Source organism: Limimaricola variabilis, from assembly GCF_014195545.1.
GTDB classification, from domain to species: domain Bacteria; phylum Pseudomonadota; class Alphaproteobacteria; order Rhodobacterales; family Rhodobacteraceae; genus Limimaricola; species Limimaricola variabilis.
Map to the genome: position 1 here is coordinate 168260 of NZ_JACIBX010000004.1, position 57671 is coordinate 225930.

Below are 57671 nucleotides of genomic sequence, written 5' to 3' on the forward strand. Positions count from 1 at the left end.
CTGCGGAAGCGCTGGCGGTGGCGGTGCACCATCAGGTCGTCCCAGCGCAGCGCCCGCACCAGCCCCAAGGCCACCAGCCCGAGCACCACCGCGAAGGGAAAGCCCGCGATCACCGCCGCTGCCTGCAGCGCGCCCAGACCCCCGGCGAGCAGCAGCACCGAGGCCACGGCGCCCTCCGAGATGGCCCAGAAGATGCGCTGCACCTTGGGCGGATTGGGGTCGCCGCCGGCGGTCAGCATGTCGATCACGAAGCTGCCGGAGTCGGACGACGTCACGAACCACAGCACGATCAGGATCGTCGCGAAGAGCGAGGTCACGCCCGAGAAGGGGAAGTAGTCGAGCAGCACGAACATCGTGTTGGCGTAGTCCTCGCGCGTTGCCTCGACGAGCGCCGGATCGCCCGAGAGCGAGATCGAGATCGCGGTGCCGCCGAAGGCGGTGAACCAGAAGAACATGATCGAGCAGGGCAGCAGCATCACCCCGAACATGAACTCGCGCACGGTGCGGCCGCGGCTGATGCGGGCCACGAAGACGCCGACGAAGGGCGCCCAGCTGACCCACCAGGCCCAGTAGAAGATGGTCCAGCTTTCCTGCCAGTTGGCGTTCTCGTTGCCGCCCTGCCAGCCCTCGTTCCAGGTGCCGAGCTGGATGAAGCGGCTGAGATAGTAGCCGTAATTGTCGACGAAGCTGTCGAGGATGAACAGCGTCGGCCCGACGATCACCATGAAGGCGAGGAAAATCAGCGTCAGGATGATGTTGATGTTGGACAGCCGCTTGATGCCGCCATCGAGGCCCGCGACCACCGAAAGCGTGGCCATGCCGGTGATCGCGGCGATGATCGCGATCTGCACCGCGACGTTGTTGGGCACGCCGAACAGCTCTTCGAGGCCGGCATTGACCTGCGTGGCGCCCAGCCCCAGCGAGGTGACGATGCCGAACATCGTGCCGAACACCGCGACGATGTCGACGAGATCGCCCCAGCGGCCGTAGATGCGGTCGCCGATCAGCGGGTAGAGCGCCGAGCGGATCGCCAGCGGCAGCCCCTTGCGGAAGTGGAAATAGGCCAGCGCCAGCGCCACCACCGCGTAGATCGCCCAGGCGTGGAAGCCCCAATGCATGAAGCTGATCGCCATCGCCTCCTGGGCCGCGCGCACGGTCTCGGGCTCGGCGCCCGGCGGGGCGAAGTAGTGATACATCGGCTCGGCCACGCCCCAGTAGATCAGGCCGATGCCGATGCCCGCCGAGAACAGCATCGCCGTCCAAGAAAACAGCGAGTATTCCGGGCTTTCGTCCATCCGGCCGAGCCGTATGTCGCCGAAGGGTCCGACGGCCATGAAGACCACGAAGACCAGCAGCAGGTTGATGAGGATGATCATCGCCCAGCCGAAATAACCGGCGAGCCATCCCTGGACGCCGGTGAAGACGGTGTTGGCGAGATCGTCGAAGATCGCGCCGAACAGGATGAAGGCGACGATCAGGGCCGCCGAGACGATGAAGACCGGCCGATTGACCTTCGGAAAGATCCAGAACCGCTCCTGCGGTCGCATGCCTGGCATGGCATTTCCCCCTTTGACATGCGGGCCGGACAGGGTCCTGCGCCGCGGTTTGGGCGCTCAACGCCCGGCGGGGAGTTGCCGTTCACATTTTTTCGGAGGAACCGGACGTGCCGTTGCGGCGCCGCAAACGGGGCGCCGGGCTATTCGGGCGCCGAGAAATGCGTTTCGCGCGCCTCGAGCGTGTAGCCCGATTCCGCGATCATGATCCCCATGAACACGATCGCGGCCAGCGGCGGCAGCAGGATCGCGTAGACCAGCGCCAGCCGCTCCCAGGCCATGTGCATGAAGACCGCGATGATCAGCCCGGCCTTGAGCGCCATGAAGAGCAGGATCAGGCCCCAGCGCAGCAGCCCCTGAAGCTGCGCGTAATCGACCATGTAGGAGGCCAGCGACAGCACGAACAGAAGGCCCCAGCAGACCAGATAAAGCCGGATCGGATGCGCCTGCCCCTCATGCGCGGTGGCGGGGGCGGTCTGTCGTGCGGAAGCTTGGGTCATGTCGGCCTCACCACAGGTAGAAGAATGCGAAGATGAACACCCAGACGAGATCAACGAAGTGCCAGTAGAGGCCCATGATCTCGACCGCCTCGTAGTCGCCTTTTTCGCGGCACAGCCAGGTGCGGCGGCCGCTGTCGAACTCACCCTTGCGGACCTTGTTCGCGACGATCAGCAGGAACAGCACGCCGAAGCTGACATGGGTGCCGTGAAAGCCGGTGATCATGAAGAAGGCCGCGCCGAACTGCTCGGCGCCGAACGGGTTGCCCCAGGGGCGGACGCCCTCGTGGATCAGCTTGGACCATTCGAAGGCCTGCATGCCGACGAACAGCGCCCCGAGCGCCGCGGTGGCGTACATCAGCGCGGCGGTCTTCCTGCGGTCGCGCGCATAGGCGCAGTTCACCGCCATCGCCATCGTGCCCGAGGACGAGATCAGCACGAAGGTCATGATCGCGATCAACGCCAGCGGCAGGTCGGCGCCGCCGACATGCAGCGAGAAGACCTCGCTGGCATTGGGCCATTCCGCCTCGGTCGAGCTGCGGGCCGACATGTAGGAGATCAGGAAGATCGCGAAGACGAAGGTGTCGCTGAGCAGAAAGATCCACATCATCGCCTTGCCCCAGGACGCGCTCTTGAAGGCGCGCTGGTCGGAGGCCCAGTCGGCGGCGAGCCCCTCGAGCCCGTCGGGGCGGGGGCGATGGCGGTGTCCGGAAGCGGTGGCGTCGGTCATGCTCGTCTCCCTCAGCTCAGGATCGCGCGGCACAGCGCGGCGGCGTCGGCGGCCCAGCCGGTGAGGATCGCCAGCATGGCGATCCAGACGATCAGCAGGAAATGCCAGTAGATAGCGCAAAGCCCGATGGCGGGCGCGGCCACGGCAGGTCCTCGGCCGTGCCGCGCCGCCACCCGCGCCAGCGCCGCCAGGCCGCCCAGCACGTGCAGCACGTGCAACCCCGAGATCAGGTAGAAGAAGCTCGCCCCCGGCGTGGCGGCGAGGCTCTGCCCGCTCTCGGCCAGCCGCACCCAGGCGAGGCCCTGCGCCATGAGAAAGCCGGCCATGGCGACCGTGCCTGCGCCGAGCCAGCGCGCGAGGCCGCGCGCGTCACCGCGTCGCGCGGCGAAAGAGGCCGCCTGCAGCGCGAGGCTGCTCAGCACCAAAAGCGCCAGCCCGATCCAGACCACGCCGGGGAGCCGCATCTCGAACCAGTCGGCATAGCCCATCCGCATGCTCACCGCGCTGCCCGACAGCGCGAAGAGCCCGCCCGCCACGATCAGGAAGATGCCGAGCCCGGCGCGCCCGGTGGGCTGCCCGCCGGGGGAGGGGATGCGGGTGACGGCGCCGGTTTCGAGCCATGGTCGATCCGCCACGCCCTGCTTCCACAGCCATGTCAGCGCGACGATGGCAACCAGCGCGACGAAGCCCAGCACGATGCTCATGGCACGTGGCTCCAGCTGGCGGGATGGCCGGGATCGTCCTGCGCGATGAAGTCGCGGCTCGCGCCGGGCACGCTGTACTCATAGGCCCAGCGATAGACCACGGGCAGTTCCTTGCCCCAGTTGCCATGGCGGGGCGGCATCTCGGGCGTCTGCCATTCGAGCGAGGCGGCGCGCCACGGGTTCGGCTCGGCCTTGCGGCCGTAGCGCAGGCTCCAGGCGAAGTTGAACAGGAACAGGATCTGCGCCGCACCGACGGTCAACGCCGCCACCGAAATGAAGGCGTTGAGCGTGGCGACGCTGTCGGGCACGAAGCTCGCCGAGATGTCCGGGTAGCGGCGCGGCACGCCGACGAGGCCGACGTAATGCATCGGGAAGAAGATCGCATAGGCGCCGATGAAGGTGACCCAGAAATGGATCAGCCCGAGCCGGTGCGACAGCATCCGCCCCGAGATCAGCGGGAACCAGTGATAGATCGCGCCGAAGATCACCATGATCGGCGCGACGCCCATCACCATGTGGAAATGCGCCACCACGAACATCGTGTCCGACAGCGGCACGTCGACCACCACGTTGCCGAGAAAGAGGCCGGTGAGGCCGCCATTGAGGAAGGTGACGATGAAGCCGAGCGCGAAGAGCATCGGCAATGTCAGGTGGATGTCGCCGCGCCAGAGCGTCAGGATCCAGTTGTAGACCTTGAGCGCGGTGGGCACCGCGATGATCAGCGTCGTGGTGGCGAAGAAGAAGCCGAAATAGGGGTGCATTCCCGAGACGTACATGTGGTGCGCCCAGACGATGAAGGACAGCGCGCCGATGATGACGATCGCCCAGACCATCATCCGGTAGCCGAAGATGTTCTTGCGCGCATGCACCGCGATCAGGTCCGACACGATGCCGAAGGCCGGCAGGGCGACGATGTAGACCTCCGGGTGGCCGAAGAACCAGAACAGGTGCTGGAACACGATCGGCGAGCCGCCGCCATAGCTCAGCTGCTGGCCCATCTCGACCAGCGCCGGCATGAAGAACGACGTGCCTAGGAGGCGGTCGAACAGCATCATCACGGCCGCCACGAAGAGCGCCGGAAAGGCCAGGAGGGCCATCACCGTGGCGGTGAAGATGCCCCAGATGGTGAGCGGCATGCGCATCAGCGTCATGCCCCGCGTGCGCGCCTGCAGCACGGTGACGGCGTAGTTCAGACCGCCCATGGTGAAGCCGATGATGAACAGGATCAGCGAGACCAGCATCAGCACGATGCCCCAGCCGGTGCCGCCCGGCGTGCCCGACAGGATCGCCTGCGGCGGGTAGAGCGTCCAGCCCGCCCCGGTGGGTCCGCCCGGCGCGAAGAAGCTCGCCACCAGTACCACCACGGCGGCGAAATACATCCAGAAGCTCAGCATGTTGACGAAGGGAAACACCATGTCCCGCGCGCCGACCATCAACGGGATCAGGTAGTTGCCGAAACCGCCGAGGAAGATCGCGGTGAGCAGGTAGACCACCATGATCATGCCGTGCATGGTGATGAACTGGTAATACGCCTCGGCCGAGATGAAATCGAACACGCCGGGAAAGCCGAGCTGCATCCGGATCAGCCATGACAGGACCAGCGCGACCATGCCGATGGCGATCGCGGTGCCGGAATATTGCAGCGCGATGTATTTGGCGTCCTGGCTGAACACCCAGCGCGACCACCAGCCATGCGCGTGCGGCGGCGGAAGGTCGGGAACTTCGGCGGGCGGGATGCCGCTGTCTGGGTCTTCGCTGACGCTGCTCATGGATCGCTTTCCTCCGCCGTTTCCGCCACCCGGACCGCGCCGCCCGCGGGCAGCCCCGCGAAGGTGACCTGCTCGCCGAGCCAACTGTCGAAATCCTCCGGCTCGTCGATCGACACGTAGCCGCGCATGACCCCGTGCCCGACGCCGCAAAGCTCGGCGCAGAGCACCTCGAACTCTCCGGTGCGGGTGGGGGTGAACCAGAAATAGGTGACCATGCCGGGCACCATGTCCATCTTGGCGCGGAACTCGGGCACGTAGAAATCATGCAGCACATCGACCGAGCGCAGATTGACCCTGACCGGCTGGCCCAGCGGCAGATGCAGGTCGCCGCTGTCGATCACCACGTCGTCTGCGCCGAAGCGGTCATGCGGGTTGATGCCCAGCGGGTTGTCAAAATCGATCCATTCGGTGCCCGAACTGCCGAGCCGGCCGTCGGCGCCGGGCAGGCGGTAGCTCCAGTACCACTGCTGCGCCACCACCTCGATCTCGGTGGCGTCGTCGGGGACGGTGATGAAGCGCTTCCACACCACCAGCCCCGGCGCCAGCATCGCCGCCACCCCGAGCGCGGTGAGCGCGGTGAGCCAGATCTCGAGCTTGCGGCTCTCGGGTTCGTAATGCGCGACGCGCCCCGGCTTGTGGCGGTAGCGGAACACGCACCACGCCATGAACAGCACCACCGCGACAAAGACCGCGCCGGTGATCCAGAAGGTGATGACGAGGGTGGTGTCGATATAGCCCCAGTTCGAGGCGATCGGGGTCCACCACCAGGGGCTGAAGAGGTGAAAGCCGACGGAAAAGAGAACAATCAGTACCAGACTGGCCGCAACGATCATCGCGATACCCTCTCGCGCGACCAGCGGTATAATTGCGTGCCAGTCGGGGGACGCTTAGGCAGTGTCGGCGAGCATAGCCGAATTTCGGAAAGTTTTCCAGCAACCTGCACTGGACCGTCCGGAGCGGCGCGCGGTCGGTCGGAACAGGGCTGGACGGCGTCGCGTCAGCGCCGGGGCAGGTTCCTGTTCACCGAGGACAGATGCGTCCGCATCCGGTCCGCCGCCTGCGCAGGGTTTCGGGCGACGAGCGCCTCGACGATGGCGTCATGTTCGTCAAAGGCGAAATGGTCCTGCGGCGGGCGCATGCTGGCGCGTTTCAGATCCCACAGCACCGCCCGTCGCACCGTGTTCAGCTCGTTGAACAGGTGGATCAGCAGCTTGTTGTGGGTCGCATGCGCGATGCAGTTGTGCAGGTTGGTGTCCGCGGCCTCGTAGAGCCGCCAGTCCGAGGCCTGCCGGCCCCGTTCGGCCCAGGAACGGATCTTCTCCAGATCGGCGGCCGTGGCCTGCAAAGCCGCCAGCCGGGCCAGTTCGGGTTCGATGGCAAGCCGGGCTTCGAGAAGCTGGGCCGGGCGGGCAAGATCGCGCAGATAGGCCAGATCGTTGAGGTTGTGGACCGGTCGCGCCCCGACGAAGGTGCCGCGCCCCACATGGCGCCAGATCAGCCCGTCCCGCTCGAGCTCGGCCAGCGCCTTGCGAAGTTCAAAGCGTGACACGCCGAACTCCGCGATCAGCTGCCGTTCGGGCGGGATGCGGTCGCTGGGGGAGAAGCCGCGCGCGATCAGGTATTGCCGCATCCGCGCGGCCAGCGATGGCTCCGCTTGGGACACGCCGTCATCGACCAATTTGCTCATTGGGCGAACTTTCCCCTGCCGCTTAAACCGTTGTGGATACGCGGTTTTCCTGTGTCGTCCCGCCATCGGCGAGAGAACCCGTATGCCATGCATCGACCCCACCGTAACCAATCCGCGGATTGGTGTCACCGCTGCGACCGGGTTTTCGATCTAGCCTGCAGGGACAACCCGCTTTGTTTCGTGGAGGAAGACGGAATGCGTATCGCGACGGCCAATCTGGGAGCCGGTCTGGAGACCGTGCTGCTGCAGGAGGATGGCTCGGCCCATGTTCTGGGAATGCCCATCGCCGAGCTGATCGGGAAGGGCCCTGCCGCGCTCGACCGGCTTCGGACGAGCGGGGGCCTGCCGCTGCTGGCGCCCGGTGAATTCACGCTGGCGGCCCCGATCCCGGCGCCGGCCAAGAACGTGTTCTGCGTCGGCCGGAACTACATGGAGCACATCGCCGAGGGCGACCGGGCGCAGAAGCAGGAAGTCGGCGTCACCCAGGTGCCGGTCTTCTTCACCAAGCCGCCCACGGCGGTGACCGCCCCCGATGGCGAGGTTCCCATCTTCCCGCATCTCTCGACGCATATCGACTACGAGGTCGAACTGGCCGTGGTGATCGGCAAGCCGGGGCGGGACATCCCGCGCGAACGGGCGATGGAGCATGTCTTCGGCTACACCATCATCAACGACGTCACCGCGCGCGACATCCAGCGCAAGCATGGCGGCCAGTACTTCAAGGGGAAGGGGCTGGACGGGTCCTGCCCGATGGGGCCCTGGATCGTCACCGCCGACGCGATCGCGGACCCGCATGATCTCGGCATCCGCTGCTTGGTGAACGGGGAGCTGCGCCAGGACGGCAATACGCGCGACATGGTGTTCGACATCCCGACTTTGATCGCGGCGCTGTCGGCGGGCATGACGCTCGAGCCGGGTGACATCCTCGCCACGGGCACGCCCTCGGGCGTAGGCTATGCGATGGAGCCGCCGCAATACCTGCGCGATGGCGATATCGTCACCTGCGAGATCGACGGCATCGGCCGCCTGACGAACCGGATGCGGGCCATGGGCAGCGCGGCCAAGCGCGTCGCCTGAACCCGGTCGCACCCCGGCGGAGGAGGCCGTGGTGCATTCAGCCAAATCTAGGAGGAGGAAACCCATGACGATGTCGAAACTGCTCGGACGCGCCGCCGCGACGGCGATCACGCTTGCGCTCACCGCCGGGACCGGCCTGAGCCAGGAGCTGCGCGAGATCACCTTCGCGCAGCCAAGCGCCTCGGCGATCAACTCCTTCCCGGTCTATGTCGCGATCGGCGAAGGCTATTTCGCCGAAGAAGGGCTCGAGGTTCAGGTGGAGACGGTCAACGGCTCGGGCTCGGTGCTGCAGGCGCTCGCCGCTGGTCAGGCCGATTTCGGCCGTCCCGGGCCCGGCCCGCTGCTGACGGCACGGGCGCGCGGCGTCGATGCGGTGTTCATCTACAACGTCGCGGCGCGGGCCAATTTCGGCCTCATGGTCGAGGAGGACAGCCCCTACCAGACCCCTGAGGATCTGGCCGGCAAGGTGGTCGGCACCGGGACCGCCGACGGCGCGGAGGTGGGTTTCGCGCGCAACGTGCTCAGCAGCGCGGGCATGTCGCCGGGCGAGGATTACGAGCTGCTCACCGTCGGCGATGGCGGGCCGGCGACGGCGGCCTTCCTGCGCGACGAGATCGCGGCCTATTCCGCATCCGTCGCCGATGCCGCCGTGCTCGGCCAGCGGGGGGTCGCGCTGCGCGACATCACCCCGGCGGAATTCGCGCGGTTCTTCGGCAACGGCCTGGTCACGATGGGCGACACCATCCGCGACGAGCCGGAGCTGATCGAGAAGTTCGTCCGGGCCTTCATGAAGGGTCAGAAATTCGCGATGGACGAGGCCAATCGCGAGGCCAGCCTCGACCACTTCGCGGCGGGCTTTCCGCAGGAGATCGAGGACCGCGACTTCGCCTCGGCGCTGTTCACCGCCGTGCGCTCGAAATCCGTCCCGCTGGAGACCGACAAGGGCCTGGGCTACCTGCCGCCCGCCGTGTGGGAAGAATGGCAGGCCAGCCTGATCGCCAATGGCGACCTGCCCGCCCCGCTGGACGATCTGAACGCCGCCTTCACCAACGACTTCGTCACCAAGATCAGCGCGGAGCTGGAGTGATGATGGCGACGGCCAGGGTGTCGCAGTTGCGTGCGTCGACGGGGGGCGAGACCGTCTATGAACTGACGGGCGTAGGGAAAACCTACGCCCGCAACCGGGTCCGCGCGCTCGAGGGGATCTCGCTGTCGCTGGAGCGGGGGAGCTTTTCCTCGGTGATCGGATCTTCGGGCTGCGGCAAGTCCACGCTCCTGAAGATCATGGCGGGTCTCATCCCGCCATCCCAGGGAAGGGTCACGATCAACAACCAGCCGGTCCGGGGGCCGCGCCGCGACATCGGCATGATGTTCCAGCATGCCACGCTGTTCCCGTGGCGCACCACGATCGAGAACGTGCTGCTGCCGATCGAGATCCGGGACGGAAAGGCTGCCGCCAAGGCGGCTTGGGGGCGGGGCGAGAAGCTGCTCGATCTCGTCGGGCTCGGCGGGTTCGAGTCGGTCTATCCCGACGAACTTTCGGGCGGCATGGCCCAGCGGGCGGCGATCTGCCGGATGCTGGTGACGCAGCCGGACATGATCCTGCTGGACGAGCCGTTCTCGGCGCTGGACGAGATCTCGCGCGATTTCATGAACATGGAATTGCAGCGCATCTGCACCGAGACGAACGCGACGGCGTTCCTCGTGACCCATTCCATCGCGGAAGCGGTGATCCTCTCGGACCGGGTCTATGTCCTCGCCCCACGCCCGGGCCGGATCGCCGAGGTCGTGGAGATCGACCTGCCGCGCCCCCGGACGCTGGACATGATCACGACGCCGAAATTTGGCGCTCTGGTCGAACGCATCCGTACCCGCCTCGACAAGGGAGACTTCGAATGACCGATACCGCGCCGGACCAACTCGACGATACCGTCTGGGTCGAGAAGGCCAGCCTGATCGACAGCATTCCCCGGCCGGTCCAGATCGCCTCGGTCGCGGTGGTGTTCATCACGGTCTGGCAGCTGATCACCCTGTCCGACCTGGTGCCGCCGATCATCCTGCCGACGCCGCTGGAGACGTGGAACGACATGATGTTCGTGGGGGCCAATGTCCTGTCGGGCGGCTACATGCTCGACTCGCTCTGGACCACGGTGAAGACCGTCCTCTACGGCTATGCGTTGGCCATCGCCATCGGCCTGACGCTGGGCATCATCGTGGGCGAGACCGCCTTCGGCGAGCGCGCGATCATGCCCTATCTCGTGGCGATCGACACCATGCCCAAGGTCGCCTTCGCGCCGCTCTTCGTGGCCTGGCTGGGCTTCGACATCGACAGCAAGGTCGCGCTGGCCGCCTTCATCGCCACCTTCCCGATCGTGGTGGGTACGGCGGCGGGGCTGCACGCGCCCGACGCCAACGCGCGGATGCTGTTCAAGACCATGGGGGCGAGCCGCTGGCAGACGCTCTACAAGATGAAGCTGCCGACCGGCCTGCCGCAGATCTTCACCGGCCTGAAGATCGGCTCGGTCGGGGTCATGGCGGGGGCGATCACCGGCGAGTTCCTCGGTGGCGGCAATGGCTTCGGCGAGCTGATCCGCGTCGCCGCGTCGCAACTCAACACGCCGCGCGTTTTCTCGCTGATCCTGTATCTGAGCCTCGTGGGCCTGGCGCTCTTCGCCGCGACCTCCTACGCGCAGCGGGTGCTGGTGTTCTGGCACAAGGACCGCGTCATCGGGGCCGAGGGCTAGGGACATGGACGTGCGGCGCGTCCCGGCTGATGCATTGACCGATTTCGTGACGCGTGCCTTCGAGGCTGCGGGCGTCGACGGGCGGGCCGCACGCGACGTCGCCCGGACCATGGTCGAGGCGGATCTGCTCGGCTACGACACCCATGGCGTGTTCCGGCTCGGCCAGTACCTCGACCGTCTGCGCGACGGAGGCAGCAATGCCATGGCCTCGCCGCGCCTGGTGCGGGAGACCGCCGCGACGGCGCTGATAGACGGCGATGACGGGCTCGGCCATCTCGCGATGAACCTCGCCGTGCGGACGGCGATGGACAAGGCGCGCAGCGCCGGCATCGGCTGGGTCGGCGTCCGCCGTTCGAACCACGCCGGGCCGGCCGCGCTCTATGTCCGGCCGCAGGCGGCGGCGGGCATGATCGGGATCGCGGGCGCGGTGGGCAGCGCCAATCACATGCCACCCTGGGGCGGCACGGAGCTTCTGCTCGGCACCAATCCATTGGCCGTATCGGCGCCCTCCGGCGCGGGCGCGCCCTTCGTTCTGGACATGGCGACGACGGTGGCGGCCATGGGGAAGATCAAGACGCTCGCGCAGCGTGGCGAGAGAATGCCGGAGGGCTGGATGATCGGGCGCGACGGCCTGCCGCTGACCGATCCCGCGCGGCGGCAGGAGGGATTCCTGATGCCGATCGGTGGCGCCAAGGGCTATGGCCTGGCGCTGGCGATCGGGCTTCTGGGCGGAGTTCTGAACGGTGCGGCACTCGGTCAGACGGTGGTGGACTTCACCTCGGACACTAGCAGCCCGACCAACACCGGGCAGTTCGTTGTGGCCATCGACATCGCGGCCTTCATCGACCTGCAAAGCTTCACGGCCGAAGCGGACCGGGTCTTTGCCGAGCTGCGCGCCGCGCCTCCACTGCCGGGCACCGATGGTCCACGCATCCCGGGGGAGCAGCGCGAGGAGATCATGGCGAGGAACGTGGCGGACGGCGTGCCGCTGCATCCCTCGCTCGTCACGGCGCTGAACACGCTTGCCGAGGAGCTTCACGTCGCGGGGCTCGATGGTATGGGCTAGGGGCGGCGGTCCGGGGGCCTCGGCGCTCACGCATGATCCTGCACCTTGGCAGCCTGCATGGCGACGAAATCCCTGAAGGCCGACGATCCTTCGATTGCAGGGGCTCAGGTATCGAGCCGGCGACTGGCGGACAGGGAGGTCCGACCTTGCTGCCCGCAGAGAACGCCCAGGAGAGGGATGGTGGATCACTCCTGAGTGATCTTTCAAGTGCCGGTATTTGCCGGCATTTTTGTTTCGAAGGGAGCCAGACGGGCCGTTGAAACCTGGTGCTGACGTAGGGTCCTAAACCGCACGGGGGAACCTGAGCCGTCGATCGTGGTTTCAGGTTTACTGTTCCGACACTGGCATGAAGGGGCAGCGCGCGCCGGTCAGGGATCCATTCCCCGCCCGGCGCGCGTGGCGTCTGTCACAGCCGGATCCCCGCCCGAAGCGTCATGCAAGAACCCCGCTTCGGGTGGCAAGCTCCCTATGTTTTGCGAAGGGCCGATCAGGACATCGCTCTCTGCCGGAGAACGGCCGACGAGGTCTCACCCTTTAGGATCTCAGCTATGTGAGAGGACAGCCCAAGCCTCCGGTCGCGTGCCTTCGGCGCATGTCCGCGCGATGGATCAGATGGCCGGACCATGGTCCGATTATTTCCCGATCAATCTGTGTCAAGAATCAGCACATACCGACACGGGCTTCCCCCAGCCCGGATCGGCACCCGACGATTTGACGTTTGTCTGAAGCTTATGACCGGAGATTCATCATGAAACTTTCCCAACTTCTGCTCACCACGTCCCTTTGCGCCGTGACTGCTTTGCCCGCGTCGGCGCAGCCGCGGACCTTTGCCTCGATCGACCAGAACCGTGACGGCAACCTGTCCATGAAGGAACTGACGGATGCCTTCGGCACCGCCGGTGCGGAGAGCTTCCTGGCCTATGCCGACCGCAATCGCGACGGCAGCGTCAGCGTTGCCGAAGCGCAGATCTCGCAGGATGACGAGGACGACGAGGACGACGAAGACGACGAGGACGACGACGAGAATGATCGCGACAAGCGCGACGAGCGCGACGACGAGGAGGACGACGACGAGGACGATGACGACGACGAGGACGACGACGAGGACGACGACGAGGACGACGACGAGGACGAGGACGACGACGAGGACGACGACGAGGATGACGACGAGGATGATGACGAGGACGACGAGGAGGATGACGAAGACGACGAGGACGACGAGAAGGACGATAAGTGATCTGATCGCGTCAGTTCAGCTCTGAGATCACCACTCTGGGCAGCCGCGAGTTTCTCGCGGCTGCCACCATCGGCAGGATTGCGCATTCTTGAAGGAGGCCCGGAGTGGCGACACCTCTCTCGCAGACCAAGTTTGAAAAGCTCTTCTCGACGCCGCTGTTCCGTTTCGCCCTGGACGATGCCGACAGCTTCAATGCCGAGCTCCTCGCCGAAGGGGAGCGCCTGCGATCTGAATCGGAGGGTGCGTCGAAATCGAACCGGGGCGGATGGCATTCGTCCGGCAACCTGTTCGACAACGAGGCGACCTGTTTCCAGCGTCTCAGATCCCACGCGGTGGAGGCCGTCATGACCGCGACCGACAAGATCGGCGCAAAGGCGGAAACGAGCCGGCTCGATCTCAAGATGTTTTCCTGGATGAACATCAACCCGCCGGGCGGATACAACGCGCCGCATACCCATCCTGGCGCGCATTGGTCGGGCGTCTATTACGTTGCGCAGCCGGAAGCCGAAACCGAATCCTCGGGGAAAGTCGAATTCCTCGATCCGCGAACCGACCTGCCGAATTGGCGGCTTCTCAAGGCGCCGTCCTTTTCCGCGAAGAAGACGATCCGGCCGGAGCCCGGGGAGCTGATCCTGTTCCCGTCCTATCTCGTCCACTGGGTCTATCCCAACGACACCGAAGAGAACCGGGTCTCGATCGCCTTCAACGCGACGTTCCGCAAGGCCGTCAAGAAGACCAAGGCCAAGGCGAAGACCAGCGCCTAGGGCAGGGCGCCGCTGCGGGACAAGGGGCCGTCAGCCCCGGTCCCGTCGCTCACTCACCGAGGCCCCAGCCCTCATGTGCGATCAGCGCGGCTTCGACGCGATTGCGGGCGTGAAGCTTGCCCATGATACCGGTCATGTAGTGCTTCACCGTCTTCTCCTGCAGGCCGAGCGCTTCGGCCACCTCCTTGTTGCTCTGGCCCTTGGCGACGCATCGCAGGATATCCTCCTCGCGCTTCGTCAAATCCTCGAGCGGCGAGTTCGGCGCGCGCTGCGGGGGCTGCGACATGTAGTTGAGAACCCGTTCGGCGAATTGCGGCGAGACATGCGCCTCGCCCCGCGCGACGCCTTTCAGGATCTCGCGCAATTCACTCGCTGAGATGCCCTTCAGGATATAGGCGATCGCGCCGAATTTCAGCGCGCTCGCGACGTTCTCATCCTCTTCCGACACGGTGAGCATGGCGACATGCGTCGCGCTGCCCGCTGCGGAGATTGCCTTGACGGCGGCCAGCCCTCCGCCGGGCATGGAGAGGTCGAGAAGCGCGATGTCGGGTCGGGTCTGATCCGCGATCTGCACGGCTTCTTCCGCAGAGCTTGCGGCACCCACGACCTGGAATTCCCCGGTTTCCTCGAGGCTGGTGATGACCCCTGCCCGAAAGATCGGATGATCATCGGCGACAACAATACGAACCGTCATTTCTGATCCTCCGAGATTGGCAGGCGCAGGCGAAGCTCGCTGCCCTTGCCCAGTTCCGATTTGATTGAGACCTCGCCGCCCAGCGTGGCCGCGCGATCCGACAATCCGGGCAATCCCTGTCCGCCGTCATCGCGCAATTCGGACCGGAGCTGCGGATCGAAGCCTGGCCCATTGTCCGACACGACGACATTGATCCAATCGCCCTGCATTTTCAGAGCCACCCTGATTTGCGTGGCTTGTGCATGTCGGCTGGCATTCGAGAGCGCCTCCTGCACGAAACGATATATGCAAAGCTTTGTCGCATATGACGCGTCGATCGCGCCTATTGAATCGCTCTGCAACTCCGCTTGAGATCCGAAACTCTTGTTATGGTCGCGGACGGCCTGCGCGGCGCATTGCCCGAGATCGAGCCTGGCAAGATCCGGAAGCGCCAATCCGCGCGAAATCGCCCTCAGCTCCGACATCGCACTCGCGAGCGCTTGCCTGACGGTATCGGCGTCCTTAGAGGGCCCGATCCCCGCGCTTTCGAGGCGCAGGCTGACGAGCGACAGGTGCTGCGCCACGCCGTCATGCAGATCCTGTCCGATGCGCTGCATGATCTTTTCCGATTGCGCGGCCGCGCGTTGGGCGGCCCCGGACACGTGCTTGCGCAGCGCATCGTTGGTCTGGGACAGCCTTCGGCTCTCATAGAGCTGCGACTGAAGCTGCTCGCGTTGGCGCTCGATGAGCCGGCTGCCGATATGCACGATGATGAACAGCAGCGCACCGCTCAGCCCCAGAATGCCGGCCACCAGCATCCAGCTTTCGCGGCGCGCCTCGACCAGCTCCAGAGCGAGATCTTCGGCGCGCTGATAGAACTCGACGACCGCGAGGACGTCACCCGTTACCGTGTCCCGGATCGGCACATACACCTCGAGCAGTGGCAGGCTCACCGCCACCTCGGGATGATCGCCCGAGACCTGCAGCGCCTGAAACTGCGAGGCCACCTCGCCCGCCCAGGCCTTCTCCAATGCCTGGGACGGCTCGTAGGAGCGCCCCCGCAGCTCCGGCCGGTAGGACTCCAGGATCTCTCCGGATTGGCTCCAGACGTTGTAGGTCACGACCCGCTCGCTCAGCCGGCCTTCGCGAAACACCTCGCGCAGAGCAAGCCCGGCCTCGCGAGAGAGAGTCTCTCGATCCCCCTGGCCCCAGGATTGGTTGGGGATCAGGCTCTCGATGTAGAGCGCGGCCGAGGTGCCCGAGTTCTGCACGACGCCCTGTTCGATACGATCGGCGACCCAGCTGCCCACCACATAGGCGGCCACGAAAATCACCGCCCCACCCGCGAACAGGAAGCGGAAGGAAAGCGAGTGAAAAAGAGGCGAAAGCGCGCTGAGCATGGCTGTCATCAGCCCTTGATGCGGTGAATTCGCGCGTTTTGCTACCGACCAAGGTCCGAGGTTGGCGGATGACCGCCTGCGGCGGGGCCATCGCCTGATGTGCAGGGGAAGGGTGGGCCGAGAGGGCATGACAGGGGGATGCGAAGGCTCGTTCACCGCTCAGCTCCGGCCGAACGCAGGCGGCGTGGTGACGTGGGTTGGCGCGTGGAGTGCTTTCGAATGACGTGCGTCGCGCACCGTGATGCGCAGGGCCGCGCAAGTGGTGGCGGAGCTGCGGCGCTCCCGCGCTCGATCACCCCGCGCTCAATGCACGTGGCCGGCCAGCTCATGGTCATGATCGTGATCTGTCGAGGCGCCGCGATCCATATCGCCCGCGGCCTCCGTCTCGTCCGGTAGCGCTTCGAGCCGCAGTGTTTCGGAATGCAGGTAGACGATCAGGTCCGCCACGTCGTTCTCGCTGAGGCCGAACCGCGGCATGCGGACCGCGGGAAACGCCTGGTCGAGCTTGACCGCGATCGGGTCCCCTTGCGCCAGCATCCGGTCCGGCGATCTGATGTAGCGCATGAGCCAGTCGCGATCCCGCCGCAGCGTGACGCCCTCGAGATCGGGGCCGACGCGCACCCCGGCGCCGATCGAATGGCAGGCGGCGCAGGCCTTGTTGAACAGGCCTTCGCCCACCCGGTTCTGCGCGGCGAAGCTTTGCAGCGTGCGGCCGTCGATCACCCTCGCCGGGGCTCGCGGCGGTGCCCAGTCCGGGTCGAGCGCGAGAATGTCGGCCGTCGCGGCGGCAAGGTTGCCCATCAGCGAGGTGCGCCGCCATTCGCCCGTGCCGGCGTTGCCGATCAGGATGTCGCTGCGGTGATCGCTCAACCGCTTGCTGCGCTCGCCGAGCTTGTAGCGCAGCAGGGCGACGTCGTCCGGCGCGCCGGTGAGAAAGTACCAGCCCTCGCCAGCGCCGAAGGCTTCGGCATAGGCGGCCAGCTCCTCCGGCGCGTCGCGCTCGGGCGTGAGGGAGATCGAAATGAAGACGATCTCATCCTCCATCCGGTCTTCCAGCCATTCGTGGACCTTGGCCAAACGCGCGGTGGCGAGGCCGCAGATGTCGGGGCAGTCGAGGTAGAAGAAATTGACCACGGCGATCCGCCCGTCGAGCACGTCATCGACGAAGCGCAGCTCCCGCCCCTGTTGATCCAGAAGCCGCGTGTTCGGGAAGTAGTCGAGGTCCCAGCGGCCGGGCATCGCTGGCGAGGCTGCGAGCGTGGTCGCAAGCGCGACCACGCCCAGCCAGAAGCGATGCATGGTCATCCACGCCTCCGGGAACGCCGCCCCGACCGCGAGTCGTCGTCATCATCATCGTCGTCATCATCCTCGGCCTGCGGGTTTCCGGAGAACTGCTTGGAGAACGGGTTGCCCTCGGGCAGGATCTCGGGATCCCGGTAGCTCACACCGTATTTCGATGGATCCGGCGTCGGGATCACGCTGACATGCTGGTAGGACTGGTTCGGGTCCTTGGGATCGGTCAGCAGGTCATAGCGCGCCAGCATCGCCCAATCCTCGTGGACGGTGTTGTGGCAATGCGTGACATAGGCCCCGCCATACTCCCCGAAGGTCACCTGGATCCGGACCTGGCCGCCCGCGCCTGTGCGCCAGACGTCCTTGCGCGCGCCGCGCTCGAGCGCCGACATGCGTGCCCCGCCACGATCGATCGTGATCCCCTCCTCGAAGTGGAGGTGGACCGGGTGGTCCCAGCCGCCGCTGCTGTTCTCGATGATCCAGTGCTCGGTCACGCCCGGCTCGGGGACGAGCAGGCTGACCCGGTTGGCGTTGAGGAAGTGGTTGGACTCGCCGTTGACGCGGACCGACCAGCCGAATCCCTCGATGTTGCGATCGGCGCAGTCGGGGAAGCATTCGCCGGTCATCAGCTCGTCCTGCTGATCCGTTCCCTTGAACTCCAGATGGCGGACGCGCACCGGCTCCACGATCGGGATCGGATCGGTCAGCTGGGCGGGAACGCGGCTGTAGTCGGGGTCGGAGGCGCGGTGGATCTTGCCCGGGTTGTCGACCGACTCCACTTCGCGCACCACCCGGAATTCGAGGAAGGTGCCCACCGCCGGATCGTCGGTTTCCTGATTGATGGCCTCGAGCCGGGGCAGATACTCCTTGGGCTTGGCGCCGTCCTGATGCTCGGCGACGTTCAACATCCGGAGCTTGGCGCCGATCGGGAAGGCCGAGAAGTCGACGATCACGTCGAAGCGTTCGGCGGTGCCCATAGGGTCGAGCTGGTTCACGGTGACCGGATTGACCAGCAGGTTGCCGTCGGTCGAGATGACCTGCATCGGCACCCAGCGGTTGCGACTGTCGAGCAGCCCGAGCCGGATGAAGCGCGACATGCAGGCATTGAGCAGTCGGAACCGGTACTTGCGCGGCAGCACTTCGAAGAACGGCTTGTAGGCGAAGTTGACCAATAGCAGGTCGCCGAGGAAACCGACCGTGTCGAAGATGTCGAAGAAGTACTGGCCGTCGGGGTTGAGCGCCGCGTCAGAGATCATCAGGTTGACGTCGAAATCGATGTTGCCCCAATCAAGCTCGCTGCCGCTCGGCAGCTGCAGGTTCACGCCGTCCCAGAGCCGTTCGTTGCCCCGGTCTGGTCCGCTGTAATAGTTGAGCGCGCCGAGATGCCCCTTGTAGACGTTCTCGGCCGTGAAGAAGAAGCGGTGGTCATGCATCCACAGTGAACCCTGAAGCTCACGGTAGTCGCCCTTCACCTGCACCAGACCGCCATAGCCGTCCGGACCCGACGCACGCGGGTCGGTGGCATCGGTGTTGATCATGTCGGCACGCGCCAGCGTCGTCGACCAGTGGTAGTCGTAGAACTGGCCGGGATAGAAATGCGCGTTCGAGGCGCCGTCGCTCGCCGAGGCATTGTGACCGTTGTGGTTATGGGTGGCCTGGCTGAGGGAGCCGAAAATGCTATTCTCCTCGGCGTCCTCGGGCAGCAGGTTGTAATGCCGGAAGATCACCGGCTCGCCGTAACGGAGCTTCATCAACGGTGGCGGCAGCACCGACTTGCGGTTCTGGCCCGAATTGAAGGTCCATACGCTGTCACGGTCCTGATCCGGAAACTCGGGGTGGAAGGAAACCCCTCCGTCCAGCTGGCCGAGAGACATTACGAAGGCCTTCTTCGGCAGGTATTCCTGCCATCGCTGATGTGCGAAATACTCGCCCGGCGGCCGCCCTTCCATCGGTCCGTGCGAGAACTCGGGATTCCGGCAGTCCTTGCCGTCCGACATGGTGAAATCGGTGTGGTAGGACAGGCGCCGCGCCGGCGGCTCGTCGAGCTCTTCGGGGAAATGCAGATCCAATTCGTAGCCGCGGTAACGGGGCTCGAGCGGGTGCGGCTCCTCCAGGCGGAGCCGCGGCATTTTCTGGGTGAAGGGCCGCGCCCCGAAGGTCGGGCTGCGCGGGACCCCGGTCGGAATGCCCTGCGCATATGCGCTGGAAGCGAACGGGCTCAGCCCGTTGATATTGGCCAGCGTGCCGGCGCTGGTGAAGATCCCCCACTTGAAGAGTTCACGGCGGGTGACCTGCCCCCGAGACAAGGCCATGACGATCTCGGCACGATTTTTCCGGGCGTTCTCCGCTTCCCTGATGCGGTGACGCGATGCATGGCGCATTAGATACATGAAACCCTACCTCCAAACCGCCTGTCGTCACGCAAAAGGGAACCGGAGACGAATGCCGGGCAGCGAAAATTACAGGCATCCATTGTGAGAAAACCACCGCCTGCGTCCATACTTCAAACGGATTAACGCCCTATCCTAAATATAAGGGGGAGGTTTAATGGTAATGAAAACCGGAAGGTCGCGAATCGGCATGGATTCCCCTGCCGCTTCTTTTTTTTTAGGTGATCGAAAATCGTCTTTCAAGGCCTTCCGCGATTCCGGATTTTTTGGATGGGCAACGTGCCCTGACGCCAATGGCCAAGTAACTGGACGCCCAGGGTTCGTCAGCATTCTGAAGGGATTGAGGCCGCAGACGCTCCTTCTGCCAGGCAAGGCCGAGCCTAGAACATACGCCTGTCAGCGGCCGCTCCACCCAACCCCAGCAGGGCTATGGGCCCAGCGTGGTAGGCTCACCGCCTACGCGCTTTATCTATATTGAAGCGCATTCAGATGGTCGGCGATTATACGCGCTTTCGATATTTTGGCTAGTATCGTTGTCATAGTGAGAGACCACTACTTAATCTAGTGGATCTATATGGAACCCTGATACTACGCCCCCCGATTGTGGTTTTTTCTGGACACAAGGAGAGAGTCTTGGCTAGCTGAAGCCTAAGACGAATTGGCGGGGAGGCGTATCACGATATGAATAACGATCCCAGCGTTGGGAGCGGATAGTCCTTCTGTTAGTGGATCGATTGGATCTGCTGCTGCGCGCTAATGCTAAAGCATGGTGCTTTTTGGTATAGCGAGTTTCTGCGTGGGTTGTGTGCTGACAGAGCGCGCCGACCATTCGGGCTGACAGTTTTCGGACGAACTTGGCCGCTTCCCTGACTTGACGATTGATAGGTTCTGCTGGTCGTGGGGCGGGCAGCAAGTCGCGCTGTCGACGTTTGATGCCTTCGGCGCCAGGTGCTGCCACTTATCAAAATTCTTTCTTGCGGCTCGCCCCTTCTCCGGGGGCGGTGAGCGGTTGCGTCGCCATCGACGCCTTCTGCCACGAGCTAAAAGTGCCGTTTTATATTTTATTGGAGCGTATGATGGCCGTTAAGCTTAATCTGAACGACATTCAGTTCATTCTAGACCAGATCAAGATTGCCGAAGCCCATGCTGCGGGAACGCCCTTGAGCGAACTGGTGGACAGCCCTCTTCAACCTCTTGGGCTGCGCACGGTGGATGGCAGCTACAACAACTTCGGTGCCGGTCGAGAACAGTGGGGCGCGTCGGGCGAACTGTTTCCGGGGCTGACGAATCCGAGTTACCCGACGGGTAGCGGCAGCTTCGGCAATTCAGCATATCCGAGCAACAACGACTACGGTCAACCCGGGAACGTCGTCGATAGTGAGCCTCGCCTGATATCCAATCTGATCGTCGATCAGACCTCGACGAACCCCGCCGCGATCTATACCGCGCTTCAGCATGCCGGCTACGAGGGCAACTTGCTTGAGGCCGTCGCGACCATCCGTGCGAAGTATGATGAGATCCGCTCGAACCCCGATTGGGAGAAGGACACTGAACTACGGGACGGGTATGAGGCCTATCTCGAACCCTATGGCATCGAACTCGACGGCTGGACCATCATGCTGCCGAACGTGGCACCGGATGACGGGATTTCTGCCCCCTACAACGCCTTGTTCACCTTCTTCGGTCAGTTCTTCGATCACGGTCTGGACCTGGTGAAGAAGGGCGGCAACGGCACGGTTTTCATACCGTTGAGCGAGGATGACCCGCTCTATAATGTTGATCCCCGTCTCGCCCATACCAATTTCATGGCGGTGACTCGCTCGACGACATCCGAGACTGGGGCGGGCAACGTCACCACGCCTTGGGTGGATCAAAACCAGACCTACACCTCGCACGCATCACACCAGGTGTTCCTGCGCGAATACAAAGCCGACACCGCTGGGAAGCCCTTGGCCACGGGCCATCTGCTGGACGGGGTGCGCGGCCTTGCGACCTGGGCGGACGTGAAAGAACAGGCTCGAACACTGCTCGGTATCGACCTTACTGACCTCGATGTGACGGCAGTGCCGGAGCTGCTTGTCGATCCCTACGGCGAATTCATTCGCGGGGAAAACGGCCTGCCGCAAATCCTGGCTGCTTTCCAGAAGGCTGACGACGATGCCGACGGAAACCCGATCCTCGTGCCGCTCTATGTCGAAGGGAATCTGGACGCCCCGGTCAATCCGTCGGCAATCAAGTTGCCAGCGGGCACCCTTGTCTACGACCCTGCATCTGGCTCCAATCGTGTGATAGAGGAGGGCGAGACGGTCTCGGCAGCGCGGACGGGTCATGCCTTCCTGGACGACATCGCCCATAACGCTGCTCCGGTCACGGACATGAACGGCCAGTTGGTCGCCGATGGCGACAGCGAGGCCGGCAATAGAGTCGCCCAGGATGGGCGGGGGCGAAACACCGAGTACGACGACGAACTCCTCGACGCGCATTACATCACCGGCGACGGCCGGGGGAACGAGAACATCGGCCTTTCCGCCGTCCACCACATCTTCCACTCGGAGCACAATCGTCAGGTCGAGGATATCAAGACGACCATCGAGGCCAGTGGCAACGCCCGCCTCATCGCCGAGTGGAAACTCCCGGATGGCTCATGGGACGGGGAGCGGCTGTTCCAGGCGGCCCGTTTCGCCACCGAGATGCAGTACCAGCACCTGGCCTTCGAAGAGTTCGCTCGAAAGATTCAGCCAGACGTGGACATTTTCGTCGTCCAGCCCGACGTCGAGTTGAATCCAGCCATCCTGGCCGAGTTCGCCCATGTCGTCTATCGCTTCGGCCATTCGATGCTGAACCAGACGGTCGACATGATCGATGCGGATGGCAATCGCACCGGTTCCATGGACCTCTTCGACGCCTTCCTTAATCCGCTCGCCTTCGGGGCTGACACCGTGAATGCGAATGGCGAGGTAGAAGCCACCGTCACCCATAGGGAAGCGGCTGGTGCCATCATCCGGGGGATGACCGGACAGGTCGGCAACGAGATCGACGAATTCGTCACGGATACCTTGCGCAACCAGCTCCTGGGCATTCCGCTCGATCTCGCGGCGATCAACATCGCCCGAGGGCGCGAAACCGGCATGCCGACCCTGAACGAGGCGCGGGCCCAGTTCATGGAGATGGCCGACGGCGACACCCAGCTCAAGCCCTACGAGAACTGGAGCGACTTCGCGCTCAACCTGAAGAACCCGGCCTCGATCATCAACTTCATCGCGGCATATGGCACGCATGAGTCGATCAGGCTTGCTACGACAATCGAGGGCAAGCGCGACGCAGCCTTTGCCATCGTGATGGGCGGTAACGGTGCCCCATCCGACCGGATGGCCTTCCTGAACGGCACCGGAACCTACGCGAATGATCTCGGTGGCCTTCAGAACATCGATCTGTGGGTTGGTGGCCTGGCTGAGAAGAAGATGTCTTTCGGCGGTATGCTTGGATCGACCTTCTCCTTCGTGTTCGAAATGCAGATGGAGCAACTCCAGGACGCTGACCGCTTCTACTACCTGTCCCGCGTCCAGGGACGAAACCTGCTGACCGAGCTGGAGAACAACTCCCTCGCCAAGATGGCGCAGGCGAACACCGACCTCGGTGAGACTGATTTCGCGCTCCCGGCCGACATCTTTTCGACGACCGATCACATCTTCTACATGGACTACGCCAAGCAGTTGGCGATGACCGGCAAGGCCGACCCTGAACACGAGGAGCAGACGCTTGGCGCGTTCACCAAGCTCGTGGATCGCCGCGACAGCGAGGCTGTGGGCGTCGAAGCCTCCGGTCTGCCGACGGGCGTGACCTTCGATCACGATGCCCGCAGCCTCGCCGGCACCGTGTCTCAGGCCGGGAGCTACGAGATGACGTTCACCTCGAGCTATGACAACGCTCCGGACCGGACCCATGTCGTCCGGATCGTCGCTGCCGAAGCAACCCCGGTCGAGGCTGCGCATCTGGACTTCCTGGTCGATGACGCATTCTACAACGCGACCTATCCCGACGTGGCAGCGTCCGGAATGGATCCGGACGCGCATTACGCCCAATTCGGATGGAGCGAGGACCGTCGCCCGAATGCGTTCTTTGACAGCGCCTATTACATGGCCCAGATGCCCGACAAGGATTGGAACGGGATCAACCCTCTGGTCCACTACGCTGAGATTGGGTGGAAGCTCGGCCTCGACCCGGCCGCGAACTTCGACACCGGTGCTTATCTCGCGGCGCATCCGGATGTGGCTGCCGCCGGTTTCAACCCGCTGGTGCATTACCTTGGTCACGGGCGGGCCGAAGGACGGGCGATCTTCGATGCCGAACCCAGCGACGCGGTTCCGGTCGAAGTCGGGCAGGCATTCTCCGCTGACGTGCCGCAAACCGTCTTCGGTGGAGACGGGATCGCCGACTATCTTCGCTACAATGGGGCCGACCATACCATCATTAGCGGCTCCGACCGCAATGACGTGATCGTGGGGGGCGACGGCGACGACGCGATCTGGGGCAATGACGGCGATGATCGGATCGAAGCCGGATATGGCGTTGACATGGTCAATGGCGGCAAGGGTGACGACATCATCACCAATTCCGGCACCGATATCGGTGAAACCGATATGCTCAAGGGTGACGAAGGCAATGACGTCATCCATGCAGGCAGCGGCATGGCCCTGCTTTTCGGAGGTGAGGGCAAAGACTTCCTGATGACCGGTCCGGACGGCTCCGAAGCTCGCGGAGGCGAAGGTGACGACTTCCTTCTCGGCGGCGAGGGTCAGGACGCCCTGTTCGGCAATGGTGGCGATGACTGGATCGAGGGCGGGGCTCGGGCCGACTTCATCGCGGGTGACAACGCCGACATCTTCTTCAACTCGGACGTCATCGGCCATGACGTGCTGAACGGTGGTCGGGGCGATACCGATTACGATGCCGACTCTGGCGATGACATCATGGTCGCTGGTGAAGGAATCCAGAAGAACATCGGTATGTGGGGCCATGACTGGGTGATCCACAAGGGCCAGAAAGTCGCTGCCAATGTGGACATGAACTTCCCGGTGTTCACGACGCTGCCGCTCGAGATCCTGCGCGATCGGTTCAGCGAGGTGGAAGGCCTCTCCGGCTGGAAACATGACGACATCCTGAGAGGCGATGACCGGGTGGCGGATGACGGCTTCGAGCTTGAGACCGAGGTCGAGGAGGAGCGAGCGGTCAACGAGCCCGGCGAGGAGGAAAATGGTGTCGTCCAAGAGGAGGAGGTAATCATTCCAGGCGTGACGGTGGTCACGCAAAAGCAGGAGGTCGGGCCGACTGTCTACGATCCCACGCCCGAAGGCAACTTCGTGCATAACGAGCTCGATCAGGACGGCATCGATCGGATTTCCGGGCTGGACAAGATCATCACCCCGGACATGATGCGGGCGCAGGCATACCGCGCCAACGGCTCCTGGGAAAGGCTTGCAGAAGGCGAGCAGGGCGACATCACGCAGGTCTTTGTCGGGGGCAACATACTCCTCGGCGGCGGTGGCAGTGATCTTATCGAGGGTCGCGGTGGGGACGACGTCATCGATGGTGACGCTTGGCTCAACGTGCGCATATCGATCAGGGATGCGAACGGCGTGGAAATCGCGACGGCCGAGGGGATGAGCGCACGCGTTTACTCGCCATCGGGGATCGAGTTGCACAGAGGTCGGCCGTTGTCGGCGCTGATGCTCGAGCGCGTCTACAACCCCGGCCAACTGCACATCGTCCGTGAAATCCTCTACGACAACAGCGGAACGGATCGGGCGTTTTACTGGGATGACCAGGAAAACTATGCCTTCGACGGCACGAGCGACGGCAGGCTGGTCGTCGAGCATGTCATGGTGTCCGAAAGCGATGCGGAGGACGGGAATGCGGGCAATCCGTTCGACCCGATCACCGGGAAAGCGCGCTCCTCGGATGGAAGGGACATCCTCGCAAACATCGAAGAACTGCAGTTTCGTGATCGCGTCATAGGCATCATCAACGGCACCAGCGCGAACGATACGCTCAACGGCACGGACGGAAACAACATTCTCATCGGAATGGATGGCAATGATACCATCAACGCCGGCCAGGGCAACGACCTGCTGATCGGTGGGCGGGGCGATGATCAACTCAATGGCGGCGAACATGACGACCGGCTGATCGGGGGTCTGGGCAACGACACGCTCGACGGCGGCACCGGCAACGACACCTATGTCATGAGCATGGCCGATGGCATGGATACGATCACGGAGGGGGGCGGTGAAGGTGCCCAGGATCGGATCATTCTGCAGACCCGTGGCCAAGCACTGGATGGGTTCTCCGCTCACGATAGCCATGCAGCCGGTGGCCGGGGAGATCTGGTGATCGACTTCAACGGTCAGATGATCACGGTCGCGGGCCATTACACCGGAGGGAATGCTCAGACAGGGGTTGAGCTCATCAACTTCGAGGGCGGTTCCATCGCGGGGTATAACCTCGGACAGGCGGACTACCGGATCAGCAGATCCGATGGCAGTGACAACAATCGAACTGGAGGCGCGGAGAACGACTTCATTGCCGGCGAGACTGCTAGAGATGTCATCAATGGCCTCGACGGCAATGACCTACTGTTCGGCGGCGGCGGCGATGATGAACTCTACGGGGGCACTGGTGACGACCTGCTTGTCGGTGGTCAGGGCAATGATGTCCTGAACGGTGGCGACGGCGACGACACCATCACCTGGGAGGTGGGCCACGGATCCGATCAGATGGACGGCGGCGAGGGCTACGACACCGTGCATGTTGGTGGCGACGCCACCGCCGAAGCATATGCGATCTACACTCGTGCCGAAGCGGCATCTGCCTTCTCTTATACGGGTGACGCCGAAATCGTGATCCGCCGCAACGGCATCACCGTCGCAGAACTCAGCAACACCGAGAATATCGTCATCGACGGAAAGGGCGGCGGCGACACCTTCACCGTTCATGGTGACTTCTCCGACACGGACCTGGCCTACAAAACGATCACCCTGAAAGGTTCGGCGGCGGGCGAAACCATCGACATCACGGGGCTGGCTTCGGCCCACCGCATCTACTTCCAGTCGGGTGGCGGCGATGACAAGATCATCGGAACGCTCCGTCCTCAGGACGTGATCGAACTACCTAAAGGCGCTAAGGCCTCCGACTATACGGTGGTAGATAACGCGGACGGGACGAGCACGCTCACCAACGGGAAGGGCCACGCGGTCGTCTTCACCCGAGGCGAGGGCACGCCCCAGATCGACGATGGCGACGGCGACATGGAGGAGCCGGAAGACAACGACGACGAGTACGAGGTGCCGGACACCGGCGGCGACAACGGCTTCGAGCCGCCCGAGGACGACGAGATGTTCGAGGGGGAGGAGCCGGACGGCGAACAGTCCGAGGAGGACTCGGAGGAGGAGTTCGAGGGCGAAGAAGCCTTCGATGACGAGGACGCGTTCGAGGAGGGGGAAGAGCCGGAGGGCGAGGACCAGTCCGAAGGCGACGAGGAGCCGGAAGGCGAGGAAACCTCCGAGAACGACGAAGACTCCGAGGGCGAAGATGCGCCGGAGGGTGAGGACGAGTTCGAGGAAGAAGAGCCCGAGAACGCGGAAGAGCCCGAGGGCGAGGAGGCCAATGCGTCCGACGAGGACGACGATGAGGATGACGACTCGGCGCAGCCGCCGGTCGCCGCTCAGCCGCCCGCCACGCCGACCGAACGCGCCGATTACATCATGGGCACTGCCGGCAATGACATGCTCGTCGGCCTGGGTGGCGGTGACACGATCCTCGCAGGGGCCGGAGCCGACATCGTGTCTGGCGGCAGAGGCGCCGACTTCCTCTCCGGCGACGCCGGTCGGGACGTCATCTTTGGTGGCGCCGGCGATGACGACGTGCTCGGCGGCGACGGCGCCGACATGCTCTACGGCGATGCCGGCAACGACCGCATCCTGGCCGGCTCGGGCAACGACATGGTGAATGCCGGCGCGGGCAGCGACGTGGTCTTCGGTGGCGCGGGCGACGACACCTTCGTCGCCGAGGTCGGAGACGGCAACGACACCTACTACGGCGATGACTTCGGCGGCGGATACGGCAACGACACTTTGGACATGTCCGCGATCACCGCCAACATCACCGCCGATCTCGGCACGGGTGCGGGAGGGCGCGGCATGGTCGCGAGTTCCCAGACCGGGCGGGACGTGCTCCAGGGGGTGGAGAACATCGTCACCGGCAGCGGGGACGACGTCATCACCGCGTCGCGGGCGGTCAACGTCATCGACGGCGGGGACGGCAACGACATCTTCCGCTTCCTGTCGGCCGGCGATGCCAATGGCGACACGATCGTCAAGCTTCAGTCGGGCGACCGGATCGACCTCAGCGCGATCGACGCCAACAGCCAGGTCGCCGGAAATCAGAGCTTCACCCTGGTTTCGGACGGCTTCTCGGGTGCCGGCCAGCTGATGATCTCCGAGGAGATGCGCGAGGACGGGACCTACACCGTGCTGCGCGGCAACGTCGACAATGACGACGAGGCCGACTTCGAGATCGGGATCAAGAGCGGCCAAGTCAGCGAGTTCCAGCTGACCCTCTGAGTGCGGTGGCGGGCGGGGACACCCCCGCCCGCCCCGAATTTTCCAGTTTCACGGTTACAGGGGTGGAGTGACTCTGATGGCAAACGCAGAAGCCAAGGCCGAGGCGAAGAGAAAGTCCGGAGAAAAACTGACCAAGGGATTTCGGGGTGTCTTCTTCTTCCTGTTCGGCGTCTCCGGGATCATAAATCTTCTGGCGCTGACCGGCGCGTTCTACATGATGCAGATCTACGACCGGGCGCTGACGAGCGGCAGCATTCCGACCCTGCTGGCCATCTCCGTCCTCGCGGTCGGCCTGTATTTCTTCCAGGGCCTGTTCGATATCGTCCGGTCGCAGATCCTGGTCCGCGTGGGCTCCGAGCTCGACCGGAAGGTCGCCCCCACGGCGCACCAGGTGGCCATCGACATGCCGAGATTCGGCTTCTCGACGGCCGAGGCCCTCGCACGCGGCCGCGACGTGGACACGGTGCGCGGCTTCCTCGGGAGCCAGGGGCCTATGGCACTGTTCGACCTGCCCTGGGTGCCCGTGTTCGTCGCCTTCGTCTACATGCTCCACCCGGCCCTCGGCATGCTCACGCTGGGCGGCGCGATCGTCCTGACGACGCTGACCCTGTTGGCAGAGATCCTGACCCGCAAGCTGAGCACGGCGACGCATGAGGCGTATATCCAGAGAAACGCCATCGCGGATTCCAACGCGCGCAACTCCGAATGCCTTCGGGCCATGGGGATCTCGGGCCGGGCGCTGCGTCGCTTTGCGGCCGCGAACGAAGAGCATCTCGACCTGCAGACCCGCACCAACGACATCGTCGGCACCTTCGGCGCCATCTCACGGGTGCTTCGGATGATCCTGCAATCGTCGGTGCTTGGCCTCGGTGCCTATCTGACCATCCAGGGCAGCCTGTCGGCCGGTGCCATCATCGCGGCGTCCGTCGCGTCGGCCCGCGGTCTCGCCCCGGTCGATCTCGCGATCGGGAACTGGAAGAACGTGGTGGGCGCGCGGACCGCGTTCGACCGTCTGAAAGGCACAGTGGCCATTCTCGACCAGGCCAAGGTGCAGATGATGCTTCCCGCACCGGAGCGCTCGCTCAAGGTCGAGAACATCACCGTCGCGGCCCCCGGCTCGGGGCGCGTCCTGCTCAGCGAGGTCAGCTTCGAGGTGCAGGCCGGCCAGGCGCTCGGCGTCATCGGCCCGAGCGGCGGCGGCAAGACGACGCTCGTGCGCGCCCTGACCGGCATCTGGCCGGTGCTGCGCGGCAGCGTCCGGCTCGATGACGCGGAGCTGGCGCAGTGGAACGAGGAGGAGCTGGGCAACTTCGTCGGCTACATGCCGCAGGAATACTCCCTGCTGGACGAGACCATCGCCCAGAACATCGCGCGGCTCGACGACGAAGCCGATCCGCGCGGCGTCATCAAGGCGGGCCGCATCGCGGCGGTGCACGAGATGATCGTCCGGCTGCCGGATGGCTATCACACCCGGCTCGGTCCGAACGGCACTTCCCTCTCGGGCGGCCAGCGCCAGCGGATCGGCCTGGCGCGCGCGCTCTATGGCGACCCGTTCCTGGTGGTCCTCGACGAGCCCAACTCGAACCTCGACGGCGAGGGCGAGGCGGCTCTCACCGCGGCCATCGAGGCGGTGAAGGCGCGCGGCGGGATCGTCGTGGTGATCGCCCACCGCCCGAGCGCACTGGCGGCGGTCGATCTGGTCGCGGTCATTCAGCAGGGCAAGCTCTCGGCCTTCGGTCCGCGCGACCAGATCGTCGGTGGGCAGGTGCGCACGCCCAAGCCCAAGGTGGCAACGGCCCCCGTGGCCCCGGTTGTGGCGACGGCGTCATGATTTCGGTCAAGAGCACGAAGGGCGCGGTCGAGAACGCCGATCCCGCCGAGCCCTATGCGCGGCGGACGGTCGCCAAACCGTTCGGGCTGGCCAAGGCGGGCGCATGGCTCATCGCGGTGGCCGTGTATCTCAAGACGGCCCTGTCCGGGAGCGTCGAAGCCGCCGCGCCGGCAGGGGCCAAGGAGCACAGGGAGTTCAAGAAGGAGCCGCGACCGGTTCCGGACAGCAAGGATGAGCAATCCTTTCCGAAAGAGACCTCCCCGCTGCCCGAGAAGTTCGACGGCCACACCGTGAAGACCTTGCTGGCCGCCGATCCCAACTCCGACACCATCGCCTTCTTCACCGGAGAGGCGAAGCTGGATCCGGCGATCTTCAAGCCCGTGGCCTATGTTCCGTCGGAGGCCAACGTGAATGGCTTCCCGAATGAACACCCGCTCCTGTCCGGACATCTTCGCAGGGTGATCGACGGCGACAAGGCCGCCCCGCCGAAGCTCAGGAAGCCCTCCAAGGAGGAGCCGGTGAAGACTCCTCAGGAGGTCAAGGGCGAGGAGCAGACCCCCGCCAAGGAAAGCCCGCCAGAAACCGACGCGTCGGGCGGTGCGACCGAGAACAGCACCGATGACGGGGAAGAGGGCGACGGCGCGAAGACGAGCAACCGGGCGCCGCGCGTGTCAGGGCCGCTCTACCTGAACGACCTGTCGGTCTGCGCGATCCTGTCGCTCAGCCTGGCGGATCTACTGCGGGGCGCGACCGATCCCGATGGCGACCAACTCCATGTCGAGAACGTCTCGGCCTCCTCCGGGCATCTGACCTTCCATCCGGAAGGCTACTGGGAGTTCGAAACCGGGGGCGAGGTTCAGCCGGTGGTGATCACCTACACCATCAGCGACGGCAACCTAGGCGTTCAGCAGACCTTGGAGTTCGAGGTCACGCCCACCCATGACATCCTCGGCACCGAGGGCGACGACATCCTGATCGGCACCATGTGCGACGACGACATCCGGGCGCTGGCCGGGGATGACCTGATTGACGCACGCGCCGGGGACGACCTGATCCAGGGCGGGGCCGGGGATGACCATATCTTCGCCGGTCCGGGCAACGACTGGGTCCATGGCGGGCCGGGGCACGACATCATCTTCGGTGGCAGCGGCGACGATTTCCTCGAAGGCGGCAGGGGGAACGACCGCCTGTTCGGGGAGAGCGGAGGCGACGAGCTCTCTGGCGGCGAGGGAGATGATCACCTCGAGGGGGGGAGCGGCGATGACGTCCTCTCCGGCGGTCAGGGGAACGACCGGATCATCGGTAATGTCGGGAACGACATGATCTTCGGCGATGCCGGTGACGATACGATCGACGGCGGCAGGGGCGACGATTTCGTGGAGGGGGGCGCCGGCAACGACGTCCTGCGCGGCGGCAGCGGGAACGACCGCATGACCGGCGGCGATGGCAACGACCACATGGTCGGAGGGGACGGAGCCGATATCCTTCTCGGCGAGGCGGGCGACGACCTGATCGAAGACGGCCGGGGCGCGGACATCGTGAATGGCGGCGCGGGTGACGACATCGTCGTCGCGACCCCGGATGGTGCTACCGATCACTATGACGGCGGAGAGGGCGTCGACCGGATCGACTATTCCGCCGCCACCGAGGATCTGGTGATCGACCTCGCTGCCGGGCGTGTAACCGGGGTCGAGATCGGACAGGATTTCATCTCGAACTTCGAGCATGTGGTGGCCGGAGCCGGCAATGACCTGATCCGTTTCGGCGCGCAGCCGGTGACGGTGACGGGCGGCGCGGGTCAGAACCGGTTCGAGTTCGCGACCGAGGACCTCTGGGAGGACTTCTTCGAAGGCCGGTTCGAGGCGCACAGGATGGAGATCCACGACTTCAAGGTCGGTGATCACCTGAAGCTGTCGAAGTGGGACATCATGCACGGCAATGATGACGGGCCGGAGGACTACGAGGATGTCGTGTTCGATGCCCGTCCCTCCGCCGTCGATATCCCGATCCGCTACAGATCCGAGCGGACGGAGGAGATCGACAGGACCGTCCTCGAAGCCGATCTCGATGGTGACCAGTTCTACGAGATCTCGTTCATCCTGAATGGCCACCACTCTCTCATTATCCAAGCAAGCGCTTGCTGACCGAAGGCGGGGAAAATTCCATGCAACATACTGCGAACGCGTCCAAGCGATATGGCTCCAAGGGCATTCGGGCCCGCGTCGCCACCGGCATCCTGCTGGGAACCTTCCTCGTGGTCGGCGCCGGTGGATGGGCGGCGACGGCGAAACTGACGGGCGCGGTCATCGCGCCGGGGACCGTCACCGTGGATGACGAACTCAAGGCCGTTCAGCATCGGGACGGCGGCATCGTGCAGGAGATCGCCGTCCGCGAGGGCGACGTTGTCGAGGAGGGCCAGGTGCTCATCCGGCTCGAAGATGCCCAGACAAAGGCCGAGCTCTCGATCATCAGAACCCAGATCAACGAGAACGAGGTCCGGCGGCTGCGACTGCTGGCCGAACGCGATGGCCTCGCCGTGATCGAACTTCCCGAAGAGTTCGAGAAGGCCGAAGGCAGCGTCGCGAGTCTGGTGCTGGGCGAGACACGGCTCTTCGACGGCAACTCCAAGACCCGTGAGAACCAGAAGCAGCAGCTCGAACTCAGCATTCGCCAGATCGGCGACGAAATCGAGGGGCTGCGGGCGCAGAAGCTTTCGAAGCAGGAGGAGATCGAACTCGTCTCCCAGGATGTCGCCCGGATGAAGAAGCTCTCCGATGACGGCCTCGTCGAAGATGCGCGTCTGACGTCGATCCATCGGGAGCGGGCCCGGCTCGCCGGAGAGGCGGGGCGGATCGACGCCGAACTCGCCCGCGCGGCGGCCCGTATCAGCGAAATCCGCCTGCAGATCCTCGCGGTCGACGACGACGCTCGGACCCAGGCCCAGCGGGAGCTGAGCCAGATCGAGACCCGCCTGTCGGAACTCAGGGACCGGGAAATGGCGGTTCAGGATCGCCTTTCGCGGAGCGATATCAAGGCCCCGATCACCGGCACCGTGAACGAGTTGATGGTGAACACGATCGGCGGCGTCGTGACGCCCGCCGAGGTGTTGATCACGATCGTCCCGCATGACGCGGCGCTGAAGGTGGCGGTCAAGCTCAGCCCCGCCAGCATCGATCGGGTCGATGAGGGCCATCTCGCGCGGATGCGCTTCACCTCCTTCAACCAGAGGGTCACGCCGGAGATCATCGGCCGGGTCGCGCATGTCTCGCCCGCGGCCTCGACCGACGCGGCGACGGGGGAAAGCCACTTCATGGCCGAGATCGAGGTGCTCGATGGCGAGCTCGAGAAGCTGCCGTCCCAGCGGCTTCTGCCGGGCATGCCGGTGGAGGTCTACGTGCAGACCGAGGAGCGCACCGCGCTGTCCTATCTGGCCAAACCCGTGACCGACCAGTTCAACCGGGCCTTCCGGGAAAGATAAACAGTGGCTTTTTGAGAGGGAGGGGTAGGGGATGGAGAACGTCGCTGAATTCCTGAATACGCAAGTGGTGTCGATCTGGAACGCGTTCATGAACGGGGGGAGCGAGGTCCTGTGGGGGGAGCTTACCGAGCCATCGGCCATGGTCCTGTTCACCTTGGCGCTCTTGTCCGGCATCGTCAGCAGAAGCGCGACCATGTTCATCGGCGCGACCGCTCTCGCCGGTGCGGGGCTCTATCTGCAGTACAGCCACGATCTCCTGCTGGATTTCAGGGTGGCCAGCGTGCTGATCGGCGCGCAGGTCATCTTCCTGCTGGGAGGCTGGGCCCATTATCACCATGCCCGGCAGATGAGATCGGCGCTTCAGGCGCTGGAGAGCGAGAACGAGGAATTGCAGACCAAGCTCGATCGCGAAGTCATCTGGCGCATCGCGGGATACACCACCTCGGCGCTGGACCAGAAGGCCGGGTCCAAACCCGCCGACGATGCGAGCTGATGCATGCGAGGGCCTTTGCGGGGCCGGCGACCCGGCTCCCGAGCAGGCCCACTTAGCGCCCTGTTTTTCGTCTCCGGCCGCCCCCGTCGAACGGGCAATTCGATAGCCACTCGGCCCTCTCTCGGCCGGAGAGTTGGGCCTCACCAAGGAGGCTTGGGCCCATGCCTGGGTAGGCGCTCATGTTCCAGCCATGAACTCTCCGGCAGACCGCGGGAATGACGGGCTTCGGGGCGATCTTCATCACCCTGTGTCCGACCGCGTCGCGACTTCAGGACAGGTCGATGAGCCGGGCCTCGAGACGGCGTTCGGCCGCGCCGGTGAAGCCGCACGTCGTGCAGCCAGCGCCACCGCAACCGGTGCAGGACCGCATCACCAGCGATTGCGACAGCACGCCGCGCAGCACGTCGCGCACCAGGTAGTCGGGCACGCCGAGATCGCCGAGCCGGGTCGCGGCGGCCTCGGCCGAGTTGGCGTGCAGCGTCGAAAGCACCATCCGGCCGACCTGCGCCGCGCGACAGGCGATCGCCGCCGTTTCCTGATCGCGGATCTCGCCGATCATGATGACGTTGGGGTCGTGCCGCAGGATCGAGCGCAGCACCCGCGCGAAGCTCAGCCCGATGGCCTCCTGCACCTGCACCTGCTGCACGCCCGGCAACTCGTATTCGACCGGATCCTCGACCGTCACGATCTTGGTGCGGGGCGAGTTGAGATGGCGCAGCGCGGTGTAGAGCGTCGTGGTCTTGCCCGAGCCGGTCGGGCCGGTGACCAGGAACAGCCCGTTGGGATTCTCGATCGCCCGGACGATCCGGGCCACCAGGTCGGGCGCGAAGCCCAGATCCTCCCAGCCCTGCCGCAGGGCCTGCGGATCGAGGACCCGGAGCGCGATGCTTTCGCCGTGCTGCGTCGGCAGCGAGGAAAAACGGAAATCGATCACCCGCCCGGCGATCGGCACCCGCATCCGCGCATCCTGCGGCAGCCGCCGCTCCGAGACATTGGCCTGCGCCATGACCTTGAGCCGCGCGAGGATCGCCGCGGTGCCGAGGCCGGGATCGACCTCCTGCCGCGACAGCAGGCCGTTGACCCGCATCCGCACCACGAGACCGCGCTCGGTGCTCTCGAAATGTATGTCGGAAGCGCCGAGCGCCACGGCATCGGCCAGCTTCTCGTTGACGAAACGGATCACCGGCCCCTCGGCCTCCGGCGGTGCGGACAGGCCACGCCGGGACGCGCCGTCCGCCGCAGGATCGCTCTCCGACCCCGCCTCTTCGGCCTGGCCGCGCGCCAGCAGCATCCGGATCATCCGCAGGGTCGCACCGCGCGGAGCGACGGGCCGCCCGAGGTGGAACTCAAGCTCGCGGCGCAGCTCGGTGTCGCCGGGGGTGGCCATCAGCACGGTCTGCGGCTCGTGATCCGGCGACAGCAGCGGGGCAACGGCCTTGGCCCCGAGATAGGCCGGGGACAGGCGGAGCACGGCGTCCGGGTCGAGCCGCGCGCCCTCTTCCCACGGCGCGGCGGCAAAGCCGATCCCGAGCGCCGCGCAGACCAGCGGCAGCAGCGTCTCCTCGTCGATCAGCCGCAGTTCCAAGAGCACCTGTTCGAGCGGAACGCCGCGCGCATCTGCCATGCCGAGGGCCCGGGCGAGCTCCCGCGTCGGCAGCTGTCCCGATGCCTCCAGGCTTCTCACCATACGCGCATTCCGCGCGGGGCTTTCACTCTTTTCTCCCTCATTCATGGCAAAATCCGCTATCCTCACCCGGAAGACCGTCGAATGGTCCGACGGCCCTTTCGTGAGTGTCGTTTTTTTCGGGTCCGCATGTGAAGGTTTTATTGGCCCAGCGATCGGAAAAGCTCCGCGCCGCGTGGCGCCTGCTGTTCCCGACCTCCGTCCTCGCCGGCGGGCTGCCGCCGCGTCCGCCACTGACATTGCGAATGGAGACGTTGCAGCCAAGTGCCGCCGAACAGGCGGCGCTTCGGACGGCGGCCCGGCGCGGCCGCCCGGTCGATGTCGAGCTGCCCCGGGACGTGTTTCTCGAAAAGACCGTCAGCATCCCGCGCGCCGCCCGCGCGCAGGCGCAGTCCGCGATCGCGGTGCAGATGCGACAGGAGATGCCGGCGCAGGGGCGGGGCCTCGTCTGGCGCGAGGCGCTGCCCGAGCGTCGCGGCGATCGACTGCATTTTCCCGTGCTGCTGATGAAGCAGGACGAGCTGGCGGCGCTGAGGCGCGCGGTGGAGGAGACAGGCGCGCCGCTGCGGCTTGTCAGGGCCGCCGTCATGCCAGGCATGGCACCATTTCTCGACCGGCGCGGCGTTACGGATCGCGCCCAACGGCGCTGGACCGCGCTGCTGGTGCTGCTCCTGGCGTTGGTGGCGGGCTGGACGCTGTTCGAGCGTTGGAGCGCGTTGTCGGAACTGGAATCGAGGAACGCCGCGCTCGCCCGAGAGGTCGCCGCGCTCATGGATCAGGCGGTGGAGGCGCAGCAGGAGGCGGTCTCGCGCGAGGCGTCCCTGTCGACGCTGGCATCAGAGATCGCGAGCTTCGAGGCGGAATACCACAGGCTGCCGATCCTGACGGATCTCACGGCGTTGCTGGAGGATCGGGTCTGGCTCTCCGCCCTGTCGCTCGACCGCGACGAGATGCGGGTCACCGGCTTTGCAGAGATGGAAGTGACGGCGGTCGTCGAGGCCATCCGCTCCGCCCCTTGGGCCGCCGAGGTCGCGCTCGACGGGCCGGTCATCCTCGACCCGGTCAGCCGGCAGAACCGGTTCCAGCTGCGCGTGACGCTGCGTGCGGAGGAGGCGACATGAGGTGGATCGGCGCCTTGGTCGGCTTGGGTCTGATGTTCCTTGCGGGGGCGACCTTGGCGCATGGGCTGTCGCGGATTGGCGTCGCCCGGCAGGTCGCGCTGGAGGCCGAGGCCGCGCGGTTGCGCCAGCAGGTCGGCGAGCTGCAGTCGCGGATCGCGTTCTGGCAGGCGGCGGGCGCGGCGCTGGTCCCGCCCGAGGGCATCGCCCATCGCAGCCCCGACGAAACCAGCAGCACCCTCGCCGTGCAGAAGGCGCTGTTCGAACTCGGCGCCGAAGCGGGTCTGACGCTGTCGACCATCGGCGCCGCGCCGCCCCCTGCAGGCTTCAGCCAGCCCGTCGTGGCGGTCGAACTGGAGGCGCGCGGCCCGATCGGAGCGGTCGCGACATACCTCGCCGGGCTGGAAGCGGTGGAGCCGCGCCTGGCCGTGTCGCAGATGGTGATCCGTGCGGCCCCGCGCGGTTTCGAGGCCGCGCAGCGGATGTCGCAGGTGACGATGCGGCTGGTGGTCTGGGGTTTCTGGGTCTCGACTGCGGAGGAGCTGTAGCATGAGGGCCCTGCGCCACCTGCCGCCTCTTGCGCATGTCGCGCTGCTCGCGGGCTTCGGGCTGGCGCTAGACTGGAGCCGCGAACCTCCCATGGCCCTCGTATCGGCCCGCCCCCAAACCGGTGATGCGGCCCCGTCCGCCCCGGGCGATCGGTTGTTCGCCTTCTCCGGTCCCCGAGACTACGGCGACCGCCTTCAGGAAGTAGCCGAGCGGCCGCTCTTCGTGCATGGCCGGGGGAAGGCGGTGGCGTCGGCTCCGCCGCCCGCCGAGAGACCGCCCGAAACCGCTCTGGAAGCACCGGTCCAGATCTTCGTGAGGGGCACCATGGTCGATGCCGGGGGTGGCCAGGCGCTGCTGGATATTCCCGATGGTGAAGGGGAGGTCTGGGTAAGGCTGGGCGACAGCATCGCCGGCTGGCGGGTGGAGGAGATCCTCGTCGGGTCGATACGGCTGTCGCGCGACGGCGAAAACCGCACGGTCCGGCTGTTCGAATGAGGGGCAGGACGACATGCCACGACCTGCACGCCCCCGGGCCGGCCGCGCGCGATGTCTTCGCGCCGCTGGCCGGATCGTAGGGGAGCGAGAGGTGCCTGTATTCGCCTACAAGGGTTACACCTCCGCCGGGCAGAGCGAGCGCGGGCGGCTCGAGGGGACGTCCGAGGGTGCGGCCTACGAGACGCTTCGGGCGATGGGCCTTTCGGTCGTGGAGCTGCGCGAGGCGGGCGCGGGTGCCTCGGTGCCGTGGTATCGGCGAGAGGTCGGGCTCGGGGCCGGGCAGATCCCGCTCGAAGCGCAGGCCGCGCTGGCCGAGCAGATGGCGGTGCTGTTCCGAGTCAGGCTGCCGATTTTGGAAATCCTCAGGGTGCTGGGCGCCGGCACCCAGCGGCGCGACGTTCGAGGACGGTTGGAGCGGGTGACCCGACTGGTCGCCGAGGGCCTGCCTTTTGCCGAAGCCTTCGCCCAAGCCGGGCCGCGCGTCGCCCCGGTCTTCACCACGCTATTGCGGATGGGCGAGAGCTCGAACGAGATGCCGGACCTGCTGCAGGATCTGGCCAAGCATCTGCGCAGCCAGCAGCGGCTCCGCGCCCAGATTGCGGCGGCGCTGATCTACCCGGCGGTGCTCGTGGCTGTCGGGATCGGGGTGCTGGTGCTGGTAAGCCTGACCTTCGCCCCGGCGCTGGAGCCGCTGTTCCAAAGCCGCGGCCTCGCGCCGCCGACCGGGCTCGCGGTGTTTCTTTCGCTGCGCGATCTCGTGGCGAATTGGGGGGTCTGGCTCGGGCTGGTGGTGGTGGCTCTCGCCCTGCGGCTCGCACGGGTGGGGGTCGTGACGCGGCTGCCGGTGATCGGACGGCTGGCGCAGGACACCGCGCTTCTCCGAATGACTCGCGGGCTGGAACTGCTGCTCCGCTCGGGCATGTCGCTGCCCGATGCGCTCGACTTGCTCGGCACGTTGCAGCCGGGGGCCGCGCATGCGGCAGCCATGCGCGCGGCGGCGGAGCGCTTGAGGAGCGGCGGCCGCGCCTATGAGGCCTTCGCGCAGGCGCCCCGGATGCCGCTGCTGTTTCTCGAGCTCTTCCGCATCGGCGAGGAGACCAACACGCTCGGCGCGGTTCTGGGGACATTGTCGGAAGCGCTCGCCGCCCAGATCGAAAGCCGTATCGGGCGGCTGCTGCGGGCGCTGACGCCGGCGCTGACGCTGATGGTCGGCGCGCTGGTGGGCCTGCTGGTCCACGCTGTGATGGAGGCCGTCTTCTCGGTGAGCGACCTTGCGTTCTAGCGCTGCCCGCAATGCGGCCACGCGCCGCCGCGCGACCTCGGGCTTCACCATGCTCGAGGTGCTATTGGCCTTCGCGATGCTGACCATCGTGACCGGCGCGGTGCTGGGGGTGACCAGCTCGGCGCTGCAAGGGAGTGCGCGGCGCGTGGAGCGGGCCTGGCTGGTCGAACTCGCGCGCTCGGTGACCGAGGAGCATCTGGCCACCCGGGGCTTCGTCGCGACGGTGGAGAGCCTCGGCCAGTATGAGGAATGGCATTGGCGCATCGAAGAACGACCCGCCGAGCCCATCGTCGCCATGCCCGGTGTGGCGCTGGACGGCTACGTGACGGTGGCGGTCTCGGTCTGGAACGATGCCGCGCCCGAGCGGGTGGTCACCCTCGAAAGCCTCGTCGCCGAAAGGCCCGCGCCGTGAGGTCGAAGGGGGACCGGCCCGCTGCGCCGCGCCGTCCACGCCGCAACCCCCGGGCGGGGGTGACACTGCTCGAGCTTCTGGTGTCGCTCGCGATGATGGCCGCGCTGGCGCTGATCCTCGCCTCCACGCTCGACGTGACGGCGCGCGGCGCAGGCCGCCTCGGCGCCGAGGCGCGCGGGCTTGCGCCGCTGCTCGATCGGGCGACGCTGCGCCGCTGGATCGAGGACATGCCGCCCGGCGCGATCCTCGCCGGCAGCGCCGAGCGGATGAGCTTCGACACGCTGATCGACGCGCCGCCGTTCTGGGCGGGCGATCTGACGCGAATCTCGATCGAAAGGTCGGGCGACGCGGTCCGCGCCGTGGCACTACTGCCGAGCGGCGACATCGGGCGGGAGATCCTGTTGTCGGAAGATGGCGCGGGCTTCGCCCTCGCCTATTGGGGCCGTCTGCCGTCGGGCGTCGGTCACGCGTGGTTCACGGAATGGCCGCCCGGCGCGGGTCTGCCGGACCTCGTGCGGATCGGCTACGACATCGACGGCCGCGCCGCGCCGCCGCTCAGCGTGCGCCCGGCGCGCGCGGCGCATCACAGCGTGATGTCGCTGTCTTCCCTGTCGCCGCCCGGCTGACCGTCCCGGCCCAGCGTCAGCAGTTCGAAGCCGCCATCCGGCGCGGGGTAGAGATAGAGGAACCTCCGCCCCCAGGGATCGGTCAGCCCGTCCGGCCCCTCCAGATAGGGGCCGCGCCAATCGGCGAGACCCGAGGGCATGGCGATCAACGCGTCGAGCCCTTCGGCCTCGGTCGGGTAGCGACCGGTATCGAGGTAGTAGAGTTGCAGCGCGCTCTTGAGGTTGGCCATGCTGACCTGCGCGGCCTGCGATTTGGCCCGGCCAAAGCTGTCCATCAGCCGTGGCGCCGCCAGCCCGGCCACCATCACGACGATGGCCATGACCACCATGATCTCGAGCAGGGTGAGCCCGGCCCGGGGGTTTCGTCGGGACCTGTCGCGGTTCAGTGCCATGGCATGCCCGGAAGTTGCAACAAAAAGACCATGTATATTGCGTAAGCTAGGAAGGGCCCGAAAGGAATTCCCAAATGGGTTGTATTCCCGCTGCCGCGCCGCGCCGCCAGCGCCGCCGCGATGCCGCCCACGCAGGCGATCAGCAGCGCCCACCAGATCGCGGCGAAGCCGGTGCAGAGCGTGCCGGCGCCGATCAGCTTGGCATCGCCGATCCCCAGCGCCTCGCGCCCCATGCAGCGGAAGGCGAGGTCGCCGCCCACCCACAGCACCGCGGCCAGGCCGAGCGCGAGGGCGATTTCACTCCCCAGGCTCGCCGGGCGCGCGACCCACTGGAACAGAGCGCCGCAAAGCGCGATGCTGATGATGGCGGTATCGGGGATCTCGAACCGGCGCAGATCGGTGACGCTGAGCCAGATCAGCGGCACTGCGAGCACTGGCGCGAGCCACGCGAGACCACCCGGAGAGGCGTGCCATGACACCAGCAGGAACGTCGCGCCGTAGACGGGGACGAGAACGATGAGGACCGAAGAAACGGATCCGGACATGGGAAACCAACCAGCAGCCATACGCGAGCCTAGACGCGGCATGGTGCTTCTCGCAACGCTTGGTGGCGTGCTGATGCTTGCCTCCATGGCGCTGGCGCTCGAAGCGCGCGGCGCGGCGACCCGCAAGGTGCTGGCCGGGCTGGAGCGGTCTCACCGGGAGGCGGTGGACGCGGCCTCGGCGCGCGAGCTGCTGCGAGGGGTGCTAGCCGAGGCGCAGCGCGGCGCCGTCCCGCACCCGGAGCTGTCGCGGCTCGACGGCACCCCGTTCGAACTCGCGCTGGACGGCAGGCTGTGGGAGGCGCGCGTGAACGACGTCGACGGGCTGGTCGATCTCTATCTCGCGCCGCCGGAGGTATTGGCGCTGCTGCCGGCGGATGCGGGCGAGATCCTGCGCCGCCGACAGGCGCTGCTGGCCGAACTGCCCCCGGGAGCCCGGTTGTCGAGCGAGACGCAGTCGCTGGCGCGGCTCGGTTTCGACGCCGCGGAACGGGACCGCCTCGGGCCGCTGGTCACCCAGCTGGCCCGCACCGGGCAGGTCAATCCCGACCTCTCCCCCGCCGCGATCCGCGCCGCAGCGGCGGCGCTGCCGGGGGCCGATCTGGCCGCGGGCCGGACCGCCGAGATCTCGCTGCGCCGCCTGCCGACCCCGCCGCCTCAGTAGAGGCCGTTGATTTCCAGCGGCAGCCGCCGCACCGTGCGCTGCCGCAACGCCGGGACCGCGCCGGTCGGTTGGGTGTCCGCCGCCTCCGCCGCCTGCAGGCGCGAGAGGCTGCGCGTGGCCGCGGCGCGCACGTCGGTCGGGTCGAACAACACGGTAGGGCGCATGAACACGAACAGCGTCCGGCGGGTGCGTTCGGCGCTGCGCGAACGGAACAGCTCACCTACCACGGGGATGTCGGCGAGGCCCGGCACCTCCTGTTCGGTGGACTGACGATCATCCGAGATGAGCCCGCCCAGCACCACGGTGCCGCCGCTCATCGCCTGGACCGTGGTTTCGATCACGCGGCGGTTGGTGACCAGATCGGCAGCGCCCTGCACCGACGCGTTGACCAGCGACGATACCTCCTGCGAGATCTCGAGCCGCACCACCCCGTCCGAGGTCACGCGCGGCAGCACCTGCATGGTGATGCCGACATCGCGCCGCTCGATCGTGGTGAAGGGGGTGAGCGAGTTGCCGTCGGTGACGAAGCTGCCGGTCCGGAACGGCACGTTCTGGCCCACCACGATCGTCGCGGGCTTGTTGTCCATGGTGGTGACGCTCGGCGTGGAAAGCAGGTTGGCCGAGCTCGACTGCGACAGCGCCTGCACCAGTAGCCCGAAATCGTCGCGGCCGACCCCGACGCTGAGCCCGGTCGACAGCGCGCCGGCCCCGCTCTGCCCCAGCGCTAGCAGCACAGACTGCAGCGAGCTGCCGGAATTGCCGAAATTGGTCGCGACCAGCCGCCCGTCCGGCACGCCGCGCCCGAGGCCGAGCTGCGCGCCGAGCCGGTCGGCCATGTCGCCGGACACCTCGACGATCGCCGCCTCGATCATTACCTGCGCGCCGCGCACGTCGAGCGCGTGTACCAGCCTCGAGACCTCGGCGAGCTGCCGGGGCGTGCCCCGCGCGATCACCGCATTGGTGGCCGTGGAGGCCTGCACCGAGACCTGCGATGCGGGCGTGGTCGGCACGGCCAAGGCGACCCCGTCGGCGTCGACCAACTCGAGCTGCGCCGCCAGATCGGTGCCGCCCTGGAGCGTCGCGCGGATGATCTCGGCCACAGCCTCCGCATCGGCGAATTTGAGGTTGTGGATGGCGGTGTCGAGCGTCTCGGCAGGGGCGCTGGGTGCCGTCGGCCGCGCGACGTCCATGTCGCGGGCGAGGGCACGTATCTGGTCGATATCCGACTGGACCCCCCGAACCAGCAGCACGTTCGAGCTCGGATCGACCGAGATCCGCGCGCCGGTGCCCGCCTCGCCCAGCACCTCGCCGATCGCGGCCCCGACCGAGGCCGCGTCCGCATGCTGGAACCGGATCACCTCGGCCACCACGTCGTTGCGGGCGTCGAAGCCGCGCGCGAAGGCGATGATCCGGTCCACGTTCTCCTGGGTGTCGGTGATGACGATCGCGTTCGGATCGTCGACCGCCTCCATGTAGCCGGCCGGGTCCACCAGCGGCCGCAGCACCCGCACCGCCTCGGCCGAGGGCAGCCGTTCGAGCGGCAGGACCCGCGTGACGAAGTCCTGGCTGCTGCCGGTGGCACCGGCCCCGCGTGACCGGGCTTCCGCTTCTGGGATCACCTCCCAGACAACGCCGCTCTGCACCGCCACGAAGCCGCGCACCCGCAGCACCGACTGGAACAGGGTCCAGACCCCGTCGCGGTCGAGCGGCTCCGAGGAGACCACGGTCACGGCGCTGTCGAGCGTCGGATCGACTACCAGCGTGCGGTTGGTGATGCGCGACACCTGTTCGGCCAGAACCGAGATGTCCGCATCGCGGAGGTTGATCACGAAGGTCTCGCCGGTGTCGGCGACTTGAGCGCGCCCCTGCGACGGCTCCATCGCGAGCGCCACGATCAGCACGGGCACGAGCAGACACAGCCGTTTCAGCGCATCGCGGAGATCCGCCCTGCCGAGTGTCCTGCGCCGTTGACCGCGATGCCGTCCGATCCGTTTCACGACGCTCCCACTCTTCGTCGCCCCAGCCTGTCCCTGCGCGGTCACCCTAGGTCATCGCGCCCCTACGGCAGAAGCCGCGCCGCGTGCCCCGGCGCGCAAGGTCAAGTTGTGATGCAGTCGCGACACGCTGCGACCTCTGCCGGTCGGGCTGCGGGCCAGGACGGGAGGATCGGGGTTGGGGGCCGCGCCCATCTGCGGCAATCTCCGCGAAACGGCACCGCGCCGGGCACATCGCGAAGGAGAGGCAGACGATGCCGAGGGAAGCTCAGCCATACTCCGCATTCGGGGCGCGTGCCACGATGGCGCCGACACGGCGCCGGATCCTTGGCGGCCTGGCGGGGCTGGCCGTCTCGGGTCTCGCAGGATGCGGCGTCAGCGGTCCAGGCGGCGCGCAGGGCGTGCCGCCCGGCACGCGCGGCCGGGCGGCGCTGCTGCTGCCCCTGACCGGGGATGCGGCCCGGCTCGGCCAGTCGATGCGCCAGGCCGCGAGTCTCGGCGGCACCGGTGTCGGGCTCACCGCCGAGCTGGAGATCCTCGACAGCGGCGGCACCGAGGAGAGCGCGGTCCGCGCCGCGCGGGCGGCGGTGGAGGCGGGCGCGCAGATGCTGATCGGGCCGCTCTTCAGCGCGCAGGCGGCGGCGGTCGCGGCGGCGGTGCCCAAGGACGTGCCGGTCGTGGCGTTGTCGAACGACGAGGCGCTGGCCGACACCGGGGCCTTCGTGTTCGGTGTCACGCCCCGGCATTCGGCGCAGGCGATCCTCGGCTACGCCGCCGCGCGCGGGTTGCGCGACGTCGCGGTCGTGGTCCCGCCCGGCGCCTTCGGGACCCGGTCGGCCGAGGCGGCGCAGGCCTTGGCCAAGCCCCTTGGTATCACCTTGCGCCCGACGATCACGCGCGCGGAGGCCGGCGGTCTGCGGGCCGCGCTCGAGGCCGGGGGGGCGGGCCTGCCGAAGGCGGTGTACCTGCCGGCCGCGGACGCCACGCTGTTGCCCTTCGCGCAGGCGCTGGCCGGCAGCGGCGTCCAAATTCTTGGCTCCGTGCAGTGGTCCGGTTTCGCGCCGGTCGACGCGCCGGAATTGCAGGGCAGCTGGTTCGCCGCCCCCGACCCGCTGCGCTTCGAGCCGTTTGCTCAGGCCTTCGCGCGCGAGGCGGGCGCCGATGCCGAAGCCGGGATCCTGGCCGGGCTGACTTTCGACGGCGCAGAAATGGCGCGACTCCTGGGCCGGATCGGCGCGCAGAACCGCGAGGGGCTGTTGCGCGAGGCAGGTTTCAGCGGCGTGCTGGGACCCTATCGTTTCGTGAAAGAAGGGCTCTGCCAGCGCGGTCTGGCGGTGCTCGGGGTTGAGGGGGCTCAGCTCACGCTACTCAGCGCCACGGTGGGGTGAGGATACTATAAATCTCGGCTGATCCTGTGGCGGCGACATATCGATCGGAAGATAAATACATAATGAACGCTACGCGTATAAGTTGTCTTTATGGGCGCGCGCTACTTCCAACTGCGACTCTTGTTTGAAAACAATGCCCTATCAAGCAGGAGTTTTCCAGTATGGGACGTGTTTACGCGCAGCTGACGCTCGAGGAGCGCCGCAAGATCGAACGCTGGCGCCATGCCAGAGTATCCGTGAACGAGATGGCGCGGGTGCTGCGGCGTCATCGCTCGACCATTTTTCGCGAGCTCAAGCGTAATCGGTTCGAAGACAACGAGCTGCCCCATCTCAGCGGCTACTACGGCATGCTGGCCCAGAAACGGGCCGCCGAGCGCCGCCACAGGCGTCGTAAACTGATCCGGATGACGGCCCTGCGCGAGGCCGTCATCGATCGCTTGAAAGCTGGTTGGTCACCCGAGCAGATCGCCGGGCGGCTACGCTTCGAAGAGCATCGCAGCAACATTTGCCATGAAACGATCTACGCCTTCGTCTATTCGCAGGACGGCCAGAGCCAGGACCTGGCGCGTCACCTGCCTGAGCGTCGCCGCCAGCGCAAACCCCGTTATGCCCGTCGGCCTCGAAGCCCCGTCTTTCCATTGGAACGCGCGATCCAGAATCGGCCGGATCACATCAACGACCGTAGTGGGTTCGGAGACTGGGAAGGGATTTGATGATCTTTCGCAAGGAGTTGGGCAAGGCCAACGTCGCTTCTCTTGTTGAGCGCAGGACCCGCTATGCCGTCCTGTTCCGCAACAACGCCCGCAGCTCCAAGCATCTGATGAACCGCCTGATCGCCCTGCTGTCGCCTCTGCCCCTATCCGCACGACGCTCGATCACCTTCGACCGGGGGGATCGAGTTCAACCGCTGGCGTGATCTGAGAATGGGAATGGGCACCGAGGCGTGGTTGTCTAATCGCAGCAGCCCGGTCAATCCCTGCAACCAATGAAGACCGTATCGCACTGGTTTGCAGCGCAGCGCGATAGAATGGGCTCAGGAATACTCAGCGGTTCGCCATGACGGAGGGCATGCGTATGTCGGGGGCATGGTTGTCTTCGCGGTCGGCACGCGGCTGCCGCATTTCGGGTTCCGCAGGTGTGGCCTCCCTCATGTTCTGCGCGCAGTCTCTTTGAGCTGCTACCACGCATCTCGGATTGGCCAGACCTCCGTCCATGACAGGGACGCCTCCTCACGTCAGATCATCGACGCGCTGAGCTTGATGCGCGAAGGGTTCTCTCAGGCGAACCCTTCGCGTGTCGGGATGAATGGCTGGCCGGTCTTCAGCATGGTGTGCATGATGACGGACAGCTTGCGCGCGACAGCGATCGCCGCGCGCTTGAAACCAAGACGCTCGCGCAATTGCAGACCCCACACCTTGAGGTCGCTCGTCGTGTCGGCGCGCGTCCTCGCAAGCAATGCGGTCGCCGCCTCATATAGAAGTCCGCGCAGGCGGTGATCGCCACGTCGCGAGATGTGTCCGTCGAGATCCACCGCGCCGGACTGATAGCGGCGGGGTGTCAGGCCGAGCCAGGCCCCAAGGGACCGCGAGTTCCGGAAGTTCCTCGGGTCTTCCACCGCGGCGACGAAGGAAACCGCCGTGATCGCTCCGATGCCGGGGATCGTCATCAGCAACCTCGTGTTCCGCCCGTGCCGGGCCGCGGCCAGAAGCTGACGGCTGAGTTCGGACACCCGAGCCCGGACGGCCTGCCAGACCTCCACCAGAGGCAAGATGATCTGTGCCAGTTGGGACTGCCCTTGCAGCAGGTCTTGGACACGAGACAGGAAGACGCGTCCCTTGCTCTTAGGGACGATGAGGCCGAACGTCTTCATGATGCCGCGGATCTGGTTGGACAGCTGGGTCGTGATGCCCAGAAGCTGCGCGCGCGCCGCAACCAGCGTGCGGATCCGCATGGCCCCGAACGACTTCACCCGCACGGCTTTGTAAAAGCCGGTCTCCGCAAGGCGTGCCAGGCCTTCCGCATCGTTGGCATCGGTCTTGTTGAGCGTCTCTCCCAGGATTTTCTGGGCATGGCGGGCCTCAATGCAGATCGCGGGAAGCCCCTCCGCCGACAAGGAGTGAAAGAACCAGGTCGCGAGCGGCCCGGTCTCGAAGACAACCTTCTCCGGATCAGGAGCGTGCTTGCGGATCGTCCGCGCAATGGTGGCGGGATCCGAGCAGCATTTTCCACGCCAGATCCGCTTGCCGCCTTGGCGGATCGCGATCGCCGTGTCCTTCAGCGAAACATCCAGTCCAACATACTGCGTCATGGCCAATCTCCATCCGATGCGGTCGCGAGCCTGACGGGCCCGCTCCCCAGATCATATCGGTGGGAAACCCCGCTCTGCATCGACCACGGGGCAAACGCTCCCAGCGATTACCCCATGTTCTGTGACCCGCAGGCGCCTTGGCAGAAAGACTCAGTCGAGAACCTGAACAAGCGCGCCCGGCGCTATCTGCCGCGCGATACGGCCATCGCCGCATTGTCAGACCACGCGATGGCGGAGATCAGCGCGCAGCTGAACGCCACACCAAGACGCTGCCTCGGCTACCGGACACCCGCCGAGGCTTTCGCCGAGGAACTCCGTCAGCTCGACCTATCCTGAACCTGTGTCGCAACCAGCATTGAATTCACACGCGGGTTCTGTCTTGGCTGACGGCGGTGACGAGCTGGACGGAATTAATCTTCGCGAAGGCCAGCCTCCTCTCTAATGCATGCACCGGGCAAGTGGCCTCGCTGGAGCCACAGGCAATCTCGATTTCGCGTCAGCCGGTCTTGCCGCGCAGTGTCATCAGCACGCCGGCCTCGAGGATATCGACTCAGCCGCTGCCATCGATCCTGTTGTCCTTGGCTCGGTCGAGCCGGACCAGCTCCTAGCGGCGCAGCGCCCCGGCGAAGCCGATGAGCCGGATCGCTCGATCGCGTTCTCCTGCAACGGTAGCCGGGCGCGACGGCGGCGGATGCCAAAAAGCACGGACGAATTGTGGCGGTCGCGGCGGTCGAGCTGCATTCCGCGCTGCGCGTAGCCTCGATCGAAGCCACCGAGAGCGCGCGCGCCTTGCCCGCGGGCGCCGCGAGATCGGTGATGTAGAGCCCGATGAGTTCGGGGGAGGGGGGCAGGGGGGCGGCGCCCTTCATCCGGCACCAGCGGGCGAAGGCGGTCCAGTCGCGCAGGTAGGCCCGGCGGGTGTTCTCGGAGACCGCGTGGTCGGCATAGCCGCGGGCTGTGTCGACGAGGCGGTCGATTGTGCCGGAGCCCGCGGTATAGGCGGGCAAAGCGAGCGGCGGAGCAGGGATTTCGGGGGCTCCGGTCACGTCGAGCAGCGTATCAATTTCATGTCCAATAAATTAACATACTGAACGCAATAGGGACTGCATCCATGCTCATGGGTGCCGTGCCGAGCTTCCATTGATCATGATCTCCCGTATGAGAGCGGCTACTGCGCGGTGCGTCTGAACGTCAATTCCCGGCCCGGTGGCGTTTTCATGCGTCGTCGCCGCGTCTTGCAGGACACCCAGGATTTCGTGTTTCGGCAGCAGCTGGCGGTCACTGAGCGCAAGAAGGAGCGCCTCGCAAATCGAGAGCGCGGCCATGCCGGAGTAAGCGTTCTGATCAGTCATGCGGGGATATCCTCTCTGAAAGCGACGCCACCGGACGTGTCGGGTTTTAGTTGAATGCCGACATGTTGGCACAAAGTGCGGTATGGTGAACTGATCGAAAGCAGCCCTCATGCCTGAAGTTTTGGCCCATTTGGAAAGGGGAGGAAGGCGTTTGCCGGCCGGTTCATTCGACGCATTCGCGCGCAAGCTTGGCGCCTTCGTCGCCTTGTCGGCGACGGAGCTCGATGTACTGTCACGCCTGCACCGCCGTCGCAGGACCTTCGTGGCCGGGCGCGATCTTGTGCATCAGGGGCAGTCTGAGCAGGCCGCCTACATCCTGACATCGGGCTGGGTCTGTTCCTATAAATCGCAACCGGATGGGTCACGCCAGATCATCGATTTTCAGATCCCGGGTGATTTCCTCGGCTTGCGGAGCATCCTTCTGCATACTTCTGACCATGGCATCGAACCTATCGTGCAGATCGAGGCCGCTGAAGTTCTGAGACAGGATCTCTTGGATGCGTTTGCGCATACTCCCCGCTTGGCGACAGCGGTCCTATGGGCGGCGTCGCGGGACGAGGCAATGGTCGTGGAGCACTTGGTGGGGTTGGGACGGCGCAGCGCGTTGGAGCGTATGGCCCACATGTTGCTTGAACTGGGGGCCCGTCTGGCGCTGGTCGGCATGGGGGACAAGTCAGGCTATGAATGCCCCCTGACCCAATACCATCTCGCGGATGCGCTGGGATTGAGTGCGGTGCATGTCAATCGCGTGCTCCGGCAATTGCGTGAGGAGAAACTGGTGACCTTCCGGGGCGGCCATGTCACTTTCGACGATTACTCACGCCTCGTCGCCTTGGCCGATTTTGATCCGGCCTACCTTGATCAAATGGGCCCTTTGCTCCGTTGACAATGCCGATACAGAAGCCTGGGTGGACAAACCACCCGAGACCGTGCCTCAGCATTCAGGCCAGAAGAGTCTGTTGGTGCGAGACCCGCAGCCAGTCCCCCTCCCGCAGGTGAAACGAAGACATGCAGAGCGCCTCGAATATCGCGCTGTCCGCTTGGTTCGCTGACACGCGGTAGGCAAGCAGGATCATGCCGCCGCTCCGCGTGAATATCCTGTCCAACAACGAGACAGAGGACCAGTCCGAGGCTTGCAGCCATCCAGTCCACACGTCGACCCCTCGCAGGGGACAACTCTGACCAGGAAGAATAAACACGGCATCCGTCGCTGTCGAGGCGCGCGCCTCAGATAGGCTACGGCCCCAGAGGGTTCTTTCGATCCTCCAGAGCAAGGCCTCTTGCGGCGGAATGGGTTTTCGCGCCGAGCCTGGAAAGGGTTGGAGATTGGGAAACGGCAGGATCATTCTCCGGCGCCTGACAGGCCGAAGTACAGGATCTGAACGAGCGCCAGCAGGATCATGAGTAGCCAGAAGACAGGCAATTCGAGCTTCGTACGAACTCCTCCCTGCGCCCCATCGTCACGCAGGTTGGTTCCGGTCCGCATCCGTTCGGGAAGAAGAGAAGCCAAGCGTTTCGCTGTGGACCCATGCCCCTGCCTGAGCGCTGGCACATCGAGAAATCCGATCAGCAGCCGATCGAGTCGTTCGCGCGCGGCCGGTCGTGACAGCGCCGCGAGATTCGAGGCTTCTGTTCTGGGATCGAGGCCGAGCCTAGCGAAGGTCGACAGGACGGTCACGACATAGCCATTCTTGTCTTCACCTACCGGAGCAAAGAGAAATCGATCGCAATCACTCGGGGCGGAATGAAGCTGGTCTGTTTCGGTCATGTCGATAACCTTTCATAAGCACACCGGTTCAAGCTCAGTACTGCCCGTGGAAGAAGCAGGATTTCTGGATGCCTCTCTAAGCAGCCGGGTGTGGAATGGCTCACTCTTGCAGAAAAGGCGCAAGGGCGCGCTGATGCAGATCAGTCACCCATACTGGTGCAACACCTGACACTGAGGGGTGGCATCCATCTCGTGAACTTCTTGAGAAACTTCGATCCACGCTAACATCGATCAGCCTCACCAGCAGGGCTGGGTCGTAAGGTGCTTCTGTCAGTTGGTAGGGGCATGGCCCTTGACCGACGACTGGCGTGAGCAATGCCTGTCAGCAATTCGGGAGAGCTTCGAGATGACCGTGCGATCCTCCACGTCGGTGGTGACGTTTACCCATCCGTTCCGCATCTCCGGCTATCCGGACGAGCTGCCCGAAGGCGAGTACGTGGTGGTCGTCGAAGAAGAGCTCCTTCAAGGTCTCAGTTTCGAAGCCTATCGAAGAACCGGCACCTACCTGAGCGTCAAGGGCAGGGGGCAACGCGCGGACAGTTCGGAGACGCGCCCGATCGCCCAGAAAGCACTGGAGGCTGCTCTCGATCACGACCGGACACTTGCGGCCAAGGCCGCCCGGCGAGCCGGCAGCTCTCCAGGCTGAACAACACGAGCCGGGTTGCTGGATCGTCCATCCCGTAGCGCAGAAAAGGAGACGCGCGATGTCATTCAAAGACCTGTCAAAGAAGGCGGCCCAGGCGCCGAAATCGTCCGAGGCCAAAAGCCCGCCACAGAGTCCCGCCGCGAAAGACTCTGTCCCGGCACCAGACCATGCGGCCCATTCGCCAAAAAAGTCTTGAACTCTGAAGCCGAGCCCAAGGCGACGTCTGGCGACATGCTCAGCAGAACGACGGCGACCTTCTCGCGTGCGTTCATACTTCCTGGCTTCTACGAGACGCTGCCAGCAGGAGAGTACGACCTTGAGACTGAGCTGGCGGCTCCTCTCGATCATCTGGACCCCGCGGGCTGGAAGGCGTCAGTCCGTGTTCACCTGCACCCATGCGGTACGCATCCCGGACTGTCGCGCAGCCTGACGGTGTCGCTGGCCGATCTGGAATTCGCCCTGATGAAGGACGGTCTTTCGGACACGGACCTGAGGCATGCCTTTCTTGAGGGCATGCTGGCCGACCCACTCGTGCGCCTGCTGATGCAGGCCGACGAGGTTTCGGAGGCGGAACTTCGGCGCTTTTATGCATGCCCGCCCCCCCGTGAGCCGCGTCTTGCCAAGACGGCTGACCGCTCTTTCGTGCCCAAGGTAGTCAGGGCGGTTGCTGACAGGCTTGCCATCCAGTCGGCCGAGAACGAGGGCATGCCGATACGGTAGCCTCATAGGTCGAGTTGATTGTCCAAACGGTGGCATGATGCATATCCGGCGCTTGCTCAAGCCCGGGTCGATCAACAAGGGGGAGCAGAAGGCATGTGCCAGAGACAGCAGCGAAGCAGCAAGTCAGCGATGAAGCCAAAGTAGGAGAAGGCCCCGCCGGTCGCGCCGTCGAGCGGACCTTCGGCGACGCGGCGGCGCCGAAACTCAAGGAGAAGCACTGAGCCGGTTTCTTGCCGTCGCAGAGCTCATCCCCTTCCAATCACTACCGCGCGCAATGCGCGGATCGTGGCGCATCCGCGCCAACCACATCGCAATCAGCTTCGAGATCGAAGCAGGAGACTAACATGGCCAACATGAACGTGACGCAATCTCGCAAAAACATGGGCATTATCGCCGCCGTTCTCATCGGTGCCGTCGTGATCGCCGCCTATGTCTTTGGCTGGTATGGCGGCGATCCCACGGTGGCGATCCCCGCGAACTGAGACGTTCGCAGCCGTTCGGGTGATCCGGGCGGGCTCACGCCCGGAGGCGTGGCCGACGAGTGGCCGGTCGAGGTGCGCGGGCAAAGGCCCGATCATTTCGGGCGGCTTCGCGGACCGTCTGAATAGGATTTTCGACAAGGCGGGCCGCGATGACGTTTCATGCTTCCCAAGCACCACGCTCGCCCCATGGCATCGGCGAGTACCTGTCGGACCTTCAACTTGCGGAACTCGGGCGCGATCTCGCGGGGCGATCCCGCGTTGAGGTTCCGGTCGGCTTCGGAGCGGTCATGCCGCGACGCGCCCGGCAGCTTCGTGAGCAGACCGCCACGATCTATCGCAGGGTGTTTCGTGCCTCGCAGGGAGAGCAGCTCATCGGCCCGGCTGAAGAGTGGCTGCTCGACAACTTCCACCTTATAGACGAAAATATTCGGCAGGTCGAACAGGCGCTGCCGCCCCGCTACGTCCGGCAGCTTCCGCAGGTTGCGATCTCGGAAGGGCACGCCGCGCCGCGCGTGGTCGCCTTTGCGTGGAAGTTCGCGTCGCATTCCTCGTTCGAATTCGATGCCGCCCGCCTGACCGCGATGATCAATGGCTACCAGACCATCGACGCCCTGTTGATCGGCGAGCTTTGGGCTCTGCCGTCCATGCTGCGCTTCATTCTGATCGAGGAGTTTGCCAGTCTCGCGCAGCGTATCGACCGGGCCCGAACCATGCGCGATCGCGCGAATGGTCTGGCAGACCGGATCGTCGCGCTGAATGGCGCGCCGGAGCGGGGCCTCCTCGAGGATGAGATTGCCGTCTGCGAGGACGACAGCTTCGCAAGTCAGCTGCTCTACCGGCTCCGCGATGCTCCCGAGCGGACCCATGCGGCGATCGATTGGCTTGACGAAGCGCTGATCCGTCGTGGCAGCAATGCGGAGGAGGTACTGATTGCGGAGGAAGCGCATCAGTCTGCGGTGACAGTGCTGATCGCCAGCATCATCCGCAGCCTGCGCACCATCGACGATCTGGACTGGATGAAGTGGTTCTCTTCGGTCAGTCTGGTCGACGCGGCGCTTGCTGAACGATCCAATTTCGCGGCGCTCGATTTCAAGTCCCGCGACCAGTATCGCAATGTGGTCGAGGAACTGGCTCGGCAGTCGGGTCATAGCGAGCTTGAGGTTGTGGAGGCGGCACTGCGGCTGTTCGAGGCCGAAGCGCAGGGCCGAGGCGGCGCGGAGGCCCGTGTGCCGCACCCGGAGCAGCCCGATATCGGGTTCTGGCTAGTCGGCCCGCGCCGTCCCGGGCTCGAGCGGGATCTCGGGGCGCGCCTGCCGCTGAAGAGGCGGGCCGAGCGCGGCTACCGGCGGCTGGGCTGGCTGGCCGTGGCGGGACCGATCCTGCTTCTGACCGTGCTCATCGTAGCGGCCGGGATCGTGACGCTGAGCCTCGCGGGGCTCTCCACGTGGCAGGTGCTCTTGCTGTGCCTCCTCGCCGCCTTGCCCGCCAGCGAGGCAGCGAGTGGGCTGTTCAACTTCGCCGCGTCGCTGCTGAAGGGGCCGGTCCGGCTTGTCGGCTTCGAGTTTCCCTGCGGCGTCCCGGAGGAGGCGGCTACCCTCGTGGTCGTGCCCTGCCTGCTGTCATCACGCGATGCGATCGATGACCTGTGCCGGCATCTCGAAGTGCATTACCTCGCCAACCCGAGAGGGCAGGTGACCTTCGCCCTGATCAGCGACTGGTCCGACAGCCCGACCGAAGCGGCTCCAGACGACGCGGATCTTCTGGATCATGCGCGCGATCGGATCGACAGACTGGCCCGGCTCTACGCGCATGACGGCCGCAGGCGGTTCCACCTGCTCCACCGTGCCCGGCAATACAACGCGTCGGAGGGCGTCTGGATGGGCTGGGAGCGCAAGCGCGGCAAGCTCACCGAGCTGAACCTGCTATTGCGCGGTGATGCCGATACCTCGTTCCTGCCCACTGATGCGGCGCTGCCGAAGAGCATCCAATACGTCATGACGCTCGATTCCGATACGCGTCTCACCCGCGACGCTGTGACCAAGCTCGTCGGTAAGATGGCGCATCCGCTCAATCACCCTGTGCTCGGCCACGATACGGGGCGAGTCACGCGCGGCTGGTCGATCATGCAGCCACGGGTGACGCCGTCGCTCACCACCGGGGCCGAGGCGTCGACTTTCCAGCGGGTGTTCTCGCGCGACCGCGGGCTCGATCCATATGTTTTCACCGTCTCAGATACCTATCAGGACCTGCTGGGCGAAGGCTCCTTCACCGGCAAGGGGCTCTACCACGTCGATACGGTAAGCAGAGTGCTGACCCATGCTTTCGGCGAGAACGCGATCCTGAGCCATGATTTGGTTGAGGGGGCGATCGCCCGCTGCGCGCTGGTAACTGATGTCGAGCTGATCGAGGATTTCCCAACTCGCTACGAGGTCGAAGCGGCGCGTCAGCATCGCTGGGCACGCGGCGACGTGCAGCTGCTGCCTCTGATCCTGGGCCGGTCGGGCATCGGTGCCCTCGGGCGCTGGAAGATGATCGACAACCTGCGGCGGATCCTCGTGCCGATCTTCTGGATCGCGGCCTCGGTGAGCGGGTGGATCCTGCTCGGACGGGACTCGGCGCTGGTGTGGCAATTGTTTCTGATCCTCAGCCTGTTCGTAGCGCCGACCTTGCAGCTGATCCGATCGGGTCTGCCGCCAGCCGTCGACATGGTCACGCGGACGCATCTGCGCTCGCTTGCTGTCGACGTGGCCGCGGCGACCGCGCAGGTCGGCCTGCGGATCCTGTTCATCCCGCACGCGGCGGCCTTGATGTCGGATGCGGCGATCCGCAGCCTGTACCGCGTCTTCATCAGCCGCAGGCACTTGCTGGAATGGCGCAGCGTCGGGGCCTCCGGTCCAGTCACCGCTCCGGGTCTGCTGTCCTATTACTGGATCATGCTCTGGCCGGTGCTGGTTCTTCTTGCCGGCCTGACGCTGCTTTATCTGATATCGGCTCCGGGGTTGCCGATTGCGCTAGGTTTCGGGCTCGCCTGGAGCCTCGCGCCCGCCGTCGCTTGGTATGTGAGCCGCTCGGCCGAGACCGAGGACCGGCTCGATATCGACCCGGCCGATCGCGCGGCGCTGCGCCGGATCGCGCGTCGCACTTGGGAATACTTCGACCGCTTTGTGACCGAAGAGCACAACTGGCTGCCGCCGGACAACTTTCAGGAGGACCCCGAGCCGGTCGTGGCGGGCCGCACCTCGCCCACCAATATCGGTCTCTACCTGCTTGCCACCATCTCTGCGCGCGACTTCGGCTGGATCGCGCTACGCGATTGCATCGAGCGGATCGAGCAGACCCTCGCCACCGTCACATCCATGGAGACCCTGCACGGGCATCTCTACAACTGGTACGACACGCGGAGCCTCGCGCCGCTTTTGCCGCAATACGTCTCAACCGTCGACAGCGGCAATCTTGCGGGGCACCTTGTGACGCTGTCGGCAGCGCTGCGCGACTGGGGGGCGGCACCCTATGTTCACCTGTGGACCGGCGTCGAGGGAATTGGCGACGTCGCCTCGATTCTGCGCGAGGAGCTGGCGGACGTGCCGGACGACCGTCGCACGATCCGGCCCCTGCGCCAGCGGCTGGAGGAGCGGCTGGCGGGGTTCGAGCGGACGCTTGAGACGGTGCGCCGCGCGCCCGAGGCGGCCTCGGTCCGCACCCATACGTTGTTGGCGATCGCCGAAGACATTGACAACCTCGCCCTTGGATTCGGCTCGGAATACGGTGAGCGGGCTGTGGCCGTGCGGCACTGGGCCATACGACTGAAGACCGTCTGCGAGGCCGGTCTGACGGATGCCACGCTGGGCCTGCCCGCGACCGAAGCGCTGCGCGAGCGGCTCGAGCGGACCGCCGAGCAGGCACGCCAGCTGGCCTTCTCAATGGACTTCACCTTCCTCATGCAGCCCGATCAGCGGCTGCTGTCGATCGGCTACAACCCCGGGGAGGGCAAGCTCGACACCTCCTGCTACGATCTTCTCGCCTCCGAGGCGCGGCTGACCAGCCTGTTCGCCGTGGCCAAGGGCGACCTGCCCAACGAGCACTGGTTCCGGCTCGGCCGCCAGCTGGTAAGCGTCGGAGCGCGGGGCGCGCTGATGTCGTGGTCGGGTTCGATGTTCGAATACCTGATGCCCCCGCTTGTCATGCAGGAACAGACAGGCGGGCTTTTGAACCAGTCCAACATGCTCTCGGTCAAGGCGCAGATCGATTACGGCCGCCGCCGTCGGGTGCCTTGGGGCATTTCCGAGGCCGCTTACAACGCGCGCGACCGGGAGATGACCTACCAGTATTCCAACTTCGGCGTGCCGCTGCTGGGGCTGAAGCGCGGCCTCGCCAGCGATCTGGTGATCGCGCCCTATGCCAGCCTTCTGGCAAGCCAGTATCGCCCCCGCGCGGCGGTGAGCAATCTCGAACGACTACGCGACATGGGCGCGCGTGGCGATTACGGCTTCTACGATGCGATCGATTTCACACCGGCGCGGCTGCCCGAGGGCGCACGTCATGCGGTGGTCCGGACCTACATGGCGCACCACCAAGGCATGTCGATCGTCGCGGTGGCGAACGTCGTGTCGCAGGGGCTCATGCGGACGCGGTTTCACAGCGATCCGGTGATCGAGGCGGCCGAATTGTTGTTGCAGGAACGCTCGCCGCATGAGGTCCCGGTGATCGTCGCATTGACCGAAGAGAACGTGCGCCTTACCGGCTCGGCGCAGCTGACCAGCGCGGCACTGCGCGAGATCGACGATCCGGCCCGGGCCGGGCGGGCCGTGAACCTGCTGTCGAACGGGCACTATTCTGTCACGCTGACCGCCACGGGCGCCGGATCGGCGGTCTGGAACGGCTTGGCCGTCACGCGGTTCCGCCCGGATCAGGTCGAACAAGTCTGGGGCAGCTTCCTGTTCCTTCGCGATCTCGAGACCGGCGACTGGTGGTCGGCCACGGCTGCGCCCCGCGCCGCCCCGGGCGAGACGGCGCATGCCGTGTTCTCCGACAGCAAGGCCGAATTCTACAAGACAGTCGGCACGCTGCGCAGCCGCGTCGACGTTATCGTCGCTTCCGAGGTCGATGCGGAGGGCCGCGCCCTGACCTTGTGCAACGACGGCGAGACCGATCGGATCGTTGAGGTCACCTCCTATGCCGAGCCGGTGATTGCCCCGGCGCGGTCCGACGCCGCGCATCCCGTCTTTTCCAAGATGTTCATCCGCAC

At 65.6% G+C, this 57671-nt stretch carries 44 protein-coding genes and 2 pseudogenes (2 of these 46 running past the window's edge); 27 read left to right on the forward strand and 19 right to left on the reverse strand.

Features of this window, described 5'->3' with window-relative positions:
- The 7 genes from FHS00_RS07690 to FHS00_RS07720 all read right to left on the reverse strand — a co-directional run.
- A protein-coding gene (locus FHS00_RS07690) for a BCCT family transporter (RefSeq protein WP_183471503.1) crosses the window boundary here: on the reverse strand, positions 1 to 1556 show its 5' portion. Its footprint begins 100 nt before the window's first position; 1556 of the gene's 1656 nt are visible here — the first part of the coding sequence; its start codon is at positions 1554 to 1556; its stop codon lies beyond the left edge, outside the window.
- Positions 1557 to 1696: 140 nt separating this feature from the next.
- Positions 1697 to 2053: a cytochrome C oxidase subunit IV family protein gene (locus FHS00_RS07695; protein ID WP_183471505.1), complete on the reverse strand. Its 357-nt coding sequence runs from the start codon at positions 2051 to 2053 to the stop codon at positions 1697 to 1699.
- A 7-nt stretch (positions 2054 to 2060) separates the two neighbouring features.
- Positions 2061 to 2780, reverse strand: a complete 720-nt coding sequence (locus FHS00_RS07700) for a heme-copper oxidase subunit III family protein (protein ID WP_183471507.1) — start codon at positions 2778 to 2780, stop codon at positions 2061 to 2063.
- An 11-nt stretch (positions 2781 to 2791) separates the two neighbouring features.
- Entirely contained in the window at positions 2792 to 3484 is a 693-nt protein-coding gene (locus FHS00_RS07705) for a cytochrome c oxidase subunit 3 (protein WP_183471509.1), read from the reverse strand.
- Positions 3481 to 5253, reverse strand: coding sequence for a cbb3-type cytochrome c oxidase subunit I (locus FHS00_RS07710; RefSeq protein WP_183471511.1), 1773 nt, complete (start codon positions 5251 to 5253; stop codon positions 3481 to 3483). Before FHS00_RS07710 ends, FHS00_RS07705 begins: the two co-directional genes overlap by 4 nt.
- Entirely contained in the window at positions 5250 to 6086 is an 837-nt protein-coding gene (locus FHS00_RS07715; RefSeq protein WP_183471513.1) for a cytochrome c oxidase subunit II, read from the reverse strand. The genes FHS00_RS07710 and FHS00_RS07715 overlap by 4 nt, the downstream gene beginning before the upstream one ends.
- Before the next feature lie 164 nt (positions 6087 to 6250).
- Positions 6251 to 6940: a FadR/GntR family transcriptional regulator gene (locus FHS00_RS07720; RefSeq protein WP_183471514.1), complete on the reverse strand. Its 690-nt coding sequence runs from the start codon at positions 6938 to 6940 to the stop codon at positions 6251 to 6253.
- A gap of 195 nt (positions 6941 to 7135) precedes the next feature.
- On the opposite strand from FHS00_RS07720, the gene FHS00_RS07725 reads away from it, so the two are divergent.
- From FHS00_RS07725 to FHS00_RS07755, 7 genes are all read left to right on the forward strand, one after another.
- A complete protein-coding gene (locus FHS00_RS07725) occupies positions 7136 to 8017 on the forward strand; it encodes a fumarylacetoacetate hydrolase family protein (RefSeq protein WP_183471516.1) in 882 nt (293 codons plus the stop codon).
- 64 nt (positions 8018 to 8081) lie between these two features.
- Positions 8082 to 9104: an ABC transporter substrate-binding protein gene (locus tag FHS00_RS07730; protein WP_183471518.1), complete on the forward strand. Its 1023-nt coding sequence runs from the start codon at positions 8082 to 8084 to the stop codon at positions 9102 to 9104.
- Positions 9101 to 9916, forward strand: coding sequence for an ABC transporter ATP-binding protein (locus FHS00_RS07735; RefSeq protein WP_425486038.1), 816 nt, complete (start codon positions 9101 to 9103; stop codon positions 9914 to 9916). The genes FHS00_RS07730 and FHS00_RS07735 overlap by 4 nt, the downstream gene beginning before the upstream one ends.
- On the forward strand, positions 9913 to 10761 hold the full coding sequence (locus FHS00_RS07740) for an ABC transporter permease (RefSeq protein ID WP_183471522.1): 849 nt from the start codon (positions 9913 to 9915) through the stop codon (positions 10759 to 10761). Before FHS00_RS07735 ends, FHS00_RS07740 begins: the two co-directional genes overlap by 4 nt.
- 4 nt (positions 10762 to 10765) lie before the next feature.
- Positions 10766 to 11827: an Ldh family oxidoreductase gene (locus tag FHS00_RS07745; protein WP_183471524.1), complete on the forward strand. Its 1062-nt coding sequence runs from the start codon at positions 10766 to 10768 to the stop codon at positions 11825 to 11827.
- A gap of 748 nt (positions 11828 to 12575) precedes the next feature.
- Positions 12576 to 13064: an EF-hand domain-containing protein gene (locus FHS00_RS07750; RefSeq protein ID WP_183471526.1), complete on the forward strand. Its 489-nt coding sequence runs from the start codon at positions 12576 to 12578 to the stop codon at positions 13062 to 13064.
- Between the two features lie 104 nt (positions 13065 to 13168).
- A complete protein-coding gene (locus FHS00_RS07755) occupies positions 13169 to 13828 on the forward strand; it encodes a TIGR02466 family protein (RefSeq protein ID WP_183471528.1) in 660 nt (219 codons plus the stop codon).
- A gap of 49 nt (positions 13829 to 13877) precedes the next feature.
- Here the strand turns inward: FHS00_RS07755 and FHS00_RS07760 are convergent, their stop codons facing one another.
- From FHS00_RS07760 to FHS00_RS07775, 4 genes are all read right to left on the reverse strand, one after another.
- Positions 13878 to 14522, reverse strand: coding sequence for a response regulator (locus tag FHS00_RS07760; RefSeq protein ID WP_183471530.1), 645 nt, complete (start codon positions 14520 to 14522; stop codon positions 13878 to 13880).
- Positions 14519 to 15910 (reverse strand): sensor histidine kinase, encoded by a 1392-nt coding sequence (locus FHS00_RS07765; protein WP_183471532.1) that lies wholly within the window; start codon positions 15908 to 15910, stop codon positions 14519 to 14521. Before FHS00_RS07765 ends, FHS00_RS07760 begins: the two co-directional genes overlap by 4 nt.
- 294 nt (positions 15911 to 16204) lie before the next feature.
- The gene (locus tag FHS00_RS07770) at positions 16205 to 17206 is read right to left on the reverse strand and encodes an SCO family protein (RefSeq protein WP_183471534.1); all 1002 of its coding nucleotides are present in this window, start codon (positions 17204 to 17206) and stop codon (positions 16205 to 16207) included.
- On the reverse strand, positions 17203 to 19506 hold the full coding sequence (locus FHS00_RS07775; RefSeq protein WP_221188757.1) for a multicopper oxidase family protein: 2304 nt from the start codon (positions 19504 to 19506) through the stop codon (positions 17203 to 17205). The genes FHS00_RS07770 and FHS00_RS07775 overlap by 4 nt, the downstream gene beginning before the upstream one ends.
- Before the next feature lie 1052 nt (positions 19507 to 20558).
- Between FHS00_RS07775 and FHS00_RS07780 the strand changes: the two genes are divergently transcribed.
- The 5 genes from FHS00_RS07780 (at position 20559) to FHS00_RS07800 (ending at position 34004) form a co-directional block, all read left to right on the forward strand.
- On the forward strand, positions 20559 to 28202 hold the full coding sequence (locus FHS00_RS07780; RefSeq protein WP_183471538.1) for a peroxidase family protein: 7644 nt from the start codon (positions 20559 to 20561) through the stop codon (positions 28200 to 28202).
- 76 nt (positions 28203 to 28278) lie between these two features.
- Positions 28279 to 30033, forward strand: a complete 1755-nt coding sequence (locus tag FHS00_RS07785) for a type I secretion system permease/ATPase (protein WP_183471540.1) — start codon at positions 28279 to 28281, stop codon at positions 30031 to 30033.
- Complete coding sequence (locus FHS00_RS17865) at positions 30030 to 32177, forward strand: cadherin-like domain-containing protein (protein WP_183471542.1); 2148 nt, start codon at positions 30030 to 30032, stop codon at positions 32175 to 32177. The genes FHS00_RS07785 and FHS00_RS17865 overlap by 4 nt, the downstream gene beginning before the upstream one ends.
- Positions 32178 to 32197: 20 nt before the next feature.
- Positions 32198 to 33511 carry an HlyD family type I secretion periplasmic adaptor subunit gene (locus FHS00_RS07795; RefSeq protein WP_183471544.1) on the forward strand — a complete coding sequence of 438 codons (1314 nt, stop codon included), beginning with the start codon at positions 32198 to 32200 and terminating at the stop codon, positions 33509 to 33511.
- A 31-nt stretch (positions 33512 to 33542) separates the two neighbouring features.
- Positions 33543 to 34004, forward strand: coding sequence for a hypothetical protein (locus tag FHS00_RS07800; protein ID WP_183471546.1), 462 nt, complete (start codon positions 33543 to 33545; stop codon positions 34002 to 34004).
- Positions 34005 to 34272: 268 nt separating this feature from the next.
- Here the strand turns inward: FHS00_RS07800 and FHS00_RS07805 are convergent, their stop codons facing one another.
- The gene (locus tag FHS00_RS07805) at positions 34273 to 35628 is read right to left on the reverse strand and encodes a GspE/PulE family protein (protein WP_183471548.1); all 1356 of its coding nucleotides are present in this window, start codon (positions 35626 to 35628) and stop codon (positions 34273 to 34275) included.
- Between the two features lie 305 nt (positions 35629 to 35933).
- On the opposite strand from FHS00_RS07805, the gene FHS00_RS07810 reads away from it, so the two are divergent.
- From FHS00_RS07810 to FHS00_RS07835, 6 genes are all read left to right on the forward strand, one after another.
- On the forward strand, positions 35934 to 36809 hold the full coding sequence (locus FHS00_RS07810) for a PilN domain-containing protein (protein ID WP_183471550.1): 876 nt from the start codon (positions 35934 to 35936) through the stop codon (positions 36807 to 36809).
- Positions 36806 to 37354 (forward strand): GspMb/PilO family protein, encoded by a 549-nt coding sequence (locus FHS00_RS07815; protein WP_183471552.1) that lies wholly within the window; start codon positions 36806 to 36808, stop codon positions 37352 to 37354. The genes FHS00_RS07810 and FHS00_RS07815 overlap by 4 nt, the downstream gene beginning before the upstream one ends.
- A gap of 1 nt (position 37355) precedes the next feature.
- Positions 37356 to 37850, forward strand: coding sequence for a hypothetical protein (locus FHS00_RS07820; RefSeq protein ID WP_183471554.1), 495 nt, complete (start codon positions 37356 to 37358; stop codon positions 37848 to 37850).
- 91 nt (positions 37851 to 37941) lie between these two features.
- A complete protein-coding gene (locus tag FHS00_RS07825; RefSeq protein WP_183471556.1) occupies positions 37942 to 39132 on the forward strand; it encodes a type II secretion system F family protein in 1191 nt (396 codons plus the stop codon).
- Positions 39122 to 39544, forward strand: a complete 423-nt coding sequence (locus FHS00_RS07830) for a type IV pilus modification PilV family protein (RefSeq protein WP_183471558.1) — start codon at positions 39122 to 39124, stop codon at positions 39542 to 39544. Before FHS00_RS07825 ends, FHS00_RS07830 begins: the two co-directional genes overlap by 11 nt.
- On the forward strand, positions 39541 to 40170 hold the full coding sequence (locus FHS00_RS07835) for a prepilin-type N-terminal cleavage/methylation domain-containing protein (RefSeq protein WP_183471560.1): 630 nt from the start codon (positions 39541 to 39543) through the stop codon (positions 40168 to 40170). Before FHS00_RS07830 ends, FHS00_RS07835 begins: the two co-directional genes overlap by 4 nt.
- Here the strand turns inward: FHS00_RS07835 and gspG are convergent.
- On the reverse strand, positions 40128 to 40562 hold the full coding sequence (gene gspG, locus FHS00_RS07840) for a type II secretion system major pseudopilin GspG (RefSeq protein ID WP_183471562.1): 435 nt from the start codon (positions 40560 to 40562) through the stop codon (positions 40128 to 40130). The genes FHS00_RS07835 and gspG overlap by 43 nt on opposite strands.
- Positions 40553 to 41149 carry a prepilin peptidase gene (locus tag FHS00_RS07845; protein WP_183471564.1) on the reverse strand — a complete coding sequence of 199 codons (597 nt, stop codon included), beginning with the start codon at positions 41147 to 41149 and terminating at the stop codon, positions 40553 to 40555. Before FHS00_RS07845 ends, gspG begins: the two co-directional genes overlap by 10 nt.
- Between FHS00_RS07845 and FHS00_RS07850 the strand changes: the two genes are divergently transcribed.
- Positions 41148 to 41768, forward strand: coding sequence for a hypothetical protein (locus FHS00_RS07850; RefSeq protein ID WP_183471566.1), 621 nt, complete (start codon positions 41148 to 41150; stop codon positions 41766 to 41768). The two genes, FHS00_RS07845 and FHS00_RS07850, sit on opposite strands and share 2 nt — an antisense overlap.
- Here the strand turns inward: FHS00_RS07850 and gspD are convergent.
- Entirely contained in the window at positions 41762 to 43765 is a 2004-nt protein-coding gene (gene gspD / locus FHS00_RS07855; RefSeq protein ID WP_343064592.1) for a type II secretion system secretin GspD, read from the reverse strand. The two genes, FHS00_RS07850 and gspD, sit on opposite strands and share 7 nt — an antisense overlap.
- 299 nt (positions 43766 to 44064) lie before the next feature.
- Here gspD and FHS00_RS07860 point away from each other — a divergent pair, with 299 nt between their 5' ends.
- Both FHS00_RS07860 and FHS00_RS07865 read left to right on the forward strand, forming a co-directional pair.
- Positions 44065 to 45150, forward strand: coding sequence for a penicillin-binding protein activator (locus FHS00_RS07860; RefSeq protein ID WP_183471567.1), 1086 nt, complete (start codon positions 44065 to 44067; stop codon positions 45148 to 45150).
- 161 nt (positions 45151 to 45311) lie between these two features.
- Positions 45312 to 46118: pseudogene (locus tag FHS00_RS07865) on the forward strand (IS30 family transposase); the annotation flags it as partial.
- A gap of 308 nt (positions 46119 to 46426) precedes the next feature.
- Here FHS00_RS07865 and FHS00_RS07875 read toward each other — a convergent pair.
- The gene (locus FHS00_RS07875) at positions 46427 to 47458 is read right to left on the reverse strand and encodes an IS110 family RNA-guided transposase (RefSeq protein ID WP_183471570.1); all 1032 of its coding nucleotides are present in this window, start codon (positions 47456 to 47458) and stop codon (positions 46427 to 46429) included.
- A gap of 117 nt (positions 47459 to 47575) precedes the next feature.
- Between FHS00_RS07875 and FHS00_RS07880 the strand changes: the two are divergent.
- Positions 47576 to 47794: pseudogene (locus FHS00_RS07880) on the forward strand (transposase); the annotation flags it as partial.
- 779 nt (positions 47795 to 48573) lie between these two features.
- Here the strand turns inward: FHS00_RS07880 and FHS00_RS07885 are convergent.
- On the reverse strand, positions 48574 to 48810 hold the full coding sequence (locus FHS00_RS07885; RefSeq protein WP_183471571.1) for a hypothetical protein: 237 nt from the start codon (positions 48808 to 48810) through the stop codon (positions 48574 to 48576).
- Between the two features lie 109 nt (positions 48811 to 48919).
- Here FHS00_RS07885 and FHS00_RS07890 point away from each other — a divergent pair, with 109 nt between their 5' ends.
- On the forward strand, positions 48920 to 49696 hold the full coding sequence (locus tag FHS00_RS07890; protein WP_183471572.1) for a Crp/Fnr family transcriptional regulator: 777 nt from the start codon (positions 48920 to 48922) through the stop codon (positions 49694 to 49696).
- Positions 49697 to 49751: 55 nt separating this feature from the next.
- Here the strand turns inward: FHS00_RS07890 and FHS00_RS17870 are convergent, their stop codons facing one another.
- On the reverse strand, positions 49752 to 49886 hold the full coding sequence (locus FHS00_RS17870) for a hypothetical protein (protein WP_281372285.1): 135 nt from the start codon (positions 49884 to 49886) through the stop codon (positions 49752 to 49754).
- Positions 49887 to 50152: 266 nt separating this feature from the next.
- On the reverse strand, positions 50153 to 50578 hold the full coding sequence (locus FHS00_RS07895) for a hypothetical protein (RefSeq protein WP_183471573.1): 426 nt from the start codon (positions 50576 to 50578) through the stop codon (positions 50153 to 50155).
- Positions 50579 to 50870: 292 nt separating this feature from the next.
- Between FHS00_RS07895 and FHS00_RS07900 the strand changes: the two genes are divergently transcribed.
- The 4 genes from FHS00_RS07900 to FHS00_RS07915 form a co-directional block, all read left to right on the forward strand.
- Positions 50871 to 51224: a hypothetical protein gene (locus FHS00_RS07900; protein ID WP_246391176.1), complete on the forward strand. Its 354-nt coding sequence runs from the start codon at positions 50871 to 50873 to the stop codon at positions 51222 to 51224.
- A gap of 231 nt (positions 51225 to 51455) precedes the next feature.
- Positions 51456 to 51944, forward strand: a complete 489-nt coding sequence (locus tag FHS00_RS07905) for a hypothetical protein (RefSeq protein ID WP_183471575.1) — start codon at positions 51456 to 51458, stop codon at positions 51942 to 51944.
- 344 nt (positions 51945 to 52288) lie between these two features.
- On the forward strand, positions 52289 to 52426 hold the full coding sequence (locus tag FHS00_RS07910) for a hypothetical protein (RefSeq protein WP_183471577.1): 138 nt from the start codon (positions 52289 to 52291) through the stop codon (positions 52424 to 52426).
- A 287-nt stretch (positions 52427 to 52713) separates the two neighbouring features.
- Positions 52714 to 57671: the 5' portion of a glycoside hydrolase family 94 protein gene (locus FHS00_RS07915; RefSeq protein ID WP_246391178.1), read on the forward strand. It continues 3406 nt past the right edge of the window; the window shows 4958 of its 8364 coding nt (coding positions 1–4958); the start codon lies at positions 52714 to 52716; the stop codon falls past the right edge of the window.

What these genes read in the sequence shown, in the direction of transcription:
- FHS00_RS07785 (WP_183471540.1), top strand. Translation starts at nt 28,279, where the DNA reads ATGGCAAACGCAGAAGCCAAGGCCGAGGCGAAGAGAAAGTCCGGAGAA.
- FHS00_RS07905 (WP_183471575.1), top strand. Translation starts at nt 51,456, where the DNA reads ATGCTCAGCAGAACGACGGCGACCTTCTCGCGTGCGTTCATACTTCCT.
- FHS00_RS07800 (WP_183471546.1), top strand. Translation starts at nt 33,543, where the DNA reads ATGGAGAACGTCGCTGAATTCCTGAATACGCAAGTGGTGTCGATCTGG.
- FHS00_RS07810 (WP_183471550.1), top strand. Translation starts at nt 35,934, where the DNA reads ATGGAGACGTTGCAGCCAAGTGCCGCCGAACAGGCGGCGCTTCGGACG.
- FHS00_RS07895 (WP_183471573.1), bottom strand. Translation starts at nt 50,578, where the DNA reads ATGACCGAAACAGACCAGCTTCATTCCGCCCCGAGTGATTGCGATCGA.
- FHS00_RS07720 (WP_183471514.1), bottom strand. Translation starts at nt 6,940, where the DNA reads ATGAGCAAATTGGTCGATGACGGCGTGTCCCAAGCGGAGCCATCGCTG.
- FHS00_RS07815 (WP_183471552.1), top strand. Translation starts at nt 36,806, where the DNA reads ATGAGGTGGATCGGCGCCTTGGTCGGCTTGGGTCTGATGTTCCTTGCG.
- gspG (WP_183471562.1), bottom strand. Translation starts at nt 40,562, where the DNA reads ATGGCACTGAACCGCGACAGGTCCCGACGAAACCCCCGGGCCGGGCTC.
- FHS00_RS07765 (WP_183471532.1), bottom strand. Translation starts at nt 15,910, where the DNA reads ATGACAGCCATGCTCAGCGCGCTTTCGCCTCTTTTTCACTCGCTTTCC.
- FHS00_RS07885 (WP_183471571.1), bottom strand. Translation starts at nt 48,810, where the DNA reads ATGACTGATCAGAACGCTTACTCCGGCATGGCCGCGCTCTCGATTTGC.
- FHS00_RS07760 (WP_183471530.1), bottom strand. Translation starts at nt 14,522, where the DNA reads ATGACGGTTCGTATTGTTGTCGCCGATGATCATCCGATCTTTCGGGCA.
- FHS00_RS07860 (WP_183471567.1), top strand. Translation starts at nt 44,065, where the DNA reads ATGGCGCCGACACGGCGCCGGATCCTTGGCGGCCTGGCGGGGCTGGCC.
- FHS00_RS07820 (WP_183471554.1), top strand. Translation starts at nt 37,356, where the DNA reads ATGAGGGCCCTGCGCCACCTGCCGCCTCTTGCGCATGTCGCGCTGCTC.
- FHS00_RS07805 (WP_183471548.1), bottom strand. Translation starts at nt 35,628, where the DNA reads ATGGCAGATGCGCGCGGCGTTCCGCTCGAACAGGTGCTCTTGGAACTG.
- FHS00_RS07705 (WP_183471509.1), bottom strand. Translation starts at nt 3,484, where the DNA reads ATGAGCATCGTGCTGGGCTTCGTCGCGCTGGTTGCCATCGTCGCGCTG.
- FHS00_RS07730 (WP_183471518.1), top strand. Translation starts at nt 8,082, where the DNA reads ATGACGATGTCGAAACTGCTCGGACGCGCCGCCGCGACGGCGATCACG.
- FHS00_RS07795 (WP_183471544.1), top strand. Translation starts at nt 32,198, where the DNA reads ATGCAACATACTGCGAACGCGTCCAAGCGATATGGCTCCAAGGGCATT.
- FHS00_RS07850 (WP_183471566.1), top strand. Translation starts at nt 41,148, where the DNA reads ATGGTGCTTCTCGCAACGCTTGGTGGCGTGCTGATGCTTGCCTCCATG.
- FHS00_RS17865 (WP_183471542.1), top strand. Translation starts at nt 30,030, where the DNA reads ATGATTTCGGTCAAGAGCACGAAGGGCGCGGTCGAGAACGCCGATCCC.
- FHS00_RS07745 (WP_183471524.1), top strand. Translation starts at nt 10,766, where the DNA reads ATGGACGTGCGGCGCGTCCCGGCTGATGCATTGACCGATTTCGTGACG.
- FHS00_RS07700 (WP_183471507.1), bottom strand. Translation starts at nt 2,780, where the DNA reads ATGACCGACGCCACCGCTTCCGGACACCGCCATCGCCCCCGCCCCGAC.
- FHS00_RS07710 (WP_183471511.1), bottom strand. Translation starts at nt 5,253, where the DNA reads ATGAGCAGCGTCAGCGAAGACCCAGACAGCGGCATCCCGCCCGCCGAA.
- FHS00_RS07910 (WP_183471577.1), top strand. Translation starts at nt 52,289, where the DNA reads ATGGCCAACATGAACGTGACGCAATCTCGCAAAAACATGGGCATTATC.
- FHS00_RS07715 (WP_183471513.1), bottom strand. Translation starts at nt 6,086, where the DNA reads ATGATCGTTGCGGCCAGTCTGGTACTGATTGTTCTCTTTTCCGTCGGC.
- FHS00_RS07725 (WP_183471516.1), top strand. Translation starts at nt 7,136, where the DNA reads ATGCGTATCGCGACGGCCAATCTGGGAGCCGGTCTGGAGACCGTGCTG.
- FHS00_RS07750 (WP_183471526.1), top strand. Translation starts at nt 12,576, where the DNA reads ATGAAACTTTCCCAACTTCTGCTCACCACGTCCCTTTGCGCCGTGACT.
- FHS00_RS17870 (WP_281372285.1), bottom strand. Translation starts at nt 49,886, where the DNA reads ATGATCCTGCTTGCCTACCGCGTGTCAGCGAACCAAGCGGACAGCGCG.
- FHS00_RS07775 (WP_221188757.1), bottom strand. Translation starts at nt 19,506, where the DNA reads ATGGCCTTGTCTCGGGGGCAGGTCACCCGCCGTGAACTCTTCAAGTGG.
- FHS00_RS07875 (WP_183471570.1), bottom strand. Translation starts at nt 47,458, where the DNA reads ATGACGCAGTATGTTGGACTGGATGTTTCGCTGAAGGACACGGCGATC.
- FHS00_RS07890 (WP_183471572.1), top strand. Translation starts at nt 48,920, where the DNA reads ATGCCTGAAGTTTTGGCCCATTTGGAAAGGGGAGGAAGGCGTTTGCCG.
- FHS00_RS07695 (WP_183471505.1), bottom strand. Translation starts at nt 2,053, where the DNA reads ATGACCCAAGCTTCCGCACGACAGACCGCCCCCGCCACCGCGCATGAG.
- FHS00_RS07845 (WP_183471564.1), bottom strand. Translation starts at nt 41,149, where the DNA reads ATGCCGCGTCTAGGCTCGCGTATGGCTGCTGGTTGGTTTCCCATGTCC.
- FHS00_RS07740 (WP_183471522.1), top strand. Translation starts at nt 9,913, where the DNA reads ATGACCGATACCGCGCCGGACCAACTCGACGATACCGTCTGGGTCGAG.
- FHS00_RS07770 (WP_183471534.1), bottom strand. Translation starts at nt 17,206, where the DNA reads ATGACCATGCATCGCTTCTGGCTGGGCGTGGTCGCGCTTGCGACCACG.